This is a genomic window from Marinobacter sp. MA, from assembly GCF_048298425.1.
In the GTDB taxonomy this organism is placed as follows: Bacteria; Pseudomonadota; Gammaproteobacteria; order Pseudomonadales; family Oleiphilaceae; genus Marinobacter; species Marinobacter salsuginis.
In genome coordinates, this window is record NZ_CP103058.1 from 3,554,516 (window position 1) to 3,612,186 (window position 57,671).

Genomic DNA, 57,671 nt, shown 5'->3' on the forward strand with positions numbered 1-57,671 from the left:
GTTAATGGCTGAGCGGTACAACCTCACAGTAGTCGAAACCGTGAGTGGAATGATCGTTGCCGTAGCGATTGGCTCCATCGTCGCTTGGACCCTAACACGAACAATCACACGTCCCGTAAACGAATCATTGGACGTGGCAAACAAGGTTGCTTCCGGTATTTTAACCGTCAATAGCCGTAGCGATCGGGGAGATGAGTTCGGACAGCTTCTGACAGCGTTTGGAACCATGGTGACAAATCTTCGGGAGTTGATCCGAGAAATAGACCTCGGAGCAAACAGCATTGCTTCCTCATCAGAGGAGTTATCTACTGTTACCGATCAGACGAACAGGGGGGTTACCGAGCAGCAGAGCCAGACTGATCAAGTTGCCACCGCAATGAACGAAATGGTTGCTACCGTGAGTGAAATTGCCAAAAGCGCCGAGGCAGCATTCCAGGCGGCTGAACTTTGTAGTGAGAAATCTGTCAGCGGCGAAAAAGCCGTCAAGGAAACGCTAACTTTCGTCTCGGACTTGAACACACAGAGCGAAGAAGTAGCAAGACAGCTCAATGCCCTTAAATCAGAGACTGACAACATCGGCACCATCTTGGATGTGATCAAATCTGTTGCCGATCAGACTAATTTACTGGCTCTGAATGCAGCTATCGAGGCCGCACGGGCTGGCGAGCAGGGCCGTGGATTTGCCGTTGTGGCTGATGAGGTCAGGTCTTTGGCTCAACGAACACAGACATCGGCAGTTGAGATCGAAACTCTGATTGGCAATCTTGTCACGAGCGCTAATGGAGCTGTCAGCAGCATGGAGAAGGGGCAAACACTTGCAGAACAGACTTTGCGGCGAGCCAAAATTTCAGGCAATGCAATTCAAGAGATTTCACATGCGGTGGAGGAAATTCGCCGTTACAACAGTCAGATTGCGACTGCCGCTGAACAACAGAATTCTGTGGCCGAGGATATCAATAAGAACATGACCCAGATTAGGGATATCGGTGATCAGTCCGCTGCATCCACAGCTCAAGTATCGGCAGCGAGTGAGGAGCTTGCCAGGCTTGCAGAAGGTCTCAATACTCAAACAGCTCGATTCCAGGTCTAGGTTACAGCCGTTGCTGAACCGTCCCTGCCGGGGTATGAGTCTAGAGACTTATACTCCGGACATGACTTGCCCTGGGATCAATGCGCTCTTCCATCAGCCGTCGTTCACTCATGGCTCTTTTCAGTTCCGTGTAATTGGTGGGGCTGGGATCTTCCTCGTAACGCTCCTGGGCCAGTCTCGCCAGGTCACATTTATCGAGCCATTTCTCAATCAGCTCTGTCGTCTTCATAGCCACCTCGTTTCGTTGAATTCACTCGGTCAGCATAAAGACTTGGCTGCCACCCTTTCTCGGTGGGTTTTCGCTTGAATTGTGGCGAATCGTGGAGGGCGTGGGAATCAGGAACGAAAAAGCCCGCATGATGCGGGCTTTGGAGTGTTTACCGAGCTTTGCCGTTTATTCACTAACAACTGTCACTGGTCTATGAGCATGCCTCACGACTTTTTCACTGACACTACCAAGAGTGAGACTTCTCAGCATTGAGTCGCCTCGCCGACCGAGGAACATGTGGGAGCCGGGATTTTCATCGAGATACTCGACGATTTCCTTCGCTGGGTCCCCTTTGAGCAGAACCTCCTCAGCCGGCTCAACAATCCCGCTTACCGCCTGCTTCGCGGCATCAAATGCCTTGCGTCCGTATTCGCTGGCTTCTTCGTCTATGTCGCTCTGTGGAATACCACTTACGATCATTCTTTCGACCTTGGTGCCGGGGAAGACGGCAAGCAGTTTGAGTGGCTGGCTGGTCGCTTTGGCAAGCTCCGCTGCCATTTTGGCGGCGTGTGACGAATGCTCTGAACCGTCGCATGCGACTACGATGTTCTCAGTTCCTTGTGCCATGTTTCCCCCTCCTTTTCTGATCAATGTTTGACCAACGTAACATTCCTGGGCACCTCCGGGGGTTGACTGAAATCAATTACCTTGAGATCAAGTGATGGAAGGCAGGGCATTTATACCTATTGCAGGAACCTGTGGCACCATCGATTCTTGCGCTGCCGAGAAGGCAATTGATTACAAGGAGTGACTGAAATGCTGATGGCCATTGGGGCGATCATTGCAGGTCTGATTCTGCTGGTGTGGAGTGCAGACAAATTCGTAGAAGGCTCGGCTACCACAGCCAGCCACTTCGGGATGCCACCACTGCTGATTGGCATGGTTGTGGTGGGCTTCGGCACATCGGCGCCGGAGATGGCCGTCTCTGCGCTGGCCGCGTCCCAGGGCAACCCTGGGTTGGCGCTGGGCAATGCTTATGGTTCGAATATCACCAACATAGCCCTGATTCTCGGCATCACGGCGCTACTGGCGCCAATCGCGGTGCATTCCCAGGTCATGCGCAAGGAACTGCCCATCCTGATTCTGGTAACCGCCTTTGCCGGCTGGCAGCTTTGGGACGGCAATCTGAGCCGAATGGATGCAATCGGCCTCATGCTGGTTTTCGTGGCACTGATTGGATGGAGCATTTACCAAAGCTTCCGGCAACCGGACGATGCCCTGGCGAAAGAGATGACCGAAGAAGTTCACGCCATGCCGTTGCGAAAAGCGCTTTTATGGCTCGTGGTCGGACTACTGCTCTTGATTGTCAGCTCCCGCATTCTGGTATGGGGCGCCGTTGATCTGGCCACCATGTTTGGCATCAGCGATCTGGTTATTGGCCTCACCATCGTGGCCGTTGGCACCTCACTTCCGGAGTTGGCGTCATCCATTATTGCTGCTCGTAAGGGTGAACACGACCTGGCACTGGGCAACATTCTGGGTTCCAACCTGTTCAACACCCTGGCCGTTGTGGGCATTGCAGGGCTGATTGCGCCCATGTCGGTGGCACCTGAGGTGCTTGCCCGGGACTTCCCGGTCATGGGGGCCCTCACCCTGGTTCTGTTTGCAATGTGCTATGGCTTTCGTGGGGCCGGACGCATCAACCGCTTTGAGGGCGGTGCCCTGTTGCTTGCCTTCGTGGCCTATACGGTGTATCTCTTGGCTTTTTCAGGAGCATAAATCATGTCACTTGCAGCCTGGCTGACCTTCCTTGTTGCGGCCGTACTGATCAGTGTTTCCCCGGGCGCCGGGGCGATCAATACCATGAGCAATGGTATGCGTTACGGTGTCCGCCGTTCGCTGCCAGCCATCATGGGGCTGCAGCTGGGTTTCGGGATCCAGATTCTGCTGGTGGGTGCGGGGCTGGGGGCCATCATTGCCTCCTCGAACATCGCTCTGTCGATCATCAAGTGGCTGGGTGTTGCCTACCTGATCTGGCTGGGCATCTCGAAATGGCGCGAACCGGTTATGGAGTCCATGGATGACGACCGCCAGCCCGTGAGCGGCCACAAACGTTTCTGGAATGCAGTGTTCGTGAACCTGACCAACCCCAAGGCCACGGTCTTTCTCGTGGCCCTGTTCCCGCAGTTTCTGGTTGCAGGTGCACCCCATGGCCCGCAGCTAATCACCATGGGCGTTACCCTGATATTAGTGGATTGCCTGGTGATGCTGGGCTATGCCCTACTCGCCAGCCAGCTGTTCCGGTTCATGACCACCGCCCGCCGCCAGCGGCAGATGAACCGGGTGTTTGGTGGGCTGTTCGTTACCGCCGCGGTTGCCCTGGCCAGCTTCAAACGCGCCTGATATCAGGCTGAGTCAGCGCAGGATGCACTCGCGGCTCAGCTTCTGGCTGAGCGTCCTGCGCTGCTGCCGGAGACTGTTCCCCCTGTCGTTGCTATAGCCTGCCCGCAGCTTGGACTGGATCCGCTCCAATTTGCTTCTGTAGGTTGCGCAGGTCTTCTCCAGCTCGGCATCGGCCTTTTCTTTTGCCGTTGCTCCGGCGCCCGTCGGGCGACCTGAGGCAAGCAGGCCTTCAACCTCTTTGCGGATTCCTGAAACGCGTTTTCCTTGCCCGAGGTTCTCGGACATCGGCACCGTGACAGGCGCCTGCACGTCAAGCTGCTTATGGGGAATTTCTCCAGGCGGGTAATCGGAAAAGTGCGCTACGCCCCGACTGTCTATCCAGGTGTAGACCTCGGCACTGACTGCTGAAGTGAGAAAAAAAGACAAAACGAGACCAGCCATCATCCTTGGCATACGGTTCCACTCCCTGTGGTTCGGTAATTTGGTGGGGCAGTATAGCGGAAAAAGCCGCTAACCTGGGGGCAAACGAAAACGGGGTCAGATGAAAAGTTCATCTGACCCCGGATTCAAGCTACTGATCCAGAAGCTCAATCCAGTGCTGTACTGGCACCGGTGATTTGGTCTCCAGGTGCATCTGACAACCGATGTTGGCGGTTACGATGCGATCCGGATTGTCGACGGTCAGAGCCTTCAGCTTGTTGCCCAGCAGCTTCTGGCTCATCTCCGGCTGGGTCACCGAATAGGTGCCAGCGGAGCCACAGCAAAGATGCTTGTCTTTGGTGGCCGCCAGGTTGACTCCGGCCCGGGTCAGTACCTGCTCAACCACACCATTTTGCTTCATGGCGTGCTGCAGGGTGCAGGGGCAATGGAACGCCACCTTACCCGGATCCTGACGAACCTTCAGCTTTTCCAGATCCTGCTTCAACAGGAAGGCGCCAAGATCGGTGCACAGTTCGCTGACCTTCTGCGCCTTGGCTGCATAGACCGGGTCGTCTTTCAGCAGGTGGCCGTAGTCCTGAACCATGGCACCACAGCCGGACGCCGTCATGATGATGGCTTCTGCACCTGCTTCAATAGCAGGCCACCAGGCATCAATATTCTGGCGCATTCTTTCCAGGCCTTTCTCGTGCTCGGATAGATGGTAGTTTACGGCGCCACAGCAGCCGGCCTCGGGCGCTTCCACCATGGTAATACCAAGGCGATCCAGAACCCGGGCTGCTGCCGCATTAGTGTTGGGCGTCGCAGAAGGCTGCACGCAGCCAGCCAGTGCCAGAACGATCCGGCTGTGACTGGCCGCCGGCCATGGGCTGGCCTGCTTTCTCGGAGGGACCTTGGTGCGAAGCTTCTCCGGCAACACCGGCCGGAAGATCTGCCCCATCAGAAGCAGCACGCCGAACAACTGGCGATTCGGAATCACCCGGGCCAGGGCCCAGCGCAGCCATTTGTCTTTCGGTTTCCGGGGCAGCTCCTTTTCCATCAGGCCACGGCTGATATCCACCAGGCGGCCATACTGAACCCCAGAGGGGCATGTAGTCTCGCAGCTCCGACAGGTCAGGCAGCGATCCAGATGCTCCTGGGTTTTCTCGGTGACTTCCGCTCCTTCCAGGAACATTTTCATCAGGTAGATCCGGCCCCGAGGGCCATCCCGCTCGTCGTTCAGCTCCTGATAGGTCGGGCAGGTAGCGGTGCAGAAACCACAATGCACACAGGCCCGCAGGATGGACTCGGCTTCCTGGCCTTCCTTGGTGTTGGCAAATTGTTGAACCAGATTCGTCTGCATAATTACAACCAGCTGTATAAACGTCCGGGATTGAAGATATTGTCCGGATCGAAGGCATTCTTGATACGGCGCTGAATCCCCTTCAGGGCCTCCGGCTGATGGTGCATCACCTCACCGCTGCGGTCGCCACCACGGAACAGGCTCACCTGGCCACCGGCAGCACGGGCGGCAGGTTCCAGGTCCTTCAGTTCACCTGCGCCCCGGAACCAGCGCTGGGAACCAGCCCAGTCGATAAACCAGTTACCTTCAAGTTTCGGTGTTTCGGCAGTCGAGCCCACCGAAAAACGCCAGAGCGGCACGTCATTACCGGCAAAAAACTCATGGTGCATGTCCTGCACCCGGCGCCAGAACTGGTCGCCCTGCTCCATCACCTCGCCGGTCCATTTTTCAGCCGTGGCTTCCACTCCGGATTTGGCACCGGCCAGGCGCAGGTATACCTTCCCGTCTACCCAGCAGGCGGCCGTGATCGGCTTGGGCTCGGCGGCGCGGCTGTTCATATAGTGAATCACCTCGTCCATGCCCATCTCCTGAACCAGGGTCAGGGAGGCCGCCGGTTTCGGCATCACTTTCATACTGATTTCGGTGATCACACCCAGAGTGCCAAGGGCGCCGGCCTGGAGCCTGGATACGTCATAACCCGCCACGTTTTTCATCACCTGGCCACCAAAGCGAAGGTGTTCGCCCTTGCCATTCAGCAGCCGGATACCCAGCACCTGGTCCCTCACCGAGCCCGCCCAGGGGCGTCCCGGGCCAGAGAGGTTACAGGCCAGGGTGCCGCCGATGGTGGAGGCCTCGCCGAAATGCGGCGGCTCAAAGTGCAGGCACTGGCCTTCTTCGGCCAGAGTGGCTTCGATCTCGCTCAGCGGCGTGCCGGCGCGAACCGTTAGCACCAGCTCTACCGGGTGGTAATCCACGATGCCGGTATGCTCGCCCACGTTGAGGGTTCCGGCATCGGCGTCGGCTTCCCGGCCCATAAAGGCCTTGGTGCCACCGCCGACAATGTTGAGTTTGTGCCCGCTGTCCCGGGCCTGGAGCACCTGCTCCTTCAGTTGTTGGGAAATATCAGCCATGGGCGGCTTCCGTATGCTCGTGCGTGTGTTGTTTGTGCTCGAGTGAGCGGTATTCCTGGCAGAACCGCAAGGCGGGAACACCCTTGCCCGGGTTCAGGATACCGGCAGGGTCAAACGCTGCCTTCACGTCGTGGAACTGTTGCAGCTCCTCATCGTTGAACTGCACCGCCATCTGGCGGATTTTCTCCACGCCCACACCGTGCTCGCCGGTTATGCAGCCCCCCACTTCCACACACATTTCCAGAATGCGGGAGCCAAAGGCTTCGGTGCGCTCAAATTCGCCAGGTACGTTGGCATCAAAAAGGATCAGGGGGTGCAGGTTGCCATCACCGGCGTGGAACACGTTGGCGACACGCAGACCAAACTCTTCGGACATCTTTTCCATTTCCGTAAGAACGTAGGCGATCTCGCGGCGGGGAATGGTGCCGTCCATGCAGTAGTAGTCCGGGGAGATCCGGCCCACCGCCGGGAACGCCGACTTGCGGCCTTTCCACAACAGGGCACGTTCTTCCTCACTCTGCGAGGTTCGTACCGACGTGGCACCCAGTTTGCGGAACACTTCCTCGGCTTCGGCAATATGCTCGTGGACCTCTTCCTCGGTACCGTCCACTTCACACAACAGCAGCGCCTTGGCATCCCTCGGGTAACCCGCCTGGGCAAAGTCGTCCGCTGCGATAATGGCGTGGCCATCCATCATTTCCAGACCACCGGGGATGATACCGTGGGCGATGATCCCACCCACGGCGTCACCGCCTTTCTGCACGTCATCAAACCCGGCCATGACAACCTGAGCCACTTCCGGCTTCGGCAGCAGCTTCACCTTCACTTCGGTAACAACACCCAGAAGACCTTCCGAGCCGGTCATCAAAGCCAGCAGGTCCATGCCGCAGCTGTCCAGACCATCACTGCCCACAGTCACCACATCACCCTCGGCAGTGACCATTTCCACACTGAGGATGTTGTGCACGGTCAAACCGTACTTGAGGCAATGCACGCCGCCGGAGTTCTCCGCCACATTACCGCCAATGGTGCAGGCGATCTGGGACGAGGGATCCGGGCCATAATACAAGCCATACTGGGCCGCCTCCTCGCTGATCGCGAGGTTTCGAACCCCCGGCTGCAGCCTTGCCGTTCGTGCCAGCGGATCGATCTCCACGATGCGATTGAACTTGGCCAGCGACAGCACCACGCCTTCCTTATTGGGCATGGCACCGGCACTGAGCCCGGTTCCGGCACCGCGGGCCACGACCGGCACTGAGTTTTCGTTACAGATGCGCATCACTCGCTGCACCTGCTCTACGGTCTCCGGCAGCACCACCAGCAAGGGCATCTCGCAATACATCGACATGCCGTCGCATTCGTAGGGCTTCATGGTCTCGTCATCGGTGATGACGTAGTCCGGGTCGATAAACGCCCGGAACTGCTCCGCCAGCTCGGCTTTGCTGGCTTTCGGCTTGGTAGTCATAGCATTCTCTGGGTATGAATTACGTCTGTGTGACAGTCATCAACCGCGTTTTGTTTCAAAGTGGTCGAGACCGGCCTGGGCACAGTCCATATCCTGCTGGGGAGTACCGGAACTGATGCCGATACCACCCACCACATCGCCGTCGACGATCACCGGCAGGCCACCGCCGACAGAACTGATACGCCCACCCACTTCGGTATGGATACCGAAGGCCAGACTGCCGGGCACGTTCACCTTGTTGTAGTCATGGGTGGCCTTCTTGGCCGCAGCCGCCGTAAAGGCCTTGTCCTGGGCAATGGTCACACTGGTGATCTTGCCGCCATCCATGCGCTCAAAGGCCACCAGATTGCCGGATTCGTCCACAACAGCGATGCACATGGGCACACCGATCTCGCGGGCTTTTTCGGCAGCGCCCTCGATGAGGATCCGCGCGTCGGCAAGGTCCAGTCGTTTGATCGTCAACATAAAGCATTACTCCTTGATTTGATTAGCCGTAAACCAGCCCTGGTAGCCAGGTCACGATGCCGGGAATCAGAACACACATGAACAGTCCGAACGCCTGAATCGCCAGGAACACCAGGGATGACTTGAAGATGGTACCCATGGAGATTTCCGGGGGACAAACGCCACGGATGTAGAACAGTGCGTAACCAAACGGCGGACTCAGGAAAGACATCTGCATGTTCACCAGGTACAACACACCGAACCAGAGCACCACGTCGTCACCGGCAACCGGCGGGAAGCCGAACAGGCCGGGGAACTCCAGCGCTTTCACGATCGGAATAAAGATGGGTACCGCAAGCAACAGGATACCAACCCAGTCAAGGAACATACCCAGTACAACCAGCAGCACCATCAACAGGAACAGGATGCCGTAGGCAGACATACCGGTACCAAGAATCGCGTCCGTTACGAACTGTTGACCACCCTGGAGGATGTAGAAGCCCACGAACACCGAGGCACCGAACATGATCCAGAGAACCATGGCGGATGCTTTTGCGGTGGTCACAGATGCTTCACGCAGACCCGCGATCGAGAATTTCTTGTGCATCATCGCAACGATGATGGCACCGAACGAGCCGATACCTGCGGCTTCAACCGGCGTGGCAATACCGCCGAACAGCAAACCAAGAACCAGACCAACCAGCGCGAGAGGCGCGATCAGGTTGCCGAGAAGCTTAACCTTCTCTTTCAGACTGATCCGGTCTTCCGGCGGAATCGGCGGCCCAAGCTTCGGGTTTATCCAGCTGCGAACCAGCACGTAGGTCAGGTACAGGCCTGAGAGCAGCAAGCCTGGCAACAGCGAACCCAGGTAAAGCTCGCCCACCGACTGCTGCGCTACTACTGCGTACAGGATAGCGAGAATCGAAGGCGGAATGAGGATCCCCAGGGTGCCGCCTGCCATGATGGAGCCGATGGCAATCTTGTGATCGTAATGCCGCTTCAGCATGGCCGGCAGCGCGATGATGCCCATGGTGACAACGGCAGCGCCGATAACACCCACCATCGCCGCCAGAATCGTTGACGCGACAATCGTTGCAGCGGCAAGACCGCCACTGATGCCACCCATCCACTTGTATACCACGCTGAACATCTCTTCGATCAGGCCCGCGCGCTCAAGCATGGATGCCATGAAGATGAACAGGGGAATCGCCGCGATGTCCGGGTTGGCCATCAGCGGGAAGATCCGGCCGGGGACGATGTTCAGCATCATGGCGTCGCCGACCAGATAGATGAACATGACACCCAGGCCACCGGTCACGAAAGCCAGGGGCAAGCCCATCATCAGGGCGACGGCAAGGGAGCCGAACATCAGATAGGTCAACGGACCGATTTCTACGCCGGAAAGGCTACCCGAGAGCTTGAAGAGAAATTTCTCGTCACTCCACGGGTCGTAAAACAGAATGTTAATCAACTCAACACAGATGACAAACGCCAGCACAACGGTGGCGATGATCATTAACCAAGTGCCCAGCTTCCCGGCCATGCCGTTGTTGGGCGCTGCAGTAGTAGAACTCATGATGTGCGCTCCTGACCGAGACGAATGAACAGAACGATGTCTTTAAGCAGTTTGGAAAAACCGGCGAGCAGCAACAGGATTGCGCCCACAAACATCACACCTTTCACGGGGTAGTACTGAATGCCCCAGGTCTCGACAGTGGTCTCCTGCATCATCAGAGAGTCCTGGAAGAAGGTCCAGGAGGTGATGGCCAGAACCGCCGCGAAAATAAAGAAAAACATGGAAGTGAAAATATCCATGCCCACTCGCCCGCGAACCGGCAGGAAGTTGTAGACAACATCCACCCGCACGTGAGCGCCATGCAACAGCGCGAAAGCGCCGGCAAGAATGTACTGCATACCGAAAATCAGGAAGCTGGCCTCGTGCACCCAGATCGTTGGCATGTTGAAGAGGTAACGCATTACCACTTCGAAGAAATAGAACAGCACTGCGTTGATGGTCCAGAACGCAACGAAAAGGCCTGACTTCTCGCACATCCAGTCAACGATTTTCGTAAACCAGTTACCCTCATATTCAAACTGAGCAAGCGGATCATCTTCTTCAGACTGTAACTCGGAAACCGTTTTCTCGGGCTCGGCCTCATCCCCGCCATGCTTGCTGCTCCACTTGTCCCAAGCCATCATGAGCAGTGGCATTACGGCAAGCCAGCCCCAGTAGAACCAGTGCGGCATGACAAAGCCAAATGCACTCAGATCAGACATGTTGTTACCACCTAGATCAAAGAGCGGGGAAGGAAGAGTTAATCCAGAATCGGCTAACCCTGCCTTCCCCGTTTATCGTTATTGTTGAATGGTCAGACTTTACTGATAGTCCGCAACGTCTTCTTCCGTGATGTAACCCACCGTCTCGTTCATCATGTAGTCAAGCTGGATATCGAGGATGGCGCGTGCGTCCTCGTTCTTGTTCGCCCAGTTAAACCAGATGGGAATCGCGGCCTTCCGCCAGGTTTCCAGATCTTCCTGGCTCAGGCGGGTAACCGTGTCACCCTCTGCCTTGAACTTCTCCATGGCGGCAATGTTGCGTTCCTGGATGGCCAGATAGTGCTTCTGGGAGTAGATGCGCACTTCGTCTTCAACCAGCTGCTGAAGCTCCGGGGAAATCGAGTTCCAGGCGCGCAGGCTGACCGTCAGGTCCATCAGGTCTACCGGCTGGTAGATAGACATGACCCCTGGAGGTCCGAAGATGATGTAGTCGGTTACCTGGGAGAAACCCAGTTCGTAGTTAACCGCGGGGCCTACGTAGTCCGCAGCGTCAATGGTGCCCTTCTCCAGTGCCGGGAAGATATCCGAGCCCGGAAGGCTGACCGTAGAAACGCCGAACTGCTGGAACACCTCGGCCACCATGCCACCCGGCACACGGATCTTCATACCCTTGAGATCTTCAAGGCTGTTAACCGGCTGCTTGGAGTGGATGATGTTGGCGTCGTGCTGGATAGGACCAACGTAGAACAGGCCGAATTTCTTGTAGATTTCCCGGGTCTTTTCGAGCATGCCCATGGAGTAGAACATGGTGTCCCACTGGTGGGGCTGGTCGGGACCTGCAGGGTAGGAGGACAGGAACACGGAAGCAGGAATCTTTCCTGACCAGTACAGCGTGAACGGGTTCATGCCCTGAAGAACACCGTTACGCACGGCGTCAAAGAGTGCGTTGTTGTCGGCGGCGACAGCCTTGGCCGGGAAGCACTGGAACTTCAGCTCTCCGCCAGACTTGGCTTCAATACTCTTACACCATTCCTCGAACAGCGTGTACCCCACGGTACCTGCGTCCCAGGTTGACTGGATTTTCCAGGTGGTTGCAGCCTGAGCCTGGCCTGCGCCCATCAGCATTGCGCCCGCCAAAGCAGCGCCCATGGCGGCGGTTTTGAGGAAACTTCTGCGAGGTGGGGTCTCGCCGGTGTCACATTTGGTTCGGATGTTATTCTTCGAATTCATCGAAACGTCTCCGTTGGCTTTGTTGTTATCAACGTTGAAGCAACGCCGGCTCGAGCCGACATTAGAAGAATATTCGTCGGCAATCCGTGTTTAGTCCAGTTCGGGCAGCACTGGTCTGACCAGTTTTTGAGGCATTAAAAATGGACGAAATACGCTGAATCAGCCATATTTAACGGGCTCGGACGCATAGTAGTCAGTAAAGGAAAAATGATTAATCAGAAGCAATCACTGGTCAGACCAGAGAGCGCACACAGGCACTCACATGGCAATCTCCCAGGAAATCTCATACCGGCTTGAGCGCCTCATACTCGATGGTGGGCTGGCTCCCGAGCAGAAGATACCGTCCGAACGACAATTGGCAACGCGTCTGGGTGTGTCCCGCGCGGTCATTCGGGAGGCCTTGCACGAGCTTCAGGGTCGCGGTGTGATCGAAACCCGCCACGGCAAGGGCTCGTTTGTTGCGAGCATGGTTCCCGGAGCAGACGAGCTGGGGGAACAAAGCCCGCTGATGCATCTTTTCGAGGGGCACCCTCGAACACTGTTCGATCTCCTGGAAGTACGGGAGCAGTTGGAAGGTCAGGCCGCTTACCTCGCCGCACAACGGGCGACCCGGCTTGATCGCCATCGCATCACCAAGGCCTTCCGCGCCCTGGAAGACACAGACCCCCTCAGCAATGCCCGGCTCGACCACGGGTTTCACCTGGCGATTGTTGAGGCCTCCCATAATCCGGTTCTGGTGCATGTACTCAATAGCCTGAAAAACATGATGTTGTTGACCGTGCAGGCCTCGGTTGCCAACCTGAACCCAAGAGAAGAAATGCGCAAGAAAATCGTCCGCCAGCACCGGCAGCTCTATGAAGCCGTCATTGCCGGAAAGGCTGCCAATGCACAGAAGGTGGCGATGGCTCATGTACGCTTTGTCAGCGAGGCAATGAGAGACATGGAGAAGGACGGCGGCACCCTCATCCGGCTGCCAGTCAACCAGGAAGCGGCTAATGAATATTCCCGGGCCGGCACCTGAGCATGGCAAAAAGCTTGCATTGAACAATCATTCGACCACAATGTCATGCAGCCAACGGCGGTGAATTTCGGTAAAACGCTCTCATTAAGGGATTGATTTCCGGATCCACAGTCCGTAAAACATGCGCCTTTGAATTACAGCCCCAGGAGTCACCCATGGCGGACCAAGCGCCTTTGATCTGCAGGGACATTCACAAAACCTTTGACCAGCTTGAAGTGCTCAAAGGTATTTCACTGGAGACCCGCAAAGGCGATGTGGTTTCCCTGATCGGCAGCTCCGGCTCCGGCAAGAGTACCTTCCTGCGTTGCATCAACCTGCTGGAAACACCCACTTCCGGCGACATTATCGTGCACGGCGACCCAATAAGGTTCACAACCAACCGTAAGGGCGAACGTATCCCGGCGGATAACAAACAGGTTGAACTGATCCGCGCAAAGCTCTCCATGGTGTTTCAGAGCTTCAATCTCTGGTCCCACATGACCGTGCTGGAGAACATTATTGAAGCGCCGATTCACGTGCTCAAGGTTCCCAAGAAAGAAGCCATCGAGCGCGCCGAAGCCTACCTGAACAAGGTGGGTATCTACGAACGCAAGGACTACTACCCGGCCCAGATGTCCGGTGGCCAGCAGCAACGCGCAGCCATTGCCCGCGCCCTGGCCATGGAACCGGAAGTCATGCTGTTTGACGAACCCACCTCGGCTCTGGACCCGGAGCTGGTCGGTGAGGTACTGAAGGTTATGCAAAGCCTGGCCGAGGAAGGCCGAACCATGATCGTGGTCACCCACGAGATGGCATTCGCAAGGGATGTGTCGAGTAAGGTCCTGTTTTTGCATCAGGGCGTGATCGAGGAACAGGGTACCCCCGAGAAAGTGTTTGATCACCCGGATTCGGAACGCATGAAACAGTTCCTGACTCCCAACTTCTGACACTCGGTGCTATCTTGAACCGGTGAAGAAATAAAATGTTGGAACCAAAAACTTCCATCAAAAATAAAGCCCAAAAGGCAAACCACTGGAGAAGTGACACATGAAAAAAATGATTTTTGCAGCAAGCTGCGCCCTCGCCCTGATTGCTGGTAGCGCACAAGCCCAGGAGCGGGATCTCCGCATCGCATTCGACGTGCCCTACGCACCGTTTGAATACAAAGATGAGAACGGAAACCTGACCGGCTTTGAAGTAGAGCTGGCTGAAGCCATGTGCGAGGAAATGAATGCCAACTGCGAATTCGTAATTCAGGCGTGGGACGGAATGATTCCGGGCCTGCTGGCACGTAAATTCGATCTGATCATGTCTTCCATGTCCATTACGCCGGAGCGCGCAGAGCGGGTTCTGTTCTCCGAGCCGTACTACAACACCCCGGGCGGCTGGTTCGGACCTGAGAGCTTCAACACTGACGTCACTGACATGAGCGCGATGGAAGGCAAGACCGTTGGTGTTCAGCGTGGCACCACCATGGACACCTACGTCACAGAAAACATGGGCGGCGTTGTTACCATCAAACGCTACACCACTGCTGATGACATGGTTCTGGACCTGGAAGGTCAGCGTCTGGATGTCGTGTTCGTAGACTACCCGGTGGGTGAAGAAACTGTGCTCTCCAAAGACGGCTTCAAGGAAGTCGGTGAGCCGGTCAAGCTGGGTCAGGGCGTGGGTGTTGCCATGCGCCAGCGCGACACCGATCTTGCAGACGAAGTAAACGCTGCCCTTCGCACCCTGAAGGAAGATGGCACCTACGACACCATCATGCAGAAGTACTTCGCTTACGACATCAAGATGTAAATCTGCCGAGGGGTGGCCCATCAGGGCCGCCCCTGCTTACCGGACACTCCCATGCTCGATCTGAAAGGCTATGGCCCGGCCCTGTTGGAAGGGGCAGTAGTCACCATTGAACTGGCCTTCCTGTCTCTTGCTCTCTCGGTTGCGCTGGGACTCATTGGCGCGTCTGCCAAATTGTCGCAAAGCCGGGTAGCCAAAGGTATCGCAACCACCTACACCACCCTGATTCGTGGCGTGCCAGATCTTGTGATGATGCTGCTGTTCTATTATGGCGGCCAGGTTGCAGTGAATATGCTCTCGGATTACCTCTGGGCAGCTTACGAAATCGACTTTTTCTTTCAGTTCGACCCGTTCATCTCCGGCGTTGTAACGATCGGGCTGATCTTTGGCGCCTACATGACCGAAACCTTCCGGGGTGCCTTCCTGGCGGTTGAAAAGGGCCAGATCGAAGCGGCGCGGGCCTACGGCTTTACCCGGCTTCATACCTTTCGCAGAATCATGCTGCCGCAAATGCTGCGCCATGCCCTGCCCGGCCTGGGTAACAACTGGCAGGTTCTGCTGAAGACGACCGCCCTGGTTTCAATTATCGGACTCACTGATATGGTTCGTGTGGCCGAGGAAGCTGCCAAGGCGGAGCGCATGCCGTTCCACTTCTTTATCCCGGTGGCTGCCGTGTATCTGGCCCTGACGGCGGGATCAGAATTGTTCATCAAGTGGCTCGACAAGCGGGCCAATGTCGGCGTGGTTCAGGGGAGTTAACAGATGCCTGATTTCATTGCCGAGTGGCTGAACCAGAACGAAATCTTTACCGCCATGACCCTGATGGAGTACTGGGATGGCATGGTCACGACCGTGCATCTGGTGTTCCTGTCCCTGGTCATCGGTTTGTTGGTGGCTGTTCCGCTGGCCATCCTGCGGACGGTTCGCAATCCGTTCGTGTCCGGTCCGGTCTGGCTTTACACCTATCTGTTCCGCGGTACGCCGTTGCTGATCCAGCTTTACATCATCTATTACGGCATTGCGCAGATTCCCGGCATCCAGGAGACCTTATGGTGGGAGATTTTCCGGGAGCCTTTCTACCCGGCCCTTCTGGCGTTTACGCTGAACACGGCGGCTTATACCACGGAGATTATCCGGGGCGCGATTGTGTCTACGCCCAATGGCGAGATTGAAGCGGCCAAGGCCTATGGCATGAACTGGTTTATGCGGATGCGGCGGATTGTGTTGCCGAGTGCAGCACGACGGGCGGTGCAGGCCTATTCCAACGAGGTGATTTTCATGCTGCATGCCAGTGCAATTGCCAGTGTGGTGACCATCGTGGATCTGACCGGGGCGGCCCGTAACATTTACTCCCGGTTCTATGCGCCGTTTGATGCGTTTATCTTTGTGGCGCTTTGCTATATGGCGCTTACGTTTATTCTGGTGTTCGCGTTCCGCAAACTGGAAAACCATCTGCTGAAGCATCAGCGACCGGTTAGTGGCTAAGTCTGCAAAAATCATACTTCAGTGTCCGGGCAGGCAGGGTATTGCCTCCCGGGAACCGCTACGAGCACCCGCACGCGGGTCCAGTCAGCAATCACAGATTGCTGCCGTTCGGCTGTCGCATGAAGCTTTGCTTCATAAGCGCTCGGCCTCACCCATGTGCGCTTGACTGAAGCCATCCATGGCTTCAGACATTCCCGGGAGGCAATACCCTGCCCGCCCCCAGACCTGGTTCGGGGATTCTATGTCAGCAAAACACGATCTGTTTGGAACGCATTCAGACTGGCTCTCCCAGACGCTCGACAACGCCAATGCCTCACTCCCGGAAACAAAGACTTTCCTCCCCGATGGCACCCGTATCAGCCGCAAGACTGTTGGTGTGCTGGACATTGTCCCGCCAGCCAGCCGCAACAATCCGAATGCCGAAGCGATCATTGTTTCAGCGGGTGTTCATGGCAATGAAACGGCGCCGATTGAGGTTCTGAACGGGCTGGTTTCGGAGCTGATCGGGGGCGAGTGGGAGCTTGCCTGTCCGGTGTTGCTGATTCTCGGGAATCCACCAGCAATGGTGGCCGGGGAGCGGTTTATGGAGGTGAACCTGAACCGGCTGTTTGATGGTGCCCACGGGCGGAGCGAGTATCAGGGGCTGGCAGAGGCTGCGCGGGCGCAGGAGCTTGAGGAGGCGTGCCGGCAGTTTGCGATGGCGAATCCGCAGGCGCTTTACCACTATGATCTGCACACGGCCATTCGGCCTTCTCACCGTGAGCGGTTTGCGTTGTATCCGTATGTTGAGGGGCGGACCGTTCCGTCGGAGCAGTGCGAATTTCTGTTGGAGGCGGAGGTGGAGACGCTTTTGCTGCAGCACAAAGCGGGTACGACGTTTTCGTCGTTTTCTTCGTCGCTGCTGAAAGCCGAGAGCTTTACGGTGGAGCTGGGTAAGGTGCGGCCGTTCGGGCAGAATGATCTGGGGCGTTTCTCGGGTATCCGGGATGCCTTGCGACGGCGGTTCCGGGGGCTACCCTCACCTGCTCCACAGCCGCCGTTTGATCACCTGACGGTATTCGAGGTGGTGCATGAGATTCTGAATACCGGGAAGAATTTCCGGTTTCATATTCCGGACGATGTGGCCAATTTTACCGAGTACCAGCCCGGCACAGTCATCTGGGAGGATGATGAAACCAGCTACCGGGTTGGGCATTCACCAGAGGCGATTGTGTTTCCAAATCCGGAGGTGCCTGTCGGCCATCGAGTCGGGCTGTTGATCCGGCCAAAAACGGGGTCAGGTGCAAGCTTCACCTGACCCCAGTTTCAGCGACTCAGGCCGGGGCGTTTTCGGGTTCCGGCACGCTGACTTTGATTAGCTGGGTACACACAGCCGGTATAACCAGCAATGTAAGCACTGTTGAGGCCAGCAGGCCGGAGATGATGGCCCAGGCCATGGGTGGCCAGAGTGTCGAACTGGAGAATGCCAGGGGCAGCAGGCCGGCCACGGTGGTTGCGGTGGTCAGCAGGATTGGTCGGGTACGCTGCTCTACGGCGTTACGCATCGCATCGCGGATGTCTCTTCCTTTCTCCAGTTCCCGATCCATCACATCCAGCAGAACGATAGCGTTGTTCACCACGATCCCCACCAGGGCGATCACGCCCAGCAGAGACTGGAAACCGAAGGGTGAGCCGGACAGCACCAATCCGGGGAAAATACCAACGGTAGCCAACGGCACCGTCAGAAGGATAATGCCGACCCGGCGGAAGGAGTTGAACTGCAGCAGCAGGAAAAAAAGCAGCAGCAACATGCCAATAGGGGCTGCGGTGAGCAGAGCTGTGTTGGCTTCACCGGAGCCTTCGGCATCGCCGCCCATGGCCATGCGGGTGCCGGGCGGTAACGGGTTTTTCTCAAGGCCGGCGTACAGGCCATCCAGGGCCTGGCTGAAGCTGTAGCCGGTTTCGAGGTTCGCGGTGACGGTGTTCATACGCACGCCATCCCGAAGGTATCGGGCCGCCGGCTCCCAGGTGGTATCCACGGTGGCCACGGCTGACAGTGGTACGGCGTCGCCGCGGTCGTTGTAGATGTTGACGGACAACAATCGCGACAGTGACAGAGCCGTGCCCTCACGGGAACGCAGTACCAGGGGAATGGGATCATCTTCCTGGCGATAGCGCTCGGCAACCACACCAAAACTCTGGCCGTACAGGCTCTGGGCCACATCCGCTCGGGTAAGGCCATATCGGGCCGCGGTGGCGTCGTCCACGTTGATGGCGATGCTGGGTACGCCGATGTCCAGGTCGTGGCGGACGTCAACCGTACCCTCAACACCTCGCAGGATGCTGAAAATCTGTTCCACCGCTTCTATTCGCGAGCCGTCGTCGGCGTGGTAAACGCGGATTTCCACCGGGGCAGCTCTGGGGGGCCCCTGCCCGAGGATACCCACGGTGACATCCAGCTCCGGCATCTCGGCTTTCACGTGGGCGCGGATCCAGCGAATCATGCCGGTGGTGTCTTCCAGTGTCGGTGTGGTAACGACCAACCGGGCCCGGTTCGGTGCCTGGGGCGCGCGCTGCAGGTTGTAATAAAAAGAAGGTCCGGTGAAGCCTACGAATCTGTGAATCTCAAGCGCATCCGGCTGTGAGCGGATCATTCGCTCCAGACCTTCGGTTGCCTCTGCCGTACGAGCCTGGTCGGTGCCCTCGGGCATATAGACTTCAACAATCACCCGGGGGCGATCGGCATTCGGGAAGAACTGCTGGGCCATAAAGGGGGTCATCGCAACACTGATAGCCACCAGGATGGCACCGGCGGCAATCAGTCGCCCGGGATAACGGGAAACCAGGCTCCCCAGGAAGCGGGCAACGCCAATCAATCGGTCCTGGCCGGCCTTGCGCCGGGGTTTCAGGAATCGGGCCGCCAGCAGCGGAACGGCGGAAATAGCGAGCAGATAGCTGACGGACAGTGTCAGCATGATCATCACTGGCACACCGCGGGTAAAATCCGCGGCACCGCCCTTGGCCAGCAGCAGAGGGGCAAAGGCCGCCAGCGTGGTGCCCGTCGAGGCGCCCAGCGGGCCAGCCAGTTCACTGACAGCTTTGCGCAGGGCATCCAGCCGGCGCATGCCCTCATCCAGATGCCCCTGGATGTTTTCGACAATCACGATCGCGTTGTCGATGAGGATGCCCAGGGAGATTACCATGCCGATCACAGCTATCTGGTGCAGCACGCCGCCGCCAAGATCATAGAGCCCGACACTGATCAGGGCCACCATGGGCAGAATCGAGGCCACCAACAGCCCCATCCGGATGCCCATGCCGGTGAAGACCACCGCCACGATAATCAGCACCGAGAGCACCAAGCTCCAGGCCAGGTTGTCGAGTCGTTCCTGTACTTTGTCTGGCTGGAAGAACATCTCGCGGATCTCGTAGGGTTCGAAATCTCCGCGAATCTGCTCCATGCGTTCTCGCACCCGCTCACCGAAACGGATCGCATCGGTGGTGCCCTCTTCCATGATGATGGAGACCAGCACGACCCGTTCGCCGTCGTACCAGGTTTCCGGCTGACGCGGTTCCACGGGCCCGCGCCACACATCCGCCGCCGCAGCCAACGGTACCTGGGAGCCATCCGGAAGTTCGATGGGTGTAGCCCGGATGGCATCGATATCGGCAAACTCGCTGTTGGGAAGCACCGACAGGCGGCGGCCGTTCACCACGACGAAGCCACCGGGAATGGTCTGGTTTCGGCGTGCCAGCGTGTCCAGCACCCGCGCCGGGGATATGCCAAGGCGGTAGAGCGCGGCATCGTCCAGGGCCAGGGTAATCTGTTCGTCGGCATCGCCTTCCAGATCAATCCGCGACACACCGGGTAGATCCGAGAGATTCTGCTTCAGCCGTTCGGCAACATCGGACAATTCGGTGACCGAGGGTGAACCACCCACGGCCATGACAATGGCGGGAATATCGATCAGGCGATCGTCGAGCACCATCCGCCCCACGTCATCCGGAAAGTCCTGCTTTGCACGCTCCATAGCTTGGCGAACCCGGTCCCACGCGGGGTCGGTGTCGTAGATATCGTCATTGAGGCGCAGACGCACGATGGCTACGCCGGTACGGGCCGTGGATTGCGTATAATCCACCTCCTCCACCTGACGCAGCTCATCCACCAGGGGCCGGAGTACCAGACGCTCGACAGCCTCGGCACTGGCACCCGGATAATTAATGCTGATCAGGCCGGCCCGGTACGGAAATGAAGGATCTTCCTGGCGCGGCATGGTGCTGTAGGCAGCCACACCCAGCAGGCAGAGCATGGTCACCACCATGCCCAGCAGGCGCTGGCAATTCAGAAGCCGGCGGGTCATCAGCGCACCTCCACGGCATCACCGTCCGCCAGCCGTGTCATTCCGGCGTAAACCACCTGATCACCGGGAGACAGATCGCCGGAGGTAACCACCACTCGTTCCCCGACAACCCGGTCGACTTCTACCGAAACCCGGTTGGCCACACTATCCCGAACCCGGAATACGCTGACGCCCTCGGCGTTGCGAATCACCGAAAGCAGCGGAACCGTGAGAGCGGATTCCCGTACCGGGGTAATCCCCACCTCTACGGGCGCTCCAGGCTCAAGCGTGTCAATCGGAAGGCTCACCAGAACAGGATGCAACTCACCGCGAATGGCGCTGGCCTGGGCGATTTCAACCACCGAACCGGTTTGCGGCGGCTGACTGCGATCCTGCACCGACCAGACCGGCAACGTCTGCTCCAGCTCCACGTGATCCAGCAGGTACGCGGGTACCCGCACTTCCACTTCGCGCCCTTCTGGAGAGGACAGCCGCATCACCGGCTGACCGGCGGCAACAAATTCATCCTGCTCAACCAGCAGCGCTTCCACCCGCCCGGAAAAAGGCGCCCGGAGTGTACTCTCTTCCAGTAGCTGGGTTGCTTCAGCCAGGGACGCCCGCGCCGTTGCCACGCTGGCTTCCAGGGAATCCCGCCGCGCTGCAAGCTGCTCGAGTGTCTGTTCGGATACAACGCCACGCTCATGCAACCGTCTGGAGCGCTCCCACTCCCGCTGGGCCTGCTGATACTGCGTTCGCAATTCTTCCAGCCGGGCCCGGGCAGAATCCCGGGCCGGCTCCAGGCCGGGATTGTAGACCCGGGCGAGAAGATCACCGGCCTGCACTTTCTGGCCCAGCTCCACCGCCCGCTCCCTGAGGGTGCCACTGACCTGGAATGTCAGCGTTGCGCGCTGGGTGGCGCGAACAATACCTGAAAACCGCAGCGGCATATCCTGGCGTTCACCGCCAGTAACCTCTGACACACGCACTGAAACCTTCTGCTCCCCGGATTCCGGGGTTACGTCACTGGCTTTGCAGCCCGACAGAAACAGTGAAAAAACCGCAAGCGAAACGATGGCGACGGGGATTCGAAGTGGTGTCATGACTCTTCCTTTCATCCATGCTCGTGTAGTTGGCGGGGTCCAGTCCCTGGAGAAACCCGATGGTTGGTTTAGACATCATGTCATTCTTTGACATTTTGTCAATAATCGGGTTTGATTCGTTTTCAGGTATCCTATGCCTGCTGTTGCCAACCAACCGGATGATTGAATGAGCGAACCGCTGAAAACCCGCCGCGAGCGAGAGAAACAGGCCCGTTACGACACCATTCTGGATGCCGCCGAACTGGTGTTCTCCGAGAAGGGCTACGAGCGCACGTCCATGGACGACATCGCCCGAACCGCCAGTCTCAGCCGGGCCTTGCTGTACGTGTACTTCAAGGACAAGGCAGCGATACAGCGGGGCATCATGCTCAGGGCGGGGCACAGCCTGTTCCGGCGGTTCGAAGAGGCAAGACAGACCGCTGACAATGGTCTGGCCCAGATACGGGCAATGGGGGAATCCTATTATCGCTTCTATCTGGAGGAACCGGATTACTTCTCGGCGCTGACCAAGGCATCCACCGCCATGGCCGAGGCTGACGAAAGCCAGGCTGAGGAAATGCTGTGCTCGAAATCAGACCTGATGGAACTGATGGTGGGGGCAATAGAGCTGGGGCTTCAGGACGGCACCATGAACCGGGACCGGATTACCGACCCCGTTCAAACCGCCTTGTATCTGCGCGGTGCCCTGCACGGGGTAATATTGCTCTGTCAGTCGGAAATGGGCGAAGGCAACCCGGAATTTCCGGCCGAGCAGTTGATCCGACACACCATGGATATGCTGACGTCGTCGATCTCAGCCTGACGGCCCCGGGCTCAACACCTTCTAGAGCTGGAAATCATAGATGGAACCCAGGCCCATGATCCCAGTTAACTCATCCAGGGCTTTGCGTACCTCTTCCAGCAACATCGGATCGCCAAGCTCATCCTGGCTGAGCTCATCCCGGTAGTGGGCTTCCACCCAGGTGGTCAGCCGCTCGTAGAGTTCGTCAGTGAGCAGCACGCCCCGGTTGATAGCCCTGAGCTCCTCGTCATTCAATACCACTCGCAAACGCAGGCAGGCCGGTCCGCCCCCATTGCGCATGGACTGTTTAACGTCAAAGACTTCGACCGCGGTAATCGGCCCACCGGACTTCACCAGGTTATCCAGATAACGGCTGACAGAAGGCACTTCCCGACACTCGCCGGGCACCGCCAGCAGCATGCCATCCGGCGTATTCAGTAACTGGCTGTTGAACAGGTAGGACGCCACCGCATCGTCCAGTGGCACATCGGCACTGCTGACCCGCACCGCTTCCAGCTCGGCGCCGGTAAGGCGCTCACGGATATCCGCCAGCACCTGTTCTTCGTCGAGGAACGCCATGTCATGGTAGAAAAGGGTATTGCCGTTACCGACGGCAATCACATCGTTATGAAAAACACCACCATCAATGGCCTCCGGGTTCTGCTGTGCAAAGACCACATTACGATCCTTGAGCCCGTGCAGTCGCGCCACCGCCTGGGAGGCTTCCAGCGTCTGCCGCGCCGGGTATTTCTTCGGTGCCGGCGCCTGTTCGTTGAATGCAATCTGGCCGTACACGAAAAGTTCCACACCGGGTTCGCCGTAACCGGCGCACAGCCGGGTGTGGTTGGCGGCGCCCTCATCCCCGAAGTGACTCACGGATGGCAGTGCAGGATGGTGGGCGAAGTAGCTCTCGTCAGCAAAGATGGCCTTCAGGGAACGCCCAGTCACGGCATGTTCGATGGACCGGTGAAACTTGGCACTCAGGTTGGCCGGGGTGAAATGCACGCGGTGGTCTGACGTGTCAGCACTCGGCGACACCGTGGCCGCATTGGCCGTCCACATCGGTGACGCCGACGAGACCGCCGCCAGTATCGATGGACTGGATTTGGCCGCCTGCGCCAGCACCTCGGCATCCGCACCCTCAAACCCCAGGGCACGAAGGGTGGGAATGTGCGGGCGCTCATGGGGCGGCAAAATCCCCTGCACATAGCCACGATCCGCCAGGCGCTTCATCTTGGCCAGGCCCTGCAATGCCGCCTCCTTGGGATTGGAGACGGAACTGACATTGGACTTGGAGGCCACATTTCCCCAGGACAGCCCTGCGTAATTGTGGGTGGGGCCAACCAGGCCATCGAAGTTTGCTTCAACCGCGTGTTTCACCATGGCACTGGGTCCCGTTAATCGAAATTGAGGCCGGGTGCCAGAGACTCTGGCAACTCACTCTTGCCGGCCTCCAGAGACGCCATCGGCCAGGCGCAGTAGTCGGCGGCATAGTAGGCGCTCGGGCGATGGTTACCGCTGGCGCCAACACCACCAAAGGGCGCGGCACTGCTGGCGCCGGTCAGTGGCCGGTTCCAGTTCACAATGCCGGCACGCACTTCCTCCACCAGCCGTTCATAGAGTTTCCGGTCATCCGTCAGGATACCTGCGGAGAGCCCGTAGCTCGTGTCATTGGCCAGCTCCAGGGCGTCGTCAAAGCTTTTGTAGCGATACACCATCAGCAACGGCCCGAAGAATTCCTCATCGGTGACGTCGAGCCCGGTGGTATCAATGATACCCGGGGACAACAGGCCGGTTCCTGATTTCAGGGATTTCATTTCCAGCAGGGATTTGCCCCCCTTCTCCAACAGGCTGGCCTGGGCCGCCAGGAGTTTGTCAGCGGCTTCCGCGGAAATAACCGATCCCATGAACGGCTGCGGATCGGCATCGAATTCACCCACCTTGATCCGTGCGGAGACTTCCACCAGCCGGTCGAGGAACGCGTCGCCTTTCTTGCCCTTGGGCACCAGCAGTCGCCGTGCACAGGTGCAACGCTGGCCGGCCGACAGGAATGCCGACTGCAGGGCGTGATGCACGGCGCCATCCACATCGGCCACGTCCTGCACGATCAGCGGGTTGTTGCCGCCCATCTCCAGGGCCAGGATTTTCTCCGGCTGGCCACCGAATTGTTTGTGCAGAAGATGGCCAACGGTTGAACTGCCGGTAAAAAACAGGCCATCGATTCCGGGATGATTGGCCAGGGACTTGCCAGTCGACGAGTCACCCTGCACGAGGTTGACCACTCCATCCGGAATGCCAGCCTTCTCCCAGAGTTTCACCGTTAGTTCGGCGACACCGGGGGTCAGCTCGCTCGGTTTGAACACCACCGTGTTACCGGCCAGCAGAGCGGGCACTATGTGGCCGTTCGGCAGGTGCCCCGGAAAGTTATAGGGGCCAAATACCGCAACCACACCATGGGGCCGGTGTCTGAGCACCGCGTGCCCACCCGCAACATCGGATTCGGATGTGCCAGTGCGGTCGTTGTAGGCTTTCACCGAAATGCCGATCTTGCCGATCATTGCCGCTACTTCGGTGCGTGACTCCCACAGGGGTTTGCCGGTTTCCAACCCGATCTGATGAGCCAGCTCTTCCTTGTGAGCTTCCAGCAACTCACCAAAGGCTTCGACCACGGCCTGACGTTCGGCAAAGCTTTTGCGCTGCCACTTCACAAAGGCATTGCGGGCCTCACGAACGGCCGCATCCACATCTTCAAGGTTGGCGCTTTCACCATCCCAGATTGTCTCACCGGTCACCGGCTGGACAGATTCGAATATCGGCCCATGGCCCTGCAGCCAGAGCCCGTCGATAAACAGTTCACCTGTCAGCTTTGCCATTTTGATGCACCTCCCGGTACTGAACTTCTATAAGTATGTTTGGTCAGCATCCCCGAGTCTTTCAAGGGGGCCAGACGAACCGGATCACCCGATTCAATCTGCAACGCCTCGGCCACTTCCGGCGGAAGGCTGACGGTATCCGGCCCTATGCAATCTATCGGCAGGGTGGTCACCCGGAAGTCCCGGAACGAGCGGTTCGACACCATCACCCGCTCATCGGCAGGCACGTTAAGGTTCACTGGCTTTCGAGTCACCATGGCGTGCCGATTCATGCCTTCCCTCACCGTGCGGATGTTGTGCACGAAGGCTTCGACCACGGGGCCACCATCAAAAATGTCCACCAGCCCGTTAAAGTTGAACCCCTCTGATTGAAGCATGCGAAGCGCTGGCGCGGTGTTGTCATGAACCCGGCCAATGACCGCCCGGGCCGAATCCGGCAGCATGGGCAGGTAGATCGGGTACTTGGGCATCAGCTCGGCAATAAAGGATTTGTTGCCCAGGCCAGACAGCATGTCCGCCTCGCTGAATTCCATGTCAAAGAACTTGGTTCCCAGTGCGTCCCACAACGGGCTTCGACCCTGGGCATCGGACACGCCGCGCATTTCCGCGAACACTTTTTCCGAAAAATGCTTGCGGAATTCATCCAGATACATGAACCGGCACCGGGAGAGCAGCAGCCCGCTGCCCCCGCCTTTGTATTCATCCGACAGCAGCAGCGAGCAAATTTCGCTGGTGTCGGTCATGTCGTTGGACAGGTGCAACGTGGGTGTCCGTACATGCACACCCAGCTCTTTAGAGGCATTCACCGTAACGCTCAGGCGGTAATTGTAGAACACCTCGTCCAGACCAACCCGGGCTTGAATACCACTGATCCCAACGGTTTTTTTGCGCTCGATATCCTCAAGAGCAAACAGATACAAGCCTGCTTCCGGCGCAATGCGCTGATTGAAGGTCTCACGGGCGTGATTGATTTTTTTCTGGAGGAGCTCTCGATCCGCCGGCAAGGTGGTCAGCCCTTTACCGGCACCCTGGGCCATGGCGTACAGGTCATCCAGATCGTTTTCCTGTAACGGGCGAATTACCAGCATAAGGTCGCCTCCCCGAGATCGACAGCTACAAACTTTGCCATTCCCAAGCTTGTCATAGCGGCGCAATCCTTACCCGGTCGCCCGCGGTACTGTTCAGCGCCTTCCAGGTCGAAACCGGAACCTTGAGTTTGTCGTCCAGAGTTTCAGCGACCGGTGTGAGGGTGCAGCGAAACTGCTCCCGCTCGCCAGCAGCGATCAGACAGGTTTCACCCACAGCCTCATTACTGCCATGAAGCTCCTTGGGGTGGCTGGTCACCAGGGTTTTCAGGCTATCGGTGCGCCCCTCCAGAACCGGGCCGGCATCAAAAATGTCCAGAAAACTGCCCGGCTGGAATCCCTCTCGCTGAAGTAGCTCAAAATTAGGGACGGTTATCTGATGCGGCTGCCCCATCGCCTTCTGGGCAGCCTCACTCAGCAGCGTGACATAAATGGGATTCGGGGGCATGAGCTCGGCAATGAAGGTCTTGCTCAGCTGACCGGAGTACTGGTCTGCCGTCTCGAAATCCATATCAAAGAAATGCCGGCCAAGACTGTCCCAGAAAGGTACGCTGCCATCCTCCAACTGCACCCCCTGGATTTCCACCGCCATCCGAGGGGTAAACCATTCCCGATGATCGGCAATAAACAGAATCCGGGCACGGGATAGCAACTCGAACGCGTCGGTATTCTGGAGTTCGGGCCGTATGGAGAACGAACACAATAACGAGACATCGGTCAGCGAGTGAGAGGGGTAGAGCACCTCCACCCGGCGCGACACCCCCAGCTCATGAGAGGCATGGATCAGGGCATCCCGACGGTAACTGTAGAAGGGCTGGCCATTGCCGGCGCGGGCATCAATGCCGGCGGTGCCAGCAATGTCTCCGGTCTTGGTGTTTTCCAGCACGAACAGAAACCTGGGCGGATCGTCTTCGGCGCTGATCCTGCCGGAAAAAGACGCCAGGGATTGCTCGATCTTGTAGGCCAGGGCATCGCCCTGCTTCGGCAGAGTGGAAGAAAGACGGGCACACTGGGTGCCCGCCATGGCCAGAATCTGGTCCAGATCATCCGGCCGAGCCGGACGTACCAGCCACATAAAATCTCCTTAGGCCGCCAGTTTTTTCACCGCCGCTTCGAAACGTTCGAGGGCTTCGTCAATGTCCGATTCGGGGATAATCAGGGACGGCGCCAGACGAATCACATTCGCACCGGCCACAAGTACCATCACGCCCTCTTCCAGGCCGGCATTCAGAAAATCCTTGGCCTTTCCCTGCCATTTTTCGGTCAGCACACAACCGAGCAGCAGACCGGCGCCACGAACCTCACTGAACACACCGTAGCGCTCACCAATATTCATCATACCCTTGCGGAGTTTGTCGGAACGGGCTTTCACGCCCTTGAGAATCTCCGGCTGGCTGACGGTGTCCACCACCCTCTGGGCCACGGCGCAGGCCAGTGCGTTACCACCGTAGGTGCTGCCATGGGTCCCCACACCCAGACTGGCGGCAACCTTGGCCGTCGTCAGCATGGCCGCTACCGGGAAGCCACCACCAAGCCCCTTGGCACTGGAGAGAATGTCCGGCACCACGTTGTACATCTGATAAGCATAGAAGTGACCACTTCTGCCCACACCAGACTGCACCTCATCAAACACCAGCAACGCGTCATTTTCATCACAAAGCTCGCGAAGCCCCTGGAGGAACGCCTGGTCGCCGGGCATGACGCCGCCCTCACCCTGAATGGGCTCCACCACCACGGCGCAGGTTTTTTCTTTGGAGATGAGCTTCTTCACCGATTCCAGATCGTTGAACTCGGCGTGATGAATACCGCCAGGCGCAGGCTCGAAGCCTTCCAGGTATTTTGGCTGGCCACCTACGCTCACGGTGAACAGGGTTCGCCCGTGGAATGAGTTCTTGAACGAGATGATCTCGTTCTTGTCTTTGCCAAAATGCTCCCAGGCGTAGCGCCGGGCCAGTTTGAAGGCTGCTTCGTTGGCCTCAGCACCGGAATTGGCGAAAAACACGCGCTCGGCGAAGGTGAGGTCACAAAGGGTCTTTGCCAGACGCAGGGCCGGCTCGTTGGTCATCACGTTGGACAGGTGCCAGATTTTCTCGGCCTGATCGTGCAACGCACCCACCAGTCCCGGATGGGAATGGCCCAGGCAGGTCACTGCAATGCCGCCCTGGAGATCAATGAACTCGCGGCCTTCCTGATCCCAGATCCGGGAGCCCTCTCCTCGCACCGGAATAATGGAACCGGGAGCGTAGTTGGGCACCATGACTTCATCGAACAGTTCGCGGCTGACGGGGTCTTTATTCATAAATCTCTCTCGGGAAAGCGGCTAAGCACATAAAAATAGTTGAGTGACCACACCAGACAAGTAAGTAGGTGTGCGGACTCTTGCACCATAATACGCCACTCAAGGCATAAGAACATCCGGTTCCCCGATGGCCGGCAATGCAATCACCCTGTGCGGCATCTTCTCACTCTTGTTGCGATCCAACAGCGTGCCGATCAGAAGCTTGTAGGAGTCCAGATCAAAGGTGACCGCCTGGCCGCGGAGAGAAAGATCCTGCAGCTCGTTTTCGTCATGCAGGGTAGCCACGTGCATCCAGTTATAAACCACTAGGATATCGGTGCGGCCGGTTCGCGCATTGCGCTCGACAATCCCAACCGGGCCTTTCCAGGGCCAGGTTTTCAGCCGCAGGCTGTGAAAGGCAATTTGTACCCTGAGATTATAGCGCTCGACATTCTCGAGCTCTTCGCAGGCTCCCTTGCAGCGCCCCAGCGAACGCTGAAAACATGGCCCTTCGTTTTCGGGCTCCAGCCCGAGCAGTCGATTGCACAGCTCGTTCTTGGCCGCGATGCCGCTCAAGGCGCGCTCCGCATCCCGCTTGCTGCGGAACAACCCAAAGTAATCCCCCAACCGGTGCGGCTCGATCTCACGAACCAGCCGCGCCTGCAGATACCCCGCCTCGTTTTTCGAAAGCTCGATGCTCACCAGATTCTTCGCGGCCCGGGACCGACGATTGAACAGGGGCTTCAGCGTCTTGATCTGTTTGAGTTCGAGAAGAAGTGCTCCAAGCTCACCTGCCGTTTCTGTGCACTCGACGCGACGGAGGCTTTCGGACATCCGCACACCCCGGGACGAGTTATGATCGCCGGAAAAGTGCGACGCCACCCGCTGGGCAATGTTCGTGCTCTTGCCCACATATAAAAGCACATCGTTCTCACCGTAAAAGCGATAAACCCCCGGCCCACGAGGTAGATCCTGAAGGGTATCCGTTGGCAGATGAGAGGGTATACTCGGCCGTTGCAGCAGCTCCCGCAGGGCACTTTCGAATCTATCATCCCCCTTCTCTGCACGGGCATGCTCGAAAAACGACAGCATGGCCGAGACATCCCCCATGGCCCGATGCCGCTGAACCTGGGCAAGACCATGACGGGCTATGAGAGCATCCATGTTATGACGCCGAAATTCCGGGTAGAGCCTTCGGGAAAGCTTCACCGTACAAAGCACCTTCGCCGAGAAAAGACGCTCCAATCTGCGAAACTCGGATTTTATAAAACCGTAATCAAAGCGGGCATTGTGAGCGACAAACACCTTGTCCTTGAGCTGTTCCTCCAGCTCGTCCGCTACATCCGCAAACAGCGGCGCATCCGCCACCATGTCATTGGAGATGCCGGTAAAGTTTTCGATAAACGGGGAAATCCGCGTTTCCGGATTCAGCAGCGTCTGCCACTCGCCCACAACCTCACCGGCCCGCCAGAACCGGATACCAATCTCGGTAATCCGGTCCCGGGCTGAATTGCCGCCGGTGGTTTCAATATCAAGAAACGCGAACGTCGCTGACTCAAGAACTGTACTTTCGGATACCATGGAACAACTTTACGCCTCGCTGGCAACTGCAGATGTCTGTATATGAACGAAAAGCAGTTATAGACATTCGTCTAATTTCTGCATGAATTTATTTGAATTGTCACGAATTCGTAACTACCTTGTTTTTGGGTCCAACAACAAAAATGTGTGGAGACAACAACGATGCAAAGCAACAAACTGAGATTGGCAATTCGTGCGACGGCAGCAGCGGCGATTTTTGGCGTAGCTGGACAAGCTGGCGCAGTTAACTTTACTGCTGGCGATTACGAAATGGCCGTATACGGCTATGCCCGCCTCAACGCCAGTTACGACATTGACGAAAACGTTTCAACTTCGACGCAGTCAATGAACTACAGCGCCATTAACGTGGGCGCCGCTGAAGACAACGAAGCAACCGGTTATTTCGATGCTGACGCTGTCCAGAGCAGGATCGGCGTTCGTGCTACCTCCCCAGAAGGCGTGATGGTAAACATCGAAGGTGATTTCCGTCCGGGCACCATCCGCCTGCGCCACGCTTACGGCTCTTACAATGGCGTTCTGGCTGGTCAGACCTGGTCAAACTACACAAGCTTCGTGGGTAACACCTCCACTCTCGATTTTGACTCGCTCCCGGGTCTCGCAGGCTACCAGAGCCGCGTAGCACAACTTCGCTACACAACTGGCCCTCTGTCTATCGCAGCTGAAGATCCGAAGAATTCAATTGACGGCGCAGGCACCGCGACCAAGGATGGAATGCCAGCTCTGACAGCTCGCATCCAGGACTCCGCTGGAGGTCTGTCCTATGCTGCTGCGGTGCTTGCACAGCAGGTTGGCTATGACACAGGAACTGCAGACGACAGCTCATTTGGCTTCGGCGCATTCGTTGCAGGCAAGATGGCTGTGACTGACATGATCACCATTCAGGGCACGCTGAGCTATAGCGATGGCGCAAACAGCTATCTGTATCGCTCAGGTGCAGACAGTGCTTATGTGGATGCCAACGGCGATGTTGAGACCATCTCTGGTTATGGCGGCAGCGTTGGCGCGGGCATCAGCCTCGGTAACGGGCGCAGCATCAACATCGGCTACGGTACTGTAATGGTCGATCTGGATGACGCGGTTGCTGACTCCGTTGGCACCATTGACGGCAACACCACAGAGTCAGTCAGCGCAGTAATGGCTAACTACCAGTGGACACCGGTCAAGAACGTTATGATGGGCGTGGAATACAAGTATGGCATGCGCGAAACCCAGAATGGCGATGACGGTGACGCAAGCAGCTTGGCATTCGCCGCGCAGTACAACTTCTAATTCTTCCGTTAGAAGTTAGTTAACTCAGCAGAAACCCCGGCTTCGGCCGGGGTTTTTGTTTGGGCGGAGTTTATGCCGGCCTCTGGGATAATTGCTAGCTTAGAGAGCAAGCGATCAGCCATTACTTGAAGGCCATACGCCGAAATGACGGAAGGAGAATAAGAGGAAGAAGCGAACAGTAGGGGCCAAAACGAGAGAGGCGGGCAATACGATTCAGGACTGTAGAGGGCCAGGGATGGCCCGAAACAAGCCCCCATGGATGGGCTCGTAGCGTGCCCTGAATCGTATTGCCCGCCTCTCGCCGCCCCCAACCTCACAGGCTGGGAGCGGAACTACCGGCTATCACAGTAGAAGAGTACGAATGTCCCCAAGAAGCTGACTGAGCACCGTCGTAAACCGGGCCGCATCAGCCCCATTCACCGCACGGTGATCGTAAGACAGCGACAGCGGTAGCATCAGGCGGGGCTGGAACTCCTTGCCGTCCCAAACCGGCTTCATCGCCGCTTTGGACACCCCAAGGATTGCCACCTCCGGCGTATTCACAATCGGCGTAAATGCCGTGCCGCCAATACCACCCAGACTCGTGATGGTAAAACAGGCACCCTGCATCTCTGCCGGTTTCAGCTGCTTGTCCCGGGCTTTCTGGGCAAGCTCGGCGCTTTCCGCCGCCAGCTCCCACAGGCCCTTCTTGTCCACATCCCTGATCACCGGCACCATCAGCCCGTGAGGCGTATCCACCGCGATTCCGATGTGAATGTAGCTCTTGCGAACCACCTCCTTGCGCTCCATATCCAGAGACACGTTAAACTGGGGCAGTTCCGCCAGCGCCGTGGCACAGGCCTTCAGCAGGAACGGCAGCGGCGTCATCTTCACGCCCTTCTTCTCGCCGGCCGCTTTCTGGGCCTTGCGGAAATCCTCCATATCGGTGATATCCGCATCCTCGAACTGGGTTACATGAGGCACGTTCAGCCAGCTGCGCTGCATGTTGTTGGCCGTGGCGAACATCATCCGCGACATGGCCTCACGCTTCACTTCACCAAACTGGCTAAAGTCTGGCAGCTTCACCCCGGGAATACCGGAACCGGTGGCAACACCGCCACCCTGCTGAGCCTGCTTGAGCTGGCTCTTCACATAGGCGTGGACATCGTCCTTGATAATCCGGCTCTTGGGGCCAGAGCCCTTTATGCGGGCCAGATCAGCACCCAGTTCCCGGGCCAGCTTGCGCACGGCCGGGCCAGCGTGGACCTTGGTGCCGGGCGTGGGCGGCTCATAGGTTGCACCCTGGGGCTCGGGCGCTGACTCTGCCTCCTGTTTCGGCTTCTCTTCGGACCTGGGCTCAGGCTTCTCTTCCTTCGCCGGTTCCTCAGACGCGGGCGCCGAGGCTTCTTCCTCTTCGCCACCACCTTCCTGAACCGTCATCTCCAACAGTTCATCGCCCTCGGAGAGCTTGTCGCCCTCGGATACCAGGATCTTGCCCACCTTGCCGGCATAGGGCGAAGGAATCTCCATGGTGGCCTTGTCCGATTCCACTGTTACCAGGGGATCGTCGGCCTCAATGGTATCGCCTTCAGCGACGTTGATTTCTATCACCGGAACATTGTCGAAACCATCCAGCGCAGGAACCTTGACGGTCTCCTTGCGGGAGCCACCAGAAGCCTTCTTCGGCGCTGGCTTGCTCTCTTCGGACTTCTCATCCTGCTTTGCTTCTTCCTTTTCCTCGGCCTTTTTCTCGGGCTCGTCGCTGCCGGCATCGTCAGAGCCACCGGCGCTGGCTTCCATCATGCCAACAACATCACCTTCCTTTACCTTGTCACCCACCTTTACGGTGATCTTGGTGATCTTGCCGGCACCGGGTGACGGCAGCTCCACCGAGGCTTTGTCTGACTCAACCGTCAGAATCGGATCTTCTTCCTCAACCGAATCCCCTGCGCTGACAATGATTTCGATAACCTCGACCTCATCCGCACCGCCGAGATCCGGAACCTTGATTTCCTGTTCACTCATGGCGGACTCCTTAGCTCAGCACCGGGTTCGTTTTGTTGCGATCGATTCCGTACTTGCGCATGGCTTCGAGAACCACATCGTTCTTCACCTCGCCATCCTGAGCCAGGGCTGACAGCGCGGTGACAGTTACGTAGTAACGGTCCACCTCAAAGAAGCTGCGCAGCTTTTCCCGGGTGTCGCTACGACCAAAGCCGTCGGTACCCAGGGTCAGGTAGGTTTTGGGGATGAACGCCCGGAGCTGCTCGGAGTGCAGCTTGATGTAATCGGTAGAAGACACCACCGGACCCTGATGCTTCTCAAGCATCTGGGTCACGTAGGCCTTCTTGGGCTTGTCGTCCGGGTGCAGGCGGTTCCAGCGCTCAATGTGCTGGCCCTCGCGGGCAAGCTCGTTGAAGCTGGTAACACTCCACACGTCGGAGGCAACGCCCCAGTCGTCTTTCAGCATCTGGGCCGCTGCGCGCACCTCGTTGAGGATCGCGCCGGCACCCAGCAGCTGAACCCGCGGGGTCTTCTTGCGCCCCTTGGTTTCAACAGACTCGAACAAATACATGCCCTTGATGATGCCGTCTTCGCATCCCTTCGGCATGGCCGGCTGCTCGTAGTTCTCGTTCTCGATGGTCAGGTAGTAGAAGACGTTCTGGTTGTCTTCGAACATCTCTTGCATACCCTTGCGCAGCACAACCGCCATCTCGTAACCGTAGGCCGGATCATAGGCCTTACAGTTGGGAATGGTGTTGGCCAGCACATGGCTGTGACCGTCCTGGTGCTGCAGACCCTCGCCGTTCAGTGTGGTCCGGCCGGCAGTGCCGCCAATCAGGAAGCCACGAGCCTGGATATCGCCGGACGCCCACGCCAGGTCGCCAACCCGCTGGAAGCCGAACATGGAGTAGAAGATGTAGAACGGGATCAGCGGGAAGTTGTTGGTGCTGTATGAGGTGGCCGCTGCCATCCAGGCGGCCATTGAGCCATCCTCGTTGATACCTTCTTCAAGGATCTGGCCCTTCTTGTCTTCCCGGTAGTACATGATCTGGTCACGGTCTTCAGGAACGTACTTCTGCCCTTCTGCCGTGTAGATACCGAGCTGACGGAACATGCCTTCCATCCCGAAGGTACGGGCTTCGTCAGGCACGATCGGCACCACGCGCTTACCAATTCGCTTGTCCTTGGTCAGTGCCGTCAGGATGCGAACGAAGGCCATGGTGGTCGAGATCTTCCGGTCACCGGAACCGTCCAGGACCGCCTTGAAGATGTCCAAATCGGGAATCTGCAGTGGCTGACAATCCTTCCGACGCTTGGGATAGAAACCGCCCAGCTCCTGCCGGCGCTTCTTCATATAGACGATTTCCGGACTATCCGGCGCTGGCCGGTAGTAAGGAACGTCTTTGAGCTCATCATCCCGCAGCGGAACCGCAAAGCGGTCACGGAATGACTTCAATTGCTCGATATCCAGTTTTTTCAGAGAGTGAGCGGTGTTCTGCGCCTCACCAGCCTCGCCGAAACCATAACCCTTGATGGTATGCGCCAGGATAACGGTTGGACGGCCACTGTTGTTATGGACTGCATGATGGAAAGCCGCATAAATCTTATACGGATCATGCCCACCACGATTGAGCATATTGATATCGTCGTCGGAGAGGTTTTCGACCATCTTCGCAAGCTCGGGATGCCGCCCGAAAAAGTGCTTTCGGGTGTAGGCAGGGCCGTTACTCTTGAAGTTCTGCAGTTCACCGTCACAGACCTCGTCCATAACGTGCTGCATCTTGCCTTCCTTGTCCTTTTCGAACAGCGGATCCCAGTGACGACCCCAAATGACTTTCAACACGTTCCAGCCAGCGCCCCGGAAGACACCTTCAAGTTCCTGAATGATCTTGCCGTTGCCACGTACCGGCCCGTCCAGACGCTGGAGGTTACAGTTAACAACGAAAATCAGGTTGCTCAGGTTTTCCCGGCCGGCCATGGAGATGGAACCCAGGGTTTCCGGCTCGTCGCACTCGCCGTCACCTACAAAGCACCAGACCTTGCGATCGCCCATCTCGATGAGTTCACGGCTGTCCAGGTACTTCATTACGTGGGCCTGGTAAATCGCCTGAATCGGACCAAGTCCCATGGAAACCGTGGGGAACTGCCAGTAATCCGGCATCAGCCAGGGGTGCGGATAGGAAGAGAGGCCAGTGCCGTCTACTTCCTCACGGTATTTGTCGAGATCTTTCTCGTCGAAACGGCCCTCAAGGAAGGAGCGCGCATAAATGCCCGGGGAAGAGTGACCCTGGAAGTAAACAAGGTCGGACTCGCGCTTTTCGTCGCCGCCGTGGAAGAAATAGTTGAAGCCAACATCGTAGAGGGTCGCTGCCGAAGAAAACGAGGAAACGTGCCCGCCGAGATCACCGGGACGCTGGTTGGCACGCATAACCATGGCCATGGCATTCCAGCGGATCAGGGAGCGGATTCGGCGCTCCATAAAAAGATCGCCAGGCATCGGCGCCTGCTGGGAAACCGGAATACTGTTCCGGAACGGCGTGGTTATGGAATATGGCAGTTCGGTTCCATCGCGGCTCGCCCGCTCGGAAAGCCTCTCAAGAATATATTTGGCCCGGTCTACGCCTTCGTTCTCGATCAGAGATTCCAGCGCATCCAGCCATTCACTGGTTTCAATGGGATCATCGTCCTGGTACATCAAACCCTCCCCTTGGCATCAAAAAGTGCAGCGCCGCCACGATCAGCAGCCGGGCGCGTTGCGGTGTCGATAAGCTGCGATGGAATGCAGTGTTTTGTTATGGGTATTTTCAGCCTGACAGGTGTACCGGCTACCAGTACACAGAACCTGTACAAAGCATAGAACAGCTTTCACACTTTTCCTGCCTGATCACCTCGGTTTCACGGGCTTTTGGCCCCGGGGATGACCGGCATGCCGGCGAAGTGCGTGGATTAGAACACCCGGTTTCGTAGTATTTTTACTACATTTTGACCATCAAGTTCAATCAAAGCCCTCCATACATCCTTTTGTAACGGGCTTCTTTCGGTTACTTACGGAAGAATGACCGTTTTTGGACCAACAGACAACCAGATTGCGACCAATGTCGTAGCATTCGTATCAACCCGAAAATTGATTATCACGCTAAACGATCTTCTCACCGCCATTCGCAGATAATTCAGGACATTTAACGCTTTTTATTGAATTTTCGACTCTTTCCTCACAAGCGCCCCACTGATCTATTTCAGCTTTTTTATTAGACCTGAAAATATTTCCGGATTTATGTATACTCGCCTGCCTGATTTTTAACCACTCAGGAAAAAGTGGTCGGACCACTTTTTTGTCATTGGCATCAACAGAGGGCGATCTATGAACTCCATCGTCACCTTTCCGAACCGGATTCCCACTACGGAGTTCGAGGAACGGCGTTTCAAGGTCTACACAGACCGCCAGCTCGACAAGATCGAAGTCATTCAGAATCTCCCTGAAGAGACCCTGTTTGAAATGAAAGTGGTAGCCAGCGTGCTGCCGTTCAGGGTCAACGAATATGTGATCAATGAACTGATCAACTGGGACAAGGTACCCAACGACCCGATCTATCAGCTTGTTTTCCCCCAGAAAGGGATGTTGAAAGACGAGCATTACGAGCGCATGGCGAAACTGCACCGGGAAGGTGCCGACAAGAAAGAGATCCAGGCCGTCGCCAAGGAAATCCGGGACGAACTCAACCCGCACCCGGCTGGCCAGATGGAAATGAACATGCCGGAGCTCGACGGTGAAGTTCTGGACGGCGTTCAGCACAAGTATCGCGAGACAGTGCTGTTCTTCCCGGCCCAGGGCCAGACCTGCCACTCCTACTGCACCTTCTGTTTTCGCTGGGCGCAGTTCGTGGGTGACAAAGACCTGAAAATGGCCAGCACCGAAGCGGAAAAGCTTCATGGCTACCTGCAGGAGCACACCGAGGTCACTGACCTGCTGGTCACCGGCGGCGACCCCATGGTGATGAAAACCAAGAACCTGGTGCAGTATCTGGAACCGCTGCTACAGCCGGAATTCGATCATATCCAGACCATTCGCATCGGCACCAAGGCCCTCACTTTCTGGCCCTACCGCTTCGTGACCGACAAGGATGCCGATGAACTGATCGACCTTTTCGCGAAACTGGTCGACGCCGGCAAGCACGTCGCCATCATGGCCCACTATAACCACTGGCAGGAAATCACCACCGAGATTGCCGAAGAGGCCATCCGCCGTATTCGCGCCACCGGTGCCGAGATCCGTGCCCAGGGCCCGCTGATCAAGCACGTTAACGACGATGCCGACGCCTGGGCAAAGCTGTGGAAGAAAGAAGTGCAGCTGGGCATCATCCCCTACTACATGTTTGTAGAGCGGGACACCGGCGCGAAGAACTACTTTGAAGTGCCTCTGGTCGAAGCTTTCCACATCTACAGGGAAGCCATGAAGAAAGTCAGTGGCCTGGCCCGAACCGCCCGCGGCCCCTCCATGAGCGCCGGCCCCGGCAAGGTGGAGATCCAGGGGATTACCGAAATCAACGGCGAGAAGGTGTTTGTACTGCGCTTCCTGCAGGGCCGCAACCCGGACTGGGTTCAGCGCCCATTCTTCGCCAAGTACAGCGAGACGGCCACCTGGTTGCATGAGCTGGAACCGGCCTTTGGAGAAGAGAAATTCTTCTTTGAAGATGAGTATGAAGAAATGAAGAAAGGGAACGGCTAAGAGGTCACTGCCTTTCTGCAAACAGGGCCAGATGCAAGACTCCATCTGGCCCTGTTTCGTTCATCTCCTACGAAACTTCGGCACAAACCCTTCCGGCTTGTCGCTCAACCACTCAACAAACGTCCGCAATTCTTCCAGCTCCAGCAGCTTTTCCCGGGTATTGAAGTACAGCCCCAGCTCGTATTCCGAGCGAGCCTTATGAATGGCGTTGTGGCAGGGGCGACACACCCACAGCGTGCGGGTGATCAAATCTTCCTTGGTGAACAGTTTCTGGAACCGCTTTTTTCGGTGCAGGTGCTTGGGTATCAGGTGGTGTCGGGTGAGTTTGGCAACCGGGCGTTCGCAGAGTTCGCAGTTGTCGGGTTGGGGAGGTAGTTTGAGCATTGCGGAAATACCAGTCGGGTTTCGCCTATGGCTCCACCCGACCTACGTTGTATTTGGCCAGCGCCAAAGAATCAGTGCATCAGGGTATAGAGCTTGCGGCGATAGGTCCTTACGTCCGGGTTGTTGTTACCCAGCTTGTCGAACAGCTCGATCAGCGTTGTCTTGGCCACTTCGTCTTTGTACTTGCTGTCCACCTGCATCAGGCGAATCAGCAAGTCCATGGCCTCGGCGTTGTTTTCCTGTAGTACGTGATGAAGTGCCAACTGGTGCAGTGCGTTCGGATCCTTCGGGTCTTGCTCCAGTGCCATTTCCAGATCCTTGATCGGTGGCAGCTCGGCCGACTGTTTGAGAAACTTCAGCCGGGCAGCCAGCTGTTTGGCCTGGTGCTGCATTTTCTCTTCCGGCGGCAGGCTTTCCAGCACCTGCTCAGCGGTCTCGATATCACCCATTTCCGCCTTCAACTGGGCCAGGTCGATCAGGACTTTGAGATTTTCCGGGTCCTCTTGGTTCATCTGGGACAGGATAGCCAATGCTCCCTCCACATCGCCTTCTTCCCAGATCCGATGCGCCTTTTCATAGGGATCTTCCTTGGGGGCTTCCACGTGTTTGTCCAGAACCTTGCGGATTTCGCTTTCCGGCAGGGCACCGTTGAAGCCATCCACGGCCTGGCCATTCTTGACCAGGATTACGGTCGGTAGGCTACGCACACCAAGGCTGGAGGTGAGCTGTTCCTGCTCGTCGGCGTTCACCTTGGCCAGCATAAACGCACCCTGGTAGTCCTCCGCCAGTTTTTCCAGCAGGGGCATCAACTGTTTACAGGGGGCACACCACTCGGCCCACACATCCACCAGGATGGGCGTGCTTGCAGAGGCTTCCATCACCTTCTGCTGAAAGTTTTCCATGGTGGCGTCAAAGATGTAGGGAGAGTTGCTCATGCAAGGCACCTGAAAAGTCGAATGATTCGTTCGGAGTTGCCAGAAACATGGGGCCAACTCCCCGAAATTCAAGCGCCAAACGGGCTAACCCAAGTCCTTGAAATCACCGTATCTGCCGTTACATAGCTAGTAAGCAACACGCCGGGACAATCACTCCGCAGCCTGTCCCGGGCCGATTCACAACCTTTCCGGATGGACACTCGCGGCATGAATGACGAGACGCAAAACGATTCTTTTGAGGAATTCGAAGAGGACGTGACCGAGTACATTGGCAAGGACGAGCATAGCAAAAGCCTTGCCCTGCCCCAGCAGATGATGCCCCGGCGCATGTACGTGCTGCCGGTTTCGAATCGGCCTTTCTTTCCGGCCCAGGTACAGCCGATAGTGGTAAACCAGAACCCGTGGCAGGAAACCCTGAAAAGGGTCGGTGAGACTGACCACAAGGTCATGGGCATCTGCTTCGTGGAAGAACCGGACGCTGAAGAAGGCGTCCCGGCCAGTGAGCAGCTGGAGACCATTGGCTGCGCCGTGCGTGTGCATCATGCCCAGAATGACAGTGGCAAGGTCCAGTTTATTGCCCAGGGGCTTCAACGTTTCCGGATTGTCCAGTGGCTGCGTCGTAAGCCACCGTATCTGGTGGAAGTTGAGTACCCGGCAGAACCGGAAGAAGACGCCGACGAACTCAAAGCCTACACGCTGGCCATTATCAGCGCCATCAAGGAGTTGCTACGTACCAACCCACTCTATGGCGAGGAGGTAAAACAATACCTGTCCCGATTCGGGCCGGACGATAGCTCACCTCTGGCCGATTTCGGCGCCTCAATGACCAGCGCTCCAGGCAATGAGTTGCAGGATGTGCTCGACACCGTCCCCCTGCTCCGCCGCATGGAGAAGGTTCTTCTGCTGATGCGCAAAGAGCAGGAAGTTGCCCGGCTGCAGTCGGAAATCAGCGAAGAGGTGAACGCGAAAGTGCAGAAGCACCAACGCGAATTCTTCCTGAAGGAACAACTCAAGGTGATCCAGCGCGAGCTGGGCATGGCCAAGGACGACAAGACCGCCGATGTCGAGCGCTTCCAGCAGCGGATGGCAGAACTCAACCCGCCCGAGGCTGTGCAAGACCGCTTCAACGATGAAGTCGAAAAATTGCAGGTGCTGGAACAGGGCTCGCCGGAATACGGTGTCACCCGAAATTATCTGGACTGGCTGACGCAGGTGCCTTGGGGCATCCATTCAGAAGACCACTTCGACCTGGCGAAAGCCCGCCAGATTCTCGACCGGGATCACGACGGCCTGGACGATGTCAAAGACCGCATCATCGAGTTTCTGGCTGAAGGGACCTTCAAGGGCGAGGTGAGCGGCTCCATTCTGCTTTTGGTCGGTCCGCCAGGTGTTGGCAAGACCTCCATCGGTCACTCCGTGGCAGATGCACTGGGGCGGAAATTCTACCGCTTCAGTGTGGGCGGCATGCGCGATGAAGCTGAAATCAAAGGCCACCGCCGCACCTACATCGGCGCCATGCCGGGCAAGTTTGTCCAGGCGCTCAAGGATTCCAAGGTGGCCAATCCGGTGATCATGCTGGATGAAATCGACAAGATCGGTGCGTCCTTCCAGGGCGACCCCGCGTCAGCCCTGCTGGAAACACTGGACCCGGAACAGAACCGAGACTTCCTGGACCACTACCTGGACGTCCGCATGGACCTGTCCAAGGTTCTCTTCATCTGCACCGCCAACCAGCTCGACACGATTCCACGGCCACTGCTAGACCGGATGGACGTGATTCGACTATCCGGATACATCGCGGAAGAAAAGCTGGCCATCGCCAAGCACTTCCTGCTGCCGAGGCTGCTTAAACGGGCCGGGCTGCTGAAAAAACAGCTCAACATTACCGACGCCGCTATCAAGCAGATTATTGAGGGCTATGCCCGCGAAGCCGGTGTGCGAAGCCTGGAGAAGCTGCTGCACAAGGTGATTCGCAAGGGCATCGTGAAGCTGCTGGAGAACCCGGACCAATCTGTGAAGGTGGGTGTATCGGATCTGCAGAGCTACCTGGGACAGCCATCGTTCAAGAAAGAGAAGTCGCTCAAAGGCATCGGCGTTGTCACCGGACTGGCTTGGACCGCCATGGGCGGGGCCACACTGAGCATCGAAGCATCCAGAATCCACAGCTCTCAGCGCGGCTTCAAACTGACCGGTCAGCTGGGGGATGTGATGAAGGAGTCCGCGGAGATCGCCTACAGTTATGTGTCATCCAACCTCAGACGCTTCAAGGGCGACCCGACTTTCTTCGACAAATCCTTCGTGCACCTGCATGTACCCGAGGGAGCCACGCCCAAAGACGGCCCCAGCGCCGGCGTCACCATGGCCACCGCACTGCTTTCCATCGCCCGCAAGGAAGCGCCACAGCCGAACATCGCCATGACCGGTGAGCTCACGTTGACCGGACAGGTGCTTCCAGTGGGAGGCATTCGCGAAAAAGTGATTGCGGCGCGGCGGCAGAAAATCAGTAACCTGATCCTGCCGGAAGCGAACCGGGGTGACTACGAGGAGCTGCCGGAGTATCTCAAGGAAGGGCTGTCGGTGAACTTTGCCAAACACTATAACGATGTATTTCAGGTGTGTTTTGGCAATAAGCCCAAGAGCGGGTCTTCGGTGCATTAATATCAGGAGAAAGCCTGGCTCATTGAAGTCAGGCTTTCTCTTTCCAGCCGTCGTCCTTCAATACCGACCCAACGGTCAGCACCGGCGACGCATCAATATCGTCGGCATCCATCATGTTGGCCACACGCTGGAGCGAGGCCAGAATCATGGTCTGCTCCCACTCGGCCAGACTCTGGAATTTCTGGATGAAATCCTCCTGGAGCGGATTCGGCGCCCGGGCCAACAAATCCGCCCCCTCATCGGTCAGGTGGGCATGCACTTTTCGCTTGTCCTGGGTACTGCGCACGCGATAAACCAGATTCCGGTGCTCCAGACGGTCCAGAATCGTCGTTACCGTTGCCTGGCTGAGACTGACCTTTTCTGCGATGGTGCCGATGGTGACTTCGCCAAGATCCCGAATCGTTCTCATGATCAGCAGCTGAGGCCCGGTCAGCCCGGCATGCTTGCTCAGGCGCTTCGAATGGAGGTCAGTTGCCCGAATGACACGTCGTAAAGCCACCAGCACATCTTCATAACTGTTCACAGCAATGCTCCGATTCGGATTTCGCGATTTATTTACACCCCTAAGTATTAGAGGTCTTTGCACCGAGAATTGCAAGTCGGCGAGTTTCCCGGCATTTTTTCGGCCATCCACTATGCTAAGGTTTCGCCTTTGTTCCATTTACGACAGACGGACGGAATACGCCCGATGATCAAGTTTTTCCTGCCTTTTCTTTTCATGATGACATTCGCCGGCACCCTCTACGGTCAGGATGAGCTGGGCCCCGAGAAAGAGCTCACTGCAGAAGACCTGGAAGAGAGCATCAAGACGCTGGAAGAGCCCATGTACACGCCCTTCGTGGAACTTTATCTGCTGGAAGAGAGCAAGGCGCTTCGCAAGGAGATGCAGAACACCCGCGCAGAACTGATTGAAAAGGTGGTCGACAAGGAACTGTCCGTTGCCGACAAAACCATGTCCTACGCGACCGATACGGTTACCTACTTCTTTTACCTGATCGCGGGCGCCACATCCATTCTCGTGGTTATCGGCTGGAACTCCATCCGGGATATGCGCAACCAGCTCACCAGTCTGGCGGAAAAACGGGTCAACGAGCTGGTGGTTGAATACGAGAAGCGCCTCGAATCCATCGAAGAACAGCTGAAGCAGAAATCAGACATCATCCACCAGAACCAGGCGGAGATCGAGCGCACCAACGAAGTGCACTCGCTGTGGCTCAAAGCCAGCCAGGAAACCTCCCAGCAGAACAAGATTGCCGCCTACGATCAGATTCTGGACCTTCGCCCCGACGATGTGGAAGCATTGAGTTACAAGGCAGACGCTGTTCTGGAAATGCAGGAACCGCTCTGGGCCATCAGTCTTTGCCAGCGGGCACTGAAGCTTGCACCGGATAATGGCCACGCGCACTATCAGTTGGCATGCGCCTATGCAGAGATCGGCCGTTGGGAGGACGCCGTCAGCACTTTGAAGAAAGCTATTGAAATTTCGGAGGCATACCGCGACGATGCATCCGTAGACGTCAGTTTTGACCAGCTTCGCGAACACGAGAGCTTCCGCGCGCTGGTCTCCCAGGATGAAGAAGACGGCACGGATGCGTGACACCGCTCAGAGCGGCACGGGATTTGCCTTTGCAGACAGGCCCGTGTTCCGGAGCAAGCGCCACCCGTCGGCTTGACAAGCAGCGAGGTGTGGTGTTTGTTTAACTCTCTGAGAACACAAGAATAACCCTGAAATAAAACAGGACAGACTCAATGAGAACTTCAGTAAAAAAACTCGTAACCGCTGTTAGCACTTCCGTAGCCCTGATGGGCGCTGGCCACGCCGCTGCCGAGATCCAGATCGGTATTGCCGGCCCCATGACCGGCCCCGTTGCCCAGTATGGTGACATGCAATTCTCCGGCGCCCGCATGGCGATTGAGCAAATCAACGCCAACGGCGGCGTGATGGGTGAAGAGCTGGTTGCCGTGGAATACGACGACGTGTGTGACCCGAAGCAGGCCGTGACCGTTGCCAACAGCCTGGTCAACGACGGCGTGCGCTTCGTGATCGGCCACCTGTGCTCCAGCTCCACCCAGCCCGCCTCTGACATCTACGAGGATGAAGGCATCCTGATGGTAACTCCGGCTTCCACCAGCCCGGAGATCACCGAGCGTGGCTATGAGCTGGTATTCCGTACCATCGGTCTGGACAGCATGCAGGGACCGGTTGCGGCCCGCTACATCGCCTCCCAGAGCCCGGAACGCGTTGCTATCGTTCACGACAAGCAGCAGTACGGTGAAGGTATTGCCACCGCCGTTCGTGACACCCTGAAAGACGCTGGCGTTGAAATCGCCATGTTTGAAGGCATCACCGCCGGTGATAAGGACTTCTCATCACTGGTAACCAAGCTCAAGCAGGCCGATGTGGATTACGTCTACTACGGCGGCTACCACCCGGAGCTAGGCCTGATTCTGCGCCAGGCTGACTCCGCTGGCCTGGATGCCCGCTTCATGGGCCCCGAGGGCGTGGGTAACAAGGATATCAACACCATCGCCGGCGAAGCCGCCGAAGGCCTGCTGGTAACCCTGCCACCTGCATTCGACCAGAAAGCTGAAAACCAGGCGCTGGTGAAGGCATTTGAAGACAAGGGCGAGGATCCTTCCGGTCCGTTCGTTCTGACCTCCTACACCGCCGTTCAGCTTGTTGCCGAAGGCATTGAAGCCGCTGGCTCCACCGATCCGTTCGATGTTGCCGCTGCTCTTCGCGAGGGCACCTTCCAGACTCCGATCGGCACCGTTGAATACGACAAGGCCGGCGACATGAAGTCATTCGAGTTTGTTGTGTACGAATGGCATTCAGATGGAAGCAAAACTCCGGTAAACTAAGCCAAATCGTTAACAAACGGTAATCATGAGAGCACCTTCTCACCGCGATCCGGGAGAAGGTGTTTTTCTAGGCTCCTGTTGATCCTCCCCCACTTCCTGCACGGTTATCCCGGGCATGGGGTGTGGTAGCGGAGGGAGCAGGCTTTCGGAGTCCCATAACAATGCAAGACCTCCTGTATTTCTTTCAACAGCTCATCAACGGGCTGACGATCGGGAGCACCTATGCCCTGATCGCCATCGGCTACACGATGGTTTACGGCATCATTGGCATGATCAACTTTGCCCATGGTGAAATCTATATGATCGGTGCCTACACGGCGCTGATTGCCATTACCGGTCTGGCTGCCCTGGGCATTGCCTGGCTACCACTGATTCTGATTGTTGCGCTGATTTGCGCCATGATCGTCTCCAGCTCCATGGGCTGGGCCGTGGAACGGGTGGCCTACCGGCCTGTGCGGGGGCGCCATCGCCTGATCCCGCTGATCTCCGCCATCGGCATGTCCATCTTCCTCCAGAACTACGTCCACCTGGCGCAGGGTTCGCGGAACGTCGGTTTCCCGGCTCTGATCGACGGCGGTTTCAACTTCGGTTCCGGTGACGGCTTCCAGATGTCTCTGTCCTACATGCAGATCACAATTTTCATCACCACGCTGATCTGTATGACCGCCCTGTCTCTGTTCATATCCCGCTCACGGACGGGCCGAGCCTGCCGTGCGGTATCACAGGACCTGGGTATGGCCAACCTGCTTGGCATCGACACCAACCGGATCATTTCCGCAACCTTTGTAATTGGTGCGGCTCTGGCAGCGGTTGCCGGCCTGCTTCTGGGCATGTACTACGGTTCGGTTGACCCTCTGTTCGGCTTCATTGCCGGCTTGAAGGCCTTTACCGCGGCGGTACTTGGCGGCATTGGCAGCATTCCCGGCGCGATGCTGGGCGGATTGATACTGGGCGTGGCAGAGAGTATGACTTCCGGCTACCTCAGCGGTGAATACAAGGATGTTATCTCGTTCAGCCTGCTGATCCTGATTCTGCTGTTCAAACCCACCGGCCTGCTCGGCAAACCGGAGGTTGAGAAGATCTGATGGCTGCTAATAACTTCAGACACGCGCTGTTTTGCGCGATCATTACACTGATCATTTCCTACCCGATCATCGGCTTTAACCTTGAGGCCCAGGGCATCAACGTAACCCTGACCGGAGCCGATGCCAGCACCGTTGTCATGGTGTTGCTCGCTGCCGTGATCGTATTCCTGTTCCAGCTGTTCCGGGAACAGATCATGGGCGGCCTGAAAAGCCTCCCGCATCCCCTTCCCCAGGCCAGCAAGGAGCCCATGGCGGAGAATCGCCGGGCCAAGATTGAATCCTGGGTGCTGACAGGCATCGTGGTTCTTGCCCTGTTCTGGCCGTTCTTCGTATCACGGGGTGCAGTGGATCTGGCCACGCTCGTGCTGATCTACATCATGCTCGCCCTGGGCCTGAACGTGGTGGTTGGCCTGGCCGGCCTGCTGGATCTGGGTTACGTGGCTTTCTATGCCGTGGGCGCGTATACCTTTGCGCTGCTCTCCCAGTACATCGGGATTTCCTTCTGGCTGGCACTGCCCATCGGCGCCCTGCTTGCCGCGCTGTTCGGTCTTGTGCTCGGTTTCCCGGTGCTGCGGCTACGGGGCGACTATCTGGCGATCGTGACTCTAGGGTTCGGTGAGATCATCAGGATCCTGCTGAATAACTGGACAACGCTGACCGGTGGCCCCAACGGCATTGGCGGCATTCCCGATCCGACCCTGTTCGGCATGGAGTTTGGTCGCCGGGTGAAGGAGGAAGGCAATACCTCGTTCCACGAAACCTTTGGCATCGCCTACAGCGGTGAGCACAAGGTGATCTTCCTGTACCTGATCGCCCTGGTACTGGCGGTGTTCACAGCTCTGGTCATCCGTCGCTTCATGCGCATGCCGGTTGGTCGTGCCTGGGAGGCACTGCGGGAGGATGAAATCGCTGCCCGCTCCCTGGGCCTCAGCCGCACCGCGGTCAAACTGTCGGCCTTTACCATCGGCGCCTTCTTCGCCGGTTTCGCCGGTACCGTGTTTGCCTCCAAGCAGGGCTTTATCAGCCCCGAATCGTTTGTCTTCCTGGAATCGGCCATCATCCTTGCCATCGTTGTACTCGGCGGCATGGGCTCCCAGATTGGTGTGGTGCTGGCGGCAATCGCTGTCACCATCCTGCCGGAACTGGCCCGTGAGTTCTCCGAGTACCGGATGCTGATCTTCGGTGCCGCCATGGTGCTGATGATGGTCTGGCGTCCGCAGGGCCTGATGCCCATGCGCCGCATTCACATTGAACTGAAAAAGCAGGAGTGACAGACGATGCTTGAAGTACAGAATCTGTCCATGCGCTTCGGCGGCCTGCTGGCGGTAGACGAAGTGTCTCTGGACGTCCAGGAACACGAGATTGTGTCCATCATCGGCCCCAACGGGGCCGGAAAAACCACCGTTTTCAACTGCATGAGCGGCTTTTACAAGCCGACTGGCGGCAAGATCCTGTTCGAGGGGAAGGAGGTACAGGGCAAGCCTGACTACAAGATCTCCCGACTTGGGATGGTGCGCACCTTCCAGCATGTTCGGCTGTTTAGCCAGATGACCGTGGTGGAAAACCTGCTGGTGGCGCAACACCGCCACCTCAACACCAACCTGATTTCCGGTTTGATCAAAACCCCCAGTTATCGGGCAAAAGAGCAGAAATCCCTGGATCGGGCCGCCTACTGGCTGGATCGGGTAGGCCTGCTGGACCTGGCCAACCGGGAAGCCGGCAACCTGGCCTATGGCCAGCAACGGCGCCTGGAGATTGCCCGCTGCATGGTAACCGAGCCCAAGCTGTTGATGCTCGACGAGCCGGCAGCCGGTCTCAACCCGGCGGAAACCAAGGAACTCAATCAGCTGATCGTCAGCCTGAAAGAGGACTACAACGTTTCCGTGGTGCTGATTGAGCACGACATGAGCCTGGTAATGGATATTTCCGATCGCATCAACGTCATCAACCAGGGGCGCCCCCTGGCCAGTGGCACTCCGGAAGAAATCCGCCAGAACGACGACGTGATCAAAGCCTATCTGGGCGAGGCCTGAGGTAAACACATGCTAGTACTAGAAGATGTCCATACCCATTACGGCAAGATCGAGGCCTTGCACGGCGTGTCTGTCGAGGTCAAAAAGGGTGAGATCGTCTCGCTGATCGGCGCCAACGGCGCGGGCAAGACTACCCTGCTGATGACCGTTTGCGGGAATCCCCAGGCCAGCTCCGGTCGCATTTTCCTGGAGGGCCGTGAGATCACCCGCGAACCCACCGCCCAGATCATGCGCTCCGGCATTGCCATCGTTCCCGAAGGACGGCGGATATTCTCAGGCCTCACCGTTGAGGAAAACCTCCATATGGGCGGTTTTTTCAACACCAAGGCGGAAATCCGCAAGAGTATCGATCACGTTTATGAGCTTTTTCCGCGCCTTCAGGAGCGGGAACATCAGCGTGCCGGCACCATGTCCGGCGGTGAGCAGCAAATGCTCGCCATCGGGCGGGCCCTGATGAGCAAGCCGCGCATGATCATCCTCGACGAGCCCTCCCTGGGCCTGGCACCGCTGGTGATCAAGCAGATTTTCGAGATCATCGGCCAGCTTCGCGAGGAAGGCATCACCGTCTTCTTGGTCGAGCAGAATGCCCACCAGGCGCTGAACCTGGCTGACCGGGGCTACGTGTTGGAAACCGGTAAGATTCGCCTGCACGACACGGGCAAGAATCTGCTGGAAAACCCGGATGTCCAGAACGCCTATCTCGGCGGTTGATACGCGCGAAATCCGCTTCTTTTTATAACCTGCATACCAAAGAGTTTATTGGAACCCCCTAAGGTGCCAATAGACTCTTTGTTTTATTTTCGCCACTCCCAGGCCAGCCAATACCTCCCCAAACATCAGTTTTTACATTCTTTAAAGAAATCCATTAGTTACTGGCGCGACACAAGTCTAACCAATCTGTAATATTCGGCCGTTCGGAACCTACCTGGTTCCGACGTTTTGGAGCTGTAACTAATTAAGGAATTTAAATGAGTGTATCTAAATCAAAGGGCGTGGTACTGAGTGTCATCCTGAGCGTTCTGATGATCTCTGGTTGTGCAACGCCGCTCTCTTCGGGACAAAAGCAAGAATATCGTGGCTACCAGGCCAAAGGTCTCGCAGTGGAAGAAAAGAATCCGGGAGCGGCGGCTGCACTCGGTATCCTACCGGGCTTTGGCTCTTTCTATGTTCGTGAATACGGTGCCGGAGTTGTAAATCTTCTGCTTTGGCCAGCATCAATCCTGTGGGACCCGATGAGCGGCTACCAAGGAGCGCAATCAATTAACTATTATGCAACGAAGCAGAAAGTTGACCGATTGAAAGACAAAGAAATCGCCCAACTGGAAGATCAGTTGATGATGGAAACAATCGACAATAAAGAATATGTTTCAGCAAAACGCGAGATCGACAACAAGTATTCAGCGTACTGACGGAGCTTAACTGGCTGAGATCAACACTCAGACTCAGCTCTCGCCATACCTAACCGAAATCAGGGCCGCCCACCGGTAGCCCTGATTTCACAAGACCTGCCAATACCCTTTCACGCTCTTGATCGTTCCCTAGTAGTCTTTAACCAATACATCAATGGTGCCGTAAAAACCATAATGGTTGTTTTCACGGTGTAGCGCGGTGCCACAATCACGTTCGCACCAGATGCGGAAATAGAATTAAACGCTGCCGCTGATTTAACTGCGGAAACCTGATCAAGTCCGCCGAGACCTAAAGCGCCGCTGCCATTGGCAGTATGCGTTGTCGTCGCTTAACGTAAAGAAAATAATCTTGGTAGCGGAGGATTTACCGGAAATGTTCTCGCCAACTTCAATATCAGCCTTGACCGCCGTATCAACAGATCCATTCAGGGGAACGGAGCTGGAATTGACATTGAGGGAATAACAGCCGGCCATTGCGCCGGCCAGCATCAGACTGGACGCGATAAGCAGTTTTTCAGGCCAAATCAAATACTCACCAATCTTTAAACTTGCGTTGGCTGGATATCAACTATACTCAGACCAACGGTCAACCTGTCTCCACAAGACCAGTCAGGGCCGTTTTCGCAATGCTGCTCCACGCTTGGGGCAGTATTGTGTATTGCGACGACAGCTTTAAACCACAGAAAGGAGTGGATAATGAAAAAACTGATCGCAGGTGCAATTCTTCTTGGTGCTTCCTCCATGGCCTTTGCCCAACCGGGTTGTGGTGTAGGCGCCATGATCTGGAAAGGACAGTCCGGTATTGCCCCCCACGTACTGGCTGCAACCACCAACGGAACCTTTGGTAACCAGACCTTCGGTATGACCACAGGCACCCTTGGCTGCCAGACCAACCAGTCTGTTCAGTCCATGGCCATGTACATGGACAGCAACATCGACAAGGTTGCCCGTGACATGTCCCGCGGTTCCGGTGAAAACCTCGATACCCTTGCGGTATTGCTGGGCGTGGACGAAGCTGACCGTGACACCTTCCGCAAGGTGCTGCAGGACAACTTTGCCACCATCTTCCCGAGCTCTGACACCACCTCCGGCGAAGCGGTCGATGCCATCGTCGCGCTGCTGGAGAAAAACGAGTCACTCAGTAAATACGTAGCAGCCTGATCCAGGCTCGCTGAAGGGACGCGCTCTTGCGCCAGGGACGGCGCATCGCTCCACTCTCTACCGTTCAACCCCGGATGCAGCACATTCCATGGGCAACATGCTTCGCATTGGGCCAGCCCTGATCTGGCTCGCAGTCAGCCTGCCAACCCAGGCCGATACTCCTGCAGATACATCCGAGCTCCATCTCGATCCTGCCTGGCTCACACTGATCCATTACCAGCCCGACACCTTCGGCGATGGCTACACCAGCCAGGCCGACGACCCGGCCTTTTTTCTCAGCGAAGACGGCAAGCACTCGCCAAAGTCAGAGCTGCAGGCCACTCTGGAGGCAATACAGAAACCCGGCGAGGGTGATGACCACGCACGCTGCCAGTTTCCGGCAAGAACCACCTGGCTGCAGCAAGAGCTGAATTTGGCGCTGCCCGAAGTCAGCTGCCCCGGATATCAGGAATGGTCGGAGACACTCAACACTGAAACCGTGACCCTGGTGTTCGCCGCCTCATACCTGAACAGTCCGTCTTCCATGTTCGGTCACACATTCCTGCGCCTGGACCCGCCCCAGGACGACGAGGAAACCAACCTGCTGCTGGCCAACACGATTTCCTACGCGGCGGATGCTGCAGCTCACGACAGTGAACTGCTGTTTGCCTACAAGGGTATTTTTGGCGGCTATCCCGGAATAACCACCGTCCAGCCCTACTACGAAAAAATACGGCTGTACTCGGATATCGAGCATCGGGACCTGTGGGAGTACAAACTGAACCTCACCCAGGACGAAGTGGACCTGATGATCGCCCACGCCTGGGAAATCAGGGATCGTAACTTTGACTACTATTTCTTCGACGAGAACTGTGCCTACCGCCTGCTGGCACTGATAGACATCGCGCGCCCCGGCACTGACCTTCTGGGCGAAGTAAGCACTCACGCCATTCCCTCGGACACCGTCCGCTGGGTAGTGGACAAGGACCTGGTCAGCGATGTGTATTACCGGCCGTCAGCCGCCACCTCCGTGGCCTACAGCCTCTCTACCCTGCCCGACGACCACCAGACCCTCGCGGCGGCCATTGCCACTGGTTATGTAGACGCCGATTCCAACGAGGTGAGCTCGCTGCCAGCCGAACAGCGAGCCCATGTACTGGACGCCACCTACGATTATGTTCGCTATAAAAGCGAGGCCGACGGCTGGCCCCGGGAAATTGCGGCGCCACTCTCCCATGACCTTTTGCGAGAACGCAGCCAAATCAATGACGTTGCCCCACCAGAGGAACCGCCCGAGCCGGTTGTGAGGGACGACGAGGGCCACGACACCTTCCGCATGAGCCTCGGGGCAGGCCAACTGGCACACAGGGAGTTCACTCAACTGACCCTGCGTCCGGCCTACCACGACGTTCTCGATCCTCCGGCCGGCTACCGCACCGGCGCCCAGCTCCAGTTCCTCCGCCTCGACGCGCGCTTGTATACAGACAACAACGAGCTGCAACTGGAACAGCTCACCGGCGTGGAGATCCGCTCATTGAGCCCGCGGAACGCCTTTTTCTCGCCACTGTCATGGCAGGTAGGTTTTGGTGGCCGCCGCACTGACACTGGCAACGACCGGGTTCTTACCCCCTATCTCGAAGGCGGCGCAGGGGGCAGCTGGAGCCTTGGCCATCAGACCCAGGCGTTTGCCATCGCTACCGCCGACCTGGAAATCGACGACGACCTGCGCCGCGGCTACGATGCTGCCCCGGGCGCTGACATCGGCCTGCTCCATCAGAACAACCAGTTCAGCCTGCTAGCCGGTGCCAAAACCAAGGCCTGGATCGTCAGCAGCCAGCACCGCCAGGACCAGCTCTACGCCAAAACCAACTGGCACATCGGCCGCGAGTTCAGTCTGTTTGCCGAGTTCACCCGGGAAGACCACTACGACAGGTACCAGAGCACATGGCACGCCGGAATCCACGCGTATTTCTGAACGCCACCACGGCCCGGTTAAGCGGGCTTCTGGTTGCGCTTCTGCTGTTATCCGGTTGCAGCAGCGTCTTCTTCTACCCGGACCGGGTGACTTACATCACTCCGGACCGGCTAAACCTTGAATACGAAGACATCTACCTCGACACCGCCGACGGCGAAACCCTCCACGGTTGGTGGCTGCCCGCAGAAGCCCCTGAGAACAACGCCAGGGGCACGGTCTACTTCCTCCACGGCAATGCCCAGAATATCAGCAGCCACATCCTGAACGTGGCCTGGCTGCCCGAGAGAGGCTACAACGTCTTCACCATCGACTACCGGGGCTACGGCCAATCCACCGGTGACCCCGACATCGAAGGCGCCCTGCACGACGTGGAAACCGGCCTGCGTTGGCTGGTGAAGAAGCCGGGAGCAAGTGAACGTCCGCTATATATCCTTGGCCAGAGCCTCGGCGGTGGACTGGGCATCGCCCTCGCAAGTGAATGGACCCAACGGCAGGAGCAACCCCGCTTGGACGGCGTCATTCTGGACGGCACCTTTTCAGGGTTCCGCAGCATCGCCCGGGAGAAACTTGGCGAGTTCTGGATTACCTGGCCACTCCAGATTCCTCTGAGCTGGACTATTCCTGAGGACTATGAGGGTGTGGATCATATTCCCAGGATCAGCCCGGTTCCCGTTATGGTAATCCACAGCGTTCGGGACGGAATTATTCCGTTCCATCATGGCGAAGCACTGTATGAAGCTGCGGAACAGCCCAAGGAATTTTTGCAGACGGATACGCCTCACGGGGCGACGTTTGTTATTCCTGGGTACCGGAGAGACGTACTTCGCTTCATGGATTCTGGGCGATAGAGTATGGGCGGCTGTTGGTTTTCCCTTTTCAAAAGTGTTGAGGGCCAGGGACGGCCCGAAACAAGCGCACATGGATGTGCTCGTAGCGTCTTTTGAAAAGGGAAAACCAACAGCCGCTTGCAACCAAGCCAAGCACAATAAAAAACCCGCCAATCCAGAGGAAAGGCGGGTTTTTATTAAGCCCGAAAAAGATCAGGCAGAGAAATCGGTCGGCTGGTCGCCTTCCTTGATTTCCTTCATGGACAGCTTAACGCGACCACGGTTGTCCACATCCAGCACCTTCACCAGAACTTCCTGACCTTCACTCAGCTCGTCAGTCACGTTCTCGATGCGGCGATCAGAGATCTGGGAGATGTGCACCAGACCATCTTTGCCAGGCAGGATGTTTACAAAGGCACCGAAGTCAACAATGCGCTCAACGCGGCCCTTGTAGATAGCACCCACTTCGATCTCGGCCGTGATTTCCTTGACCCGGGTCACCGCCGCCTGGGCAGCTTCCTGATTGTCGGCGTAGATCTTCACGTTGCCGTCATCATCCAGATCGATGGAAGCACCGGTCTCATCACAGATCGCACGGATAGTAGAGCCACCCTTACCGATAACGTCGCGGATCTTCTCCGGGTTGATCTTGATGGTGGTGATGCTCGGAGCGCGGGCAGACAGCTCGGCACGCGGGGTAGCGATAACCTTGTTCATCTCGCCAAGGATGTGCAGACGCGCAGCGTGAGCCTGCTCAAGCGCGATTTCCATGATCTCGTCGGTGATGCCGTTGATCTTGATATCCATCTGCAGGGCAGTGACGCCCTCCTGGGTACCGGCAACCTTGAAGTCCATGTCACCCAGGTGATCCTCGTCACCCAGGATGTCGGTCAGAACCGCAAACTTGTCGCCTTCCTTGACCAGACCCATGGCGATACCGGCAACCGGTGCCTTGATGGGTACGCCCGCGTCCATCAGTGCCAGGCTGGAACCACAGACCGAGGCCATGGAGCTGGAACCGTTGGACTCGGTGATCTCGGAAACCGCACGGATGGCGTACGGGAATTCTTCCAGGGTCGGCATGACCGCCAGAACACCACGCTTGGCCAGACGACCGTGGCCCACTTCGCGACGGCCCGGCGAACCGACACGTCCAGCCTCACCTACGGAGTACGGAGGGAAGTTGTAGTGGAACAGGAACGGATCCTTGCGCTCACCTTCCAGGGCATCGATGATCTGCACATCGCGGGAAGTACCCAGCGTGGTGGTCACGATGGCCTGGGTCTCGCCACGGGTAAACAGGGCGGAACCGTGAACGCTGGGCAGAACGCCCACTTCAATTTCGATCGGGCGAACAGTCTTGTTGTCGCGACCGTCGATCCGGGGCTTGCCATCGATAACCTGCTGGCGAACCACGCTCTTCTCGATCTTGCCGAAGTACTTTTTGACTTCGTCTTCGGAAGGCTGGCCTTCCTCTTCACCGGCCAGTTTTTCAACGGCAGCGGCTTTCACCTCGCCCAGACGCTCATAGCGGGCCATCTTGTCACGGATACCGTAGGCTTCCTCAATGGCACCGGCGAACTCGGCCTTGATGGCATTCAGCAGTTCGGTGTTTTCCGGCTCCGGCTGCCAGTCCCAACGGGGCTTGCCAATCTCGGCGGCGAATTCCTTGATAGCGGCAACCGCTGTCTGCATTTCCTGGTGGCCGTAGAGCACACCGCCCAGCATCTGGTCTTCGGTCAGGCCCTTGGCTTCGGACTCAACCATCAGCACCGCGTCTTCCGTACCGGCTACGACCATGTCCAGCAGGGAGGTTTCCAACTCTTCGAAGGTCGGGTTCAGGAAGTAACCGCGCTCGTTGGTGTAACCCACGCGGGATGCGCCGATGGGACCATCGAACGGAATACCTGAAATGGCCAGGGCCGCAGACGCAGCCAGCATCGCGGCAATATCCGGATCCTGGTTCTTGCTGGAGGACATGACCGTGGTGATGACCTGGACTTCGTTCATGAAGCCGTTCGGGAACAGCGGACGAATCGGACGGTCGATCAGGCGGGAAGTCAGGGTTTCCTTCTCGGAAGGACGACCTTCGCGCTTGAAGAAACCACCCGGGATTTTGCCCACGGCGTAGGTCTTCTCGAAGTAGTTAACGGTCAGCGGGAAGAACGGCTGGCCTGGCTTGGCTTCTTTCGCGCCGACAACGGTACCGAGCACGGAAATGTCATCGACGGTTACCAATACAGAACCGGTTGCCTGACGAGCAATACGGCCGGTTTCCAGAGTGACGGTCTTGCCGCCCAGCTCAAATGATTTCTTGAAAGGTTTCAGATCCACAAAAAACTCCTGGTCTATCTGGTCCAGATTGATTCGTTCCGAGCGCCCCTGCGCTCGAAACCATAGTCCTGCAGATGATGTGCTGTGGTCTGAAGAGCAACCCGTCTGAAAGCTAACAGGCTGTTGCAAAACCCCGGTCTGGGAGGCGGCAGTTGCAGAGGCCGCCGGGCCCGGGCTTTTCAACAACCTGCTATCAATTTCGGCTTTCCATTACGACAGGGAATCCTTCGAACACACAGACAATCCAACTGCAGCGGGAGAAAAACACAACCAGCAGACCCCACAAAGGGCCTGCTGGTCGACGGCTGCCACCGAACAAGCCGGCGCAGCCCTCAGGTCGTAAAGACCCGGATTAGCGACGCAGACCCAGACGCTGGATGAGCTCCAGGTAACGGTCGGCGTTCTTGCGCTTGAGGTAGTCCAGCAGCTTACGACGCTGGTTAACCATCCGGATCAGGCCACGGCGGGAATGGTGATCCTGCTTGTTGGCCTTGAAGTGATCCTGCAGCTTGTTGATGTTGGCGCTCAGCAGAGCCACCTGAACCTCAGGGGAACCGGTATCGCCATCACCTTGCTGAAAATCCTTAACGATCTGTGCTTTCTCGTTGGCAGAAAGTGCCATAACTCACCTCATTGTTTGCGATGCTTTCGAATACGGCCGAACCGCGCATCTCTACAGCCCGGCTAAACAGCGGCGCGTCTAACGCTTTCCGCTGTTCTTCACCAGTCGGCGCGGGACCAGATTGGTCTGCTCGCCTTCCGGGAATGCTTCTGCCAGCCCCACAAAGCTTTCGTTTGCGCTCTCGTTAGCATAGAGACGCACGAAGCCTTCGTAGGCCTGACCCGGTATTCTAACCGGTTGTCCGTTCAAGATCGATACCAGCGCCTGCCCCGCCAGACGGTGCTCGGGGAACATCGACAGAGCGGCATCCGGTGCCACCAGGAGACCATCGAGGCTCTCACCCCGTTCGCGCATCGCCTCGAGATCACTGACGGCATGGGCATTGGCCAGAGTAAACCCTGACGCCATGGTGCGGCGCAATGCAGTCACATGGGCACCGCAACCGAGAGCTTCACCGATATCCTCAACCAGTGAGCGAATGTACGTACCCTTGGTGCAGCTGACCGCGATGTCCAGTTCGTTCTCACGAATGTCCAGCAGCGTCAGTTCGTAGATGGTCACCGGCCTTGCCGGACGCTCAACCTCAATACCCTCGCGGGCATATTCGTAGAGGGGACGCCCCTTGTGCTTGAGCGCCGAATACATGGAGGGAACTTGCTGGATATCACCCCGGAAGCCATCCAGTACCGGCTCCAGCAAGTCAGCGGTCAGACCGTCTGGCACAGGCTTTTCGGCAACGACCGCGCCCTCGCTGTCACCGGTTTCGGTTCGGATTCCGAGCCGGGCGGTGGCAATGTAGGCCTTGTCGCTGTCGAGCATCATCTGGGAGAACTTGGTGGCCTCACCGAAGCATAGCGGCAGAACGCCGGTCGCCAGGGGGTCAAGTGCGCCGGTATGGCCGGCCTTGGCCGCCCCGAACAGACGCTTGACCTGCTGCAGAATGCCGTTGGAGGTCACACCCTGCGGCTTGTCGATAACCAGAATACCGTTGACGTCACGGCCTTTGCGTCTGCGGCTCAAGCGTTACGCTCCGGATCATCCTGGTCGTCCTCTTCATTCCGTTGCACGGCCGGCTTGTCGCCAACTGCTTCGCGAATGAGGCTGTCCATCTTGCGGCTGTAACCCTGCAGCGTGTCGAAGTG

50 protein-coding genes (2 of these 50 running past the window's edge) are annotated in these 57,671 nt (G+C 57.4%); 23 read left to right on the forward strand and 27 right to left on the reverse strand.

The window, feature by feature from the left end:
* Nucleotides 1–1,090 carry the 3' portion of a methyl-accepting chemotaxis protein gene (locus NUW46_RS16520; RefSeq protein WP_418140718.1) on the forward strand. It extends 479 nt beyond the left edge of the window, so only the last 1,090 of its 1,569 coding nucleotides appear in the window; its start codon lies beyond the left edge, outside the window; it ends in the stop codon at nucleotides 1,088–1,090.
* 40 nt (nucleotides 1,091–1,130) lie between these two features.
* Here NUW46_RS16520 and NUW46_RS16525 read toward each other — a convergent pair whose 3' ends face one another.
* Together NUW46_RS16525 and NUW46_RS16530 are read right to left on the reverse strand one after the other, a co-directional pair.
* Nucleotides 1,131–1,319, reverse strand: coding sequence for a hypothetical protein (locus NUW46_RS16525; RefSeq protein ID WP_305965749.1), 189 nt, complete (start codon nucleotides 1,317–1,319; stop codon nucleotides 1,131–1,133).
* A 165-nt stretch (nucleotides 1,320–1,484) separates the two neighbouring features.
* Nucleotides 1,485–1,925 (reverse strand): universal stress protein, encoded by a 441-nt coding sequence (locus tag NUW46_RS16530; RefSeq protein WP_069181866.1) that lies wholly within the window; start codon nucleotides 1,923–1,925, stop codon nucleotides 1,485–1,487.
* Nucleotides 1,926–2,114: 189 nt separating this feature from the next.
* On the opposite strand from NUW46_RS16530, the gene NUW46_RS16535 reads away from it, so the two are divergent.
* Together NUW46_RS16535 and rhtB are read left to right on the forward strand one after the other, a co-directional pair.
* Nucleotides 2,115–3,077 (forward strand): calcium/sodium antiporter, encoded by a 963-nt coding sequence (locus NUW46_RS16535; protein WP_153637436.1) that lies wholly within the window; start codon nucleotides 2,115–2,117, stop codon nucleotides 3,075–3,077.
* Nucleotides 3,078–3,080: 3 nt separating this feature from the next.
* Entirely contained in the window at nucleotides 3,081–3,701 is a 621-nt protein-coding gene (rhtB, locus tag NUW46_RS16540) for a homoserine/homoserine lactone efflux protein (protein WP_209400140.1), read from the forward strand.
* Nucleotides 3,702–3,713: 12 nt separating this feature from the next.
* Here the strand turns inward: rhtB and NUW46_RS16545 are convergent, their stop codons facing one another.
* The 8 genes from NUW46_RS16545 to dctP all read right to left on the reverse strand — a co-directional run bounded on the left by NUW46_RS16545 (nucleotide 3,714) and on the right by dctP (nucleotide 11,886).
* On the reverse strand, nucleotides 3,714–4,154 hold the full coding sequence (locus NUW46_RS16545; RefSeq protein WP_222465356.1) for a DUF4124 domain-containing protein: 441 nt from the start codon (nucleotides 4,152–4,154) through the stop codon (nucleotides 3,714–3,716).
* A 118-nt stretch (nucleotides 4,155–4,272) separates the two neighbouring features.
* Nucleotides 4,273–5,481: a glycolate oxidase subunit GlcF gene (gene glcF, locus NUW46_RS16550; RefSeq protein WP_222465357.1), complete on the reverse strand. Its 1,209-nt coding sequence runs from the start codon at nucleotides 5,479–5,481 to the stop codon at nucleotides 4,273–4,275.
* Between the two features lie 2 nt (nucleotides 5,482–5,483).
* Nucleotides 5,484–6,551, reverse strand: a complete 1,068-nt coding sequence (gene glcE / locus NUW46_RS16555) for a glycolate oxidase subunit GlcE (protein WP_418140719.1) — start codon at nucleotides 6,549–6,551, stop codon at nucleotides 5,484–5,486.
* Nucleotides 6,544–8,016: an FAD-linked oxidase C-terminal domain-containing protein gene (locus NUW46_RS16560; protein WP_069181872.1), complete on the reverse strand. Its 1,473-nt coding sequence runs from the start codon at nucleotides 8,014–8,016 to the stop codon at nucleotides 6,544–6,546. Before NUW46_RS16560 ends, glcE begins: the two co-directional genes overlap by 8 nt.
* A 39-nt stretch (nucleotides 8,017–8,055) precedes the next feature.
* Entirely contained in the window at nucleotides 8,056–8,481 is a 426-nt protein-coding gene (locus NUW46_RS16565; protein ID WP_069181873.1) for a GlcG/HbpS family heme-binding protein, read from the reverse strand.
* Nucleotides 8,482–8,503: 22 nt separating this feature from the next.
* A complete protein-coding gene (locus NUW46_RS16570; RefSeq protein WP_153633935.1) occupies nucleotides 8,504–10,036 on the reverse strand; it encodes a TRAP transporter large permease in 1,533 nt (510 codons plus the stop codon).
* Nucleotides 10,033–10,737, reverse strand: coding sequence for a TRAP transporter small permease subunit (locus NUW46_RS16575; RefSeq protein ID WP_136629968.1), 705 nt, complete (start codon nucleotides 10,735–10,737; stop codon nucleotides 10,033–10,035). Before NUW46_RS16575 ends, NUW46_RS16570 begins: the two co-directional genes overlap by 4 nt.
* 99 nt (nucleotides 10,738–10,836) lie before the next feature.
* Complete coding sequence (dctP, locus tag NUW46_RS16580) at nucleotides 10,837–11,886, reverse strand: TRAP transporter substrate-binding protein DctP (RefSeq protein ID WP_209400938.1); 1,050 nt, start codon at nucleotides 11,884–11,886, stop codon at nucleotides 10,837–10,839.
* Nucleotides 11,887–12,229: 343 nt separating this feature from the next.
* Between dctP and NUW46_RS16585 the strand changes: the two genes are divergently transcribed.
* From NUW46_RS16585 to astE, 6 genes are all read left to right on the forward strand, one after another.
* A complete protein-coding gene (locus NUW46_RS16585) occupies nucleotides 12,230–12,988 on the forward strand; it encodes an FCD domain-containing protein (RefSeq protein ID WP_069181877.1) in 759 nt (252 codons plus the stop codon).
* 155 nt (nucleotides 12,989–13,143) lie between these two features.
* Nucleotides 13,144–13,914, forward strand: coding sequence for an ABC transporter ATP-binding protein (locus tag NUW46_RS16590; RefSeq protein ID WP_418140720.1), 771 nt, complete (start codon nucleotides 13,144–13,146; stop codon nucleotides 13,912–13,914).
* 100 nt (nucleotides 13,915–14,014) lie between these two features.
* Complete coding sequence (locus tag NUW46_RS16595; RefSeq protein WP_069181878.1) at nucleotides 14,015–14,767, forward strand: transporter substrate-binding domain-containing protein; 753 nt, start codon at nucleotides 14,015–14,017, stop codon at nucleotides 14,765–14,767.
* A 51-nt stretch (nucleotides 14,768–14,818) separates the two neighbouring features.
* Nucleotides 14,819–15,523 (forward strand): ABC transporter permease, encoded by a 705-nt coding sequence (locus NUW46_RS16600; RefSeq protein WP_136629966.1) that lies wholly within the window; start codon nucleotides 14,819–14,821, stop codon nucleotides 15,521–15,523.
* A gap of 3 nt (nucleotides 15,524–15,526) precedes the next feature.
* Nucleotides 15,527–16,249, forward strand: coding sequence for an ABC transporter permease (locus NUW46_RS16605; RefSeq protein ID WP_418140721.1), 723 nt, complete (start codon nucleotides 15,527–15,529; stop codon nucleotides 16,247–16,249).
* Between the two features lie 241 nt (nucleotides 16,250–16,490).
* Nucleotides 16,491–17,546 carry a succinylglutamate desuccinylase gene (gene astE, locus NUW46_RS16610; RefSeq protein WP_418140722.1) on the forward strand — a complete coding sequence of 352 codons (1,056 nt, stop codon included), beginning with the start codon at nucleotides 16,491–16,493 and terminating at the stop codon, nucleotides 17,544–17,546.
* A gap of 16 nt (nucleotides 17,547–17,562) precedes the next feature.
* Here the strand turns inward: astE and NUW46_RS16615 are convergent, their stop codons facing one another.
* Nucleotides 17,563–20,589: an efflux RND transporter permease subunit gene (locus NUW46_RS16615; RefSeq protein WP_418140723.1), complete on the reverse strand. Its 3,027-nt coding sequence runs from the start codon at nucleotides 20,587–20,589 to the stop codon at nucleotides 17,563–17,565.
* On the reverse strand, nucleotides 20,589–21,668 hold the full coding sequence (locus NUW46_RS16620) for an efflux RND transporter periplasmic adaptor subunit (RefSeq protein ID WP_418140724.1): 1,080 nt from the start codon (nucleotides 21,666–21,668) through the stop codon (nucleotides 20,589–20,591). Before NUW46_RS16620 ends, NUW46_RS16615 begins: the two co-directional genes overlap by 1 nt.
* Before the next feature lie 166 nt (nucleotides 21,669–21,834).
* On the opposite strand from NUW46_RS16620, the gene NUW46_RS16625 reads away from it, so the two are divergent.
* Complete coding sequence (locus tag NUW46_RS16625; protein ID WP_069181884.1) at nucleotides 21,835–22,470, forward strand: TetR/AcrR family transcriptional regulator; 636 nt, start codon at nucleotides 21,835–21,837, stop codon at nucleotides 22,468–22,470.
* Between the two features lie 21 nt (nucleotides 22,471–22,491).
* Here NUW46_RS16625 and astB read toward each other — a convergent pair whose 3' ends face one another.
* From astB to NUW46_RS16655, 6 genes are all read right to left on the reverse strand, one after another.
* On the reverse strand, nucleotides 22,492–23,832 hold the full coding sequence (gene astB / locus NUW46_RS16630) for an N-succinylarginine dihydrolase (RefSeq protein WP_418140725.1): 1,341 nt from the start codon (nucleotides 23,830–23,832) through the stop codon (nucleotides 22,492–22,494).
* Nucleotides 23,833–23,846: 14 nt separating this feature from the next.
* The gene (gene astD, locus NUW46_RS16635) at nucleotides 23,847–25,322 is read right to left on the reverse strand and encodes a succinylglutamate-semialdehyde dehydrogenase (protein WP_418140726.1); all 1,476 of its coding nucleotides are present in this window, start codon (nucleotides 25,320–25,322) and stop codon (nucleotides 23,847–23,849) included.
* The gene (gene astA / locus NUW46_RS16640; protein WP_069181887.1) at nucleotides 25,310–26,410 is read right to left on the reverse strand and encodes an arginine N-succinyltransferase; all 1,101 of its coding nucleotides are present in this window, start codon (nucleotides 26,408–26,410) and stop codon (nucleotides 25,310–25,312) included. The genes astD and astA overlap by 13 nt, the downstream gene beginning before the upstream one ends.
* Before the next feature lie 52 nt (nucleotides 26,411–26,462).
* A complete protein-coding gene (locus NUW46_RS16645; protein ID WP_418140727.1) occupies nucleotides 26,463–27,482 on the reverse strand; it encodes an arginine N-succinyltransferase in 1,020 nt (339 codons plus the stop codon).
* Nucleotides 27,483–27,491: 9 nt separating this feature from the next.
* A complete protein-coding gene (locus NUW46_RS16650; protein WP_418140728.1) occupies nucleotides 27,492–28,706 on the reverse strand; it encodes an aspartate aminotransferase family protein in 1,215 nt (404 codons plus the stop codon).
* 99 nt (nucleotides 28,707–28,805) lie between these two features.
* On the reverse strand, nucleotides 28,806–30,266 hold the full coding sequence (locus NUW46_RS16655; protein WP_418140729.1) for an exonuclease domain-containing protein: 1,461 nt from the start codon (nucleotides 30,264–30,266) through the stop codon (nucleotides 28,806–28,808).
* Nucleotides 30,267–30,428: 162 nt separating this feature from the next.
* Between NUW46_RS16655 and NUW46_RS16660 the strand changes: the two genes are divergently transcribed.
* The gene (locus NUW46_RS16660) at nucleotides 30,429–31,556 is read left to right on the forward strand and encodes a DcaP family trimeric outer membrane transporter (RefSeq protein ID WP_418140730.1); all 1,128 of its coding nucleotides are present in this window, start codon (nucleotides 30,429–30,431) and stop codon (nucleotides 31,554–31,556) included.
* 342 nt (nucleotides 31,557–31,898) lie between these two features.
* Here the strand turns inward: NUW46_RS16660 and aceF are convergent, their stop codons facing one another.
* Nucleotides 31,899–33,560 carry a dihydrolipoyllysine-residue acetyltransferase gene (aceF, locus tag NUW46_RS16665; RefSeq protein ID WP_418140731.1) on the reverse strand — a complete coding sequence of 554 codons (1,662 nt, stop codon included), beginning with the start codon at nucleotides 33,558–33,560 and terminating at the stop codon, nucleotides 31,899–31,901.
* Between the two features lie 10 nt (nucleotides 33,561–33,570).
* Complete coding sequence (gene aceE / locus NUW46_RS16670; protein ID WP_222465368.1) at nucleotides 33,571–36,234, reverse strand: pyruvate dehydrogenase (acetyl-transferring), homodimeric type; 2,664 nt, start codon at nucleotides 36,232–36,234, stop codon at nucleotides 33,571–33,573.
* Between the two features lie 666 nt (nucleotides 36,235–36,900).
* Between aceE and NUW46_RS16675 the strand changes: the two genes are divergently transcribed.
* The gene (locus NUW46_RS16675; RefSeq protein WP_008169234.1) at nucleotides 36,901–38,265 is read left to right on the forward strand and encodes a KamA family radical SAM protein; all 1,365 of its coding nucleotides are present in this window, start codon (nucleotides 36,901–36,903) and stop codon (nucleotides 38,263–38,265) included.
* A gap of 60 nt (nucleotides 38,266–38,325) precedes the next feature.
* Here the strand turns inward: NUW46_RS16675 and NUW46_RS16680 are convergent, their stop codons facing one another.
* Nucleotides 38,326–38,649, reverse strand: a complete 324-nt coding sequence (locus tag NUW46_RS16680) for a hypothetical protein (protein ID WP_418140732.1) — start codon at nucleotides 38,647–38,649, stop codon at nucleotides 38,326–38,328.
* 71 nt (nucleotides 38,650–38,720) lie between these two features.
* Nucleotides 38,721–39,584 carry a thioredoxin gene (gene trxA, locus NUW46_RS16685; RefSeq protein ID WP_222465371.1) on the reverse strand — a complete coding sequence of 288 codons (864 nt, stop codon included), beginning with the start codon at nucleotides 39,582–39,584 and terminating at the stop codon, nucleotides 38,721–38,723.
* A gap of 207 nt (nucleotides 39,585–39,791) precedes the next feature.
* Here trxA and lon point away from each other — a divergent pair, with 207 nt between their 5' ends.
* Nucleotides 39,792–42,242, forward strand: coding sequence for an endopeptidase La (gene lon, locus NUW46_RS16690; RefSeq protein ID WP_418140733.1), 2,451 nt, complete (start codon nucleotides 39,792–39,794; stop codon nucleotides 42,240–42,242).
* A 28-nt stretch (nucleotides 42,243–42,270) separates the two neighbouring features.
* On the opposite strand, the gene NUW46_RS16695 is transcribed toward lon, so the two are convergent.
* A complete protein-coding gene (locus NUW46_RS16695) occupies nucleotides 42,271–42,765 on the reverse strand; it encodes a MarR family winged helix-turn-helix transcriptional regulator (RefSeq protein ID WP_069181897.1) in 495 nt (164 codons plus the stop codon).
* Nucleotides 42,766–42,930: 165 nt separating this feature from the next.
* On the opposite strand from NUW46_RS16695, the gene NUW46_RS16700 reads away from it, so the two are divergent.
* The 10 genes from NUW46_RS16700 (at nucleotide 42,931) to NUW46_RS16745 (ending at nucleotide 53,594) form a co-directional block, all read left to right on the forward strand.
* Nucleotides 42,931–43,839 (forward strand): tetratricopeptide repeat protein, encoded by a 909-nt coding sequence (locus NUW46_RS16700; protein ID WP_136631386.1) that lies wholly within the window; start codon nucleotides 42,931–42,933, stop codon nucleotides 43,837–43,839.
* A gap of 152 nt (nucleotides 43,840–43,991) precedes the next feature.
* On the forward strand, nucleotides 43,992–45,104 hold the full coding sequence (locus tag NUW46_RS16705) for a branched-chain amino acid ABC transporter substrate-binding protein (RefSeq protein ID WP_064230016.1): 1,113 nt from the start codon (nucleotides 43,992–43,994) through the stop codon (nucleotides 45,102–45,104).
* Between the two features lie 161 nt (nucleotides 45,105–45,265).
* Nucleotides 45,266–46,189 (forward strand): high-affinity branched-chain amino acid ABC transporter permease LivH, encoded by a 924-nt coding sequence (livH, locus tag NUW46_RS16710; protein ID WP_069181899.1) that lies wholly within the window; start codon nucleotides 45,266–45,268, stop codon nucleotides 46,187–46,189.
* Nucleotides 46,189–47,460 carry a high-affinity branched-chain amino acid ABC transporter permease LivM gene (locus tag NUW46_RS16715; protein ID WP_069181900.1) on the forward strand — a complete coding sequence of 424 codons (1,272 nt, stop codon included), beginning with the start codon at nucleotides 46,189–46,191 and terminating at the stop codon, nucleotides 47,458–47,460. The genes livH and NUW46_RS16715 overlap by 1 nt, the downstream gene beginning before the upstream one ends.
* A 6-nt stretch (nucleotides 47,461–47,466) precedes the next feature.
* Nucleotides 47,467–48,222 carry a high-affinity branched-chain amino acid ABC transporter ATP-binding protein LivG gene (gene livG / locus NUW46_RS16720; protein ID WP_069181901.1) on the forward strand — a complete coding sequence of 252 codons (756 nt, stop codon included), beginning with the start codon at nucleotides 47,467–47,469 and terminating at the stop codon, nucleotides 48,220–48,222.
* 9 nt (nucleotides 48,223–48,231) lie between these two features.
* Nucleotides 48,232–48,933, forward strand: coding sequence for an ABC transporter ATP-binding protein (locus tag NUW46_RS16725; RefSeq protein ID WP_136631388.1), 702 nt, complete (start codon nucleotides 48,232–48,234; stop codon nucleotides 48,931–48,933).
* Between the two features lie 257 nt (nucleotides 48,934–49,190).
* Complete coding sequence (locus NUW46_RS16730; protein ID WP_418140734.1) at nucleotides 49,191–49,631, forward strand: hypothetical protein; 441 nt, start codon at nucleotides 49,191–49,193, stop codon at nucleotides 49,629–49,631.
* 696 nt (nucleotides 49,632–50,327) lie between these two features.
* Nucleotides 50,328–50,792: a DUF3015 domain-containing protein gene (locus NUW46_RS16735; RefSeq protein WP_069181903.1), complete on the forward strand. Its 465-nt coding sequence runs from the start codon at nucleotides 50,328–50,330 to the stop codon at nucleotides 50,790–50,792.
* A gap of 88 nt (nucleotides 50,793–50,880) precedes the next feature.
* Nucleotides 50,881–52,746, forward strand: a complete 1,866-nt coding sequence (locus NUW46_RS16740) for a DUF4105 domain-containing protein (RefSeq protein ID WP_418140735.1) — start codon at nucleotides 50,881–50,883, stop codon at nucleotides 52,744–52,746.
* Nucleotides 52,716–53,594 carry an alpha/beta hydrolase gene (locus tag NUW46_RS16745; protein ID WP_418140736.1) on the forward strand — a complete coding sequence of 293 codons (879 nt, stop codon included), beginning with the start codon at nucleotides 52,716–52,718 and terminating at the stop codon, nucleotides 53,592–53,594. The genes NUW46_RS16740 and NUW46_RS16745 overlap by 31 nt, the downstream gene beginning before the upstream one ends.
* 192 nt (nucleotides 53,595–53,786) lie before the next feature.
* Here NUW46_RS16745 and pnp read toward each other — a convergent pair whose 3' ends face one another.
* The 4 genes from pnp to rbfA all read right to left on the reverse strand — a co-directional run.
* Nucleotides 53,787–55,901, reverse strand: a complete 2,115-nt coding sequence (pnp, locus tag NUW46_RS16750; RefSeq protein WP_418142053.1) for a polyribonucleotide nucleotidyltransferase — start codon at nucleotides 55,899–55,901, stop codon at nucleotides 53,787–53,789.
* A 358-nt stretch (nucleotides 55,902–56,259) separates the two neighbouring features.
* On the reverse strand, nucleotides 56,260–56,529 hold the full coding sequence (gene rpsO, locus NUW46_RS16755; protein WP_008171539.1) for a 30S ribosomal protein S15: 270 nt from the start codon (nucleotides 56,527–56,529) through the stop codon (nucleotides 56,260–56,262).
* 78 nt (nucleotides 56,530–56,607) lie between these two features.
* Complete coding sequence (truB, locus tag NUW46_RS16760; RefSeq protein WP_209400100.1) at nucleotides 56,608–57,549, reverse strand: tRNA pseudouridine(55) synthase TruB; 942 nt, start codon at nucleotides 57,547–57,549, stop codon at nucleotides 56,608–56,610.
* Nucleotides 57,546–57,671: the final stretch of a 30S ribosome-binding factor RbfA gene (gene rbfA, locus NUW46_RS16765; RefSeq protein WP_069181908.1), read on the reverse strand. 300 nt of this gene lie beyond the right edge of the window; the window shows 126 of its 426 coding nt (coding positions 301–426); its start codon lies beyond the right edge, outside the window — the gene reads right to left on this strand; it ends in the stop codon at nucleotides 57,546–57,548. The genes truB and rbfA overlap by 4 nt, the downstream gene beginning before the upstream one ends.

What these genes read in the sequence shown, in the direction of transcription:
- NUW46_RS16525 (WP_305965749.1), bottom strand. Translation starts at nt 1,319, where the DNA reads ATGAAGACGACAGAGCTGATTGAGAAATGGCTCGATAAATGTGACCTG.
- NUW46_RS16530 (WP_069181866.1), bottom strand. Translation starts at nt 1,925, where the DNA reads ATGGCACAAGGAACTGAGAACATCGTAGTCGCATGCGACGGTTCAGAG.
- NUW46_RS16535 (WP_153637436.1), top strand. Translation starts at nt 2,115, where the DNA reads ATGCTGATGGCCATTGGGGCGATCATTGCAGGTCTGATTCTGCTGGTG.
- rhtB (WP_209400140.1), top strand. Translation starts at nt 3,081, where the DNA reads ATGTCACTTGCAGCCTGGCTGACCTTCCTTGTTGCGGCCGTACTGATC.
- NUW46_RS16545 (WP_222465356.1), bottom strand. Translation starts at nt 4,154, where the DNA reads ATGCCAAGGATGATGGCTGGTCTCGTTTTGTCTTTTTTTCTCACTTCA.
- glcF (WP_222465357.1), bottom strand. Translation starts at nt 5,481, where the DNA reads ATGCAGACGAATCTGGTTCAACAATTTGCCAACACCAAGGAAGGCCAG.
- glcE (WP_418140719.1), bottom strand. Translation starts at nt 6,551, where the DNA reads ATGGCTGATATTTCCCAACAACTGAAGGAGCAGGTGCTCCAGGCCCGG.
- NUW46_RS16560 (WP_069181872.1), bottom strand. Translation starts at nt 8,016, where the DNA reads ATGACTACCAAGCCGAAAGCCAGCAAAGCCGAGCTGGCGGAGCAGTTC.
- NUW46_RS16565 (WP_069181873.1), bottom strand. Translation starts at nt 8,481, where the DNA reads ATGTTGACGATCAAACGACTGGACCTTGCCGACGCGCGGATCCTCATC.
- NUW46_RS16570 (WP_153633935.1), bottom strand. Translation starts at nt 10,036, where the DNA reads ATGAGTTCTACTACTGCAGCGCCCAACAACGGCATGGCCGGGAAGCTG.
- NUW46_RS16575 (WP_136629968.1), bottom strand. Translation starts at nt 10,737, where the DNA reads ATGTCTGATCTGAGTGCATTTGGCTTTGTCATGCCGCACTGGTTCTAC.
- dctP (WP_209400938.1), bottom strand. Translation starts at nt 11,886, where the DNA reads ATGGGCGCTGCTTTGGCGGGCGCAATGCTGATGGGCGCAGGCCAGGCT.
- NUW46_RS16585 (WP_069181877.1), top strand. Translation starts at nt 12,230, where the DNA reads ATGGCAATCTCCCAGGAAATCTCATACCGGCTTGAGCGCCTCATACTC.
- NUW46_RS16590 (WP_418140720.1), top strand. Translation starts at nt 13,144, where the DNA reads ATGGCGGACCAAGCGCCTTTGATCTGCAGGGACATTCACAAAACCTTT.
- NUW46_RS16595 (WP_069181878.1), top strand. Translation starts at nt 14,015, where the DNA reads ATGAAAAAAATGATTTTTGCAGCAAGCTGCGCCCTCGCCCTGATTGCT.
- NUW46_RS16600 (WP_136629966.1), top strand. Translation starts at nt 14,819, where the DNA reads ATGCTCGATCTGAAAGGCTATGGCCCGGCCCTGTTGGAAGGGGCAGTA.
- NUW46_RS16605 (WP_418140721.1), top strand. Translation starts at nt 15,527, where the DNA reads ATGCCTGATTTCATTGCCGAGTGGCTGAACCAGAACGAAATCTTTACC.
- astE (WP_418140722.1), top strand. Translation starts at nt 16,491, where the DNA reads ATGTCAGCAAAACACGATCTGTTTGGAACGCATTCAGACTGGCTCTCC.
- NUW46_RS16615 (WP_418140723.1), bottom strand. Translation starts at nt 20,589, where the DNA reads ATGACCCGCCGGCTTCTGAATTGCCAGCGCCTGCTGGGCATGGTGGTG.
- NUW46_RS16620 (WP_418140724.1), bottom strand. Translation starts at nt 21,668, where the DNA reads ATGACACCACTTCGAATCCCCGTCGCCATCGTTTCGCTTGCGGTTTTT.
- NUW46_RS16625 (WP_069181884.1), top strand. Translation starts at nt 21,835, where the DNA reads ATGAGCGAACCGCTGAAAACCCGCCGCGAGCGAGAGAAACAGGCCCGT.
- astB (WP_418140725.1), bottom strand. Translation starts at nt 23,832, where the DNA reads ATGGTGAAACACGCGGTTGAAGCAAACTTCGATGGCCTGGTTGGCCCC.
- astD (WP_418140726.1), bottom strand. Translation starts at nt 25,322, where the DNA reads ATGGCAAAGCTGACAGGTGAACTGTTTATCGACGGGCTCTGGCTGCAG.
- astA (WP_069181887.1), bottom strand. Translation starts at nt 26,410, where the DNA reads ATGCTGGTAATTCGCCCGTTACAGGAAAACGATCTGGATGACCTGTAC.
- NUW46_RS16645 (WP_418140727.1), bottom strand. Translation starts at nt 27,482, where the DNA reads ATGTGGCTGGTACGTCCGGCTCGGCCGGATGATCTGGACCAGATTCTG.
- NUW46_RS16650 (WP_418140728.1), bottom strand. Translation starts at nt 28,706, where the DNA reads ATGAATAAAGACCCCGTCAGCCGCGAACTGTTCGATGAAGTCATGGTG.
- NUW46_RS16655 (WP_418140729.1), bottom strand. Translation starts at nt 30,266, where the DNA reads ATGGTATCCGAAAGTACAGTTCTTGAGTCAGCGACGTTCGCGTTTCTT.
- NUW46_RS16660 (WP_418140730.1), top strand. Translation starts at nt 30,429, where the DNA reads ATGCAAAGCAACAAACTGAGATTGGCAATTCGTGCGACGGCAGCAGCG.
- aceF (WP_418140731.1), bottom strand. Translation starts at nt 33,560, where the DNA reads ATGAGTGAACAGGAAATCAAGGTTCCGGATCTCGGCGGTGCGGATGAG.
- aceE (WP_222465368.1), bottom strand. Translation starts at nt 36,234, where the DNA reads ATGTACCAGGACGATGATCCCATTGAAACCAGTGAATGGCTGGATGCG.
- NUW46_RS16675 (WP_008169234.1), top strand. Translation starts at nt 36,901, where the DNA reads ATGAACTCCATCGTCACCTTTCCGAACCGGATTCCCACTACGGAGTTC.
- NUW46_RS16680 (WP_418140732.1), bottom strand. Translation starts at nt 38,649, where the DNA reads ATGCTCAAACTACCTCCCCAACCCGACAACTGCGAACTCTGCGAACGC.
- trxA (WP_222465371.1), bottom strand. Translation starts at nt 39,584, where the DNA reads ATGAGCAACTCTCCCTACATCTTTGACGCCACCATGGAAAACTTTCAG.
- lon (WP_418140733.1), top strand. Translation starts at nt 39,792, where the DNA reads ATGAATGACGAGACGCAAAACGATTCTTTTGAGGAATTCGAAGAGGAC.
- NUW46_RS16700 (WP_136631386.1), top strand. Translation starts at nt 42,931, where the DNA reads ATGATCAAGTTTTTCCTGCCTTTTCTTTTCATGATGACATTCGCCGGC.
- NUW46_RS16705 (WP_064230016.1), top strand. Translation starts at nt 43,992, where the DNA reads ATGAGAACTTCAGTAAAAAAACTCGTAACCGCTGTTAGCACTTCCGTA.
- livH (WP_069181899.1), top strand. Translation starts at nt 45,266, where the DNA reads ATGCAAGACCTCCTGTATTTCTTTCAACAGCTCATCAACGGGCTGACG.
- NUW46_RS16715 (WP_069181900.1), top strand. Translation starts at nt 46,189, where the DNA reads ATGGCTGCTAATAACTTCAGACACGCGCTGTTTTGCGCGATCATTACA.
- livG (WP_069181901.1), top strand. Translation starts at nt 47,467, where the DNA reads ATGCTTGAAGTACAGAATCTGTCCATGCGCTTCGGCGGCCTGCTGGCG.
- NUW46_RS16725 (WP_136631388.1), top strand. Translation starts at nt 48,232, where the DNA reads ATGCTAGTACTAGAAGATGTCCATACCCATTACGGCAAGATCGAGGCC.
- NUW46_RS16730 (WP_418140734.1), top strand. Translation starts at nt 49,191, where the DNA reads ATGAGTGTATCTAAATCAAAGGGCGTGGTACTGAGTGTCATCCTGAGC.
- NUW46_RS16735 (WP_069181903.1), top strand. Translation starts at nt 50,328, where the DNA reads ATGAAAAAACTGATCGCAGGTGCAATTCTTCTTGGTGCTTCCTCCATG.
- NUW46_RS16740 (WP_418140735.1), top strand. Translation starts at nt 50,881, where the DNA reads ATGGGCAACATGCTTCGCATTGGGCCAGCCCTGATCTGGCTCGCAGTC.
- NUW46_RS16745 (WP_418140736.1), top strand. Translation starts at nt 52,716, where the DNA reads ATGGCACGCCGGAATCCACGCGTATTTCTGAACGCCACCACGGCCCGG.
- rpsO (WP_008171539.1), bottom strand. Translation starts at nt 56,529, where the DNA reads ATGGCACTTTCTGCCAACGAGAAAGCACAGATCGTTAAGGATTTTCAG.